The sequence below is a fragment of the Micromonospora sp. NPDC049662 genome (assembly GCF_040675055.1).
GTDB lineage: Bacteria > Actinomycetota > Actinomycetes > Mycobacteriales > Micromonosporaceae > Micromonospora.
This window is the reverse complement of record NZ_JBFAOC010000016.1, coordinates 1-57,313: the sequence shown is the minus strand read 5'-3', so window position 1 is coordinate 57,313 and position 57,313 is coordinate 1. Positions and strand designations below refer to the sequence as shown.

The window sequence follows — 57,313 nt, the reverse complement described above, 5'->3', positions numbered from 1 at the left end:
TGCACGTACCACCGATCGACCTCTCCACCACCAACCCACTGCCGTCGGTCGACGACGGCGGCAACGCCTACGAGCACCTCGCGACCGGCGGCACCCTGCCCGCCGACGCCAGCGCCGTCTACCAGCGGCTCTGGAACCCCACCGTCGCCCGCTTCGAAACCGCCCTCGCCACCCTCGAAGGCACCGAACAGGCCGTCGCCTTCGCCAGCGGCATGGCCGCCCTCACCGCCACCCTGCTCGCGGCCACCCGCGACGGCCACCGCCACATCGTCGCCGTCCGCCCGCTCTACGGCGGCACCGACCACGTCCTCGCCACCGGTCTGCTCGGCACCACCGTCACCTGGGCCCACCCCGACGAGGTCGCCACCGCCCTCCGCCCCGACACCGCGATGGTCGTCATCGAGACACCGGCCAACCCCACCCTCGACCTCGTCGACATCGCCGCCCTCGCCGCGGCGGCCGGCGACGTGCCCCTGCTCGTCGACAACACCGTCGCCACCCCCGTCCTGCAACAACCCGCCCGCCACGGCGCCGCCCTCGTCCTGCACAGCGCCACCAAGAGCATCGGCGGGCACGGCGACGTCCTCGCCGGCGTCGTCGCCTGCGACGAGGCCTGGGCGGCGCGCCTGCGCCAGGTCCGCGCCGTCACCGGCGCGATCCTGCACCCCCTCGGCGGCTACCTCCTGCACCGCGGCCTGCAGACACTGCCGCTGCGGGTCCGCGCCCAACAGGCCACCGCCGAGAAACTCGCCGGCTGGCTCGCCGACCACCCCGGCGTACACCGGGTGCACCACCCCTCGGTGTACGACCCGGCGGCGCTCGTCGGCCGGCAGATGTCCGGACCCGGCAGCCTCCTCGCCTTCGAGGTACGCGGCGGCGCGTCCGCCGCCGCCACCGTCGCCGCCTCCTGCCGGCTCATCACCCACGCCGTGTCCCTCGGCGGCGTCGACACCCTCATCCAGCACCCCGCCTCGCTCACCCACCGCCCCGTCGAGGGTGACGCGAAGCCGGACGGTGCGCTGCTACGCCTCTCCGTCGGCCTCGAAGATCCCGAGGACCTGCGCGCCGACCTCGCCCGCGCGCTCGACGCGATCGCCTGATCAGCGCAGCTCGCGGTTGCCCAACACCCGGGTCGGCGAGCCCTCCCGCGCCACCCGCAACATCGCCCGGCCGATCCCGTCGGTGGTCGTCACGTGGTTCGGCAGCAGCCCCCGCAACACCGGGAAGAGCGGACGCGTGACCGCGTACCCGATCCGGTAGGCCCGGGTCCGCGACACCGCCCCGTACGTCGGCTGGATGAACCCCGGCCGCGCCGCGTACCCGTTGGGCAGCAGGTCCATGACCGCGTTCTCGGTGCGGCCCTTCACCCGCGCCCACATCACCCGACCCTGACCGGTCGAGTCGGTGCCGACGCCGGAGACGTAGACGAACGTGACCTGCGGGCTCACCTCGGCCAACAGTCGCGCCGCAGCCATCGGGAAGTCGTAGCTGATCCGGGTGTACGCCGCCTCGTCCAGACCCAGCGACGACACACCGAGGCAGTAGAAGCAGGCGTCGACGCCGGTCAGCTCCGCCCGTACCGACTCCAGGTCACCGACGTCGGCGACGGTCAACTCCCGCAGCTTCGGGTCCCGCTGACCGGTCGGCCGGCGACCGATGGTGAGCACCTCCCGCACGTCCTCGGCGAGCAGGCACTCGCGCAACACGCCCTGACCGACCATGCCGGTCGCACCGAAGATGACCACCCGCATCAGATCCACCCCTGTCATCGGTCCCGCCACAGGCTCCCACGATCGGCATGACCGTCAAGGCCCGGGGAAACCCACTGCGGCCGACAACGCCGAACCGACTCAAGGGGGACGAACATGCCGTTCATCACCGTGGGCACCGAAAACAACACCGCCATCGATATCTACTACGAGGACCACGGCTCCGGCCAACCCGTCGTGCTCATCCACGGCTTCCCCTTCAACGGCGCCACCATGGAGAAGCTCGCCGACCCCCTGCTCCAGGCCGGCTACCGGGTCATCACCTACGACCGTCGCGGATTCGGGGCCTCCAGCCAACCCGACACCGGGTACGACTACGACACCCTCGCGGCCGACCTCGACACCCTCATGACCGAGCTGGACCTGTGCGACACCATCCTCGCCGGCCACTCCATGGGCACCGGTGAGGTGACCCGCTACCTCAGCAGGTACGGCTCCGACCGGGTCAGCCGGGCAATCCTGCTCGCCCCGCTCGCGCCGTTCCTGCTCAAGACCGCGGACAACCCCGACGGCGTCGACGGCAGCGTCTTCGACGGCTTCAAGCAGGCCGTCGTGGCCGACCGGTTCGCCTTCCTCACCGCCTTCTGCACCAGCTTCTTCAACTACGAGCAGACCAGGGGCAAGCAGGTCAGCGAGGAAGCGTTCAAGGCGCACTGGGCCATCGGCGCGCTGGCCTCCGCCCGCGCCATGTACCAGTGCATCGACGTCATTCCCACCGACTTCCGCGCCGACGTGCCCCGACTCGACGTGCCGATCCTCATCGTCCAGGGCGACCAGGACGCCGTGCTGCCCTACCCGGTGACCGGCCAACGGCTCGCCCCGATGCTGCCCGACGGCACACTCGTCACCCTCAAGGGCGCCCCGCACGGCATCCCGTGGACCCACGCCGACGAGGTCAACAAGGCGATTATGGACTTCATCGGCGCACCGGCCATGGCCCGCGCGTGACCGTGGTCAGGACTTCGGGCCGACGTGTCGGTCGAGGGTGGCGACGGCGTCGCGCCGCGCCACCGACAGGCAGTTGCGGCGGTTCATCCGCCAGGCGATACCGAGCAGGTCCAGCCTCCACTGGCAGAGCCCCATGATGTCGGTCGACTCGTTGACGAACGTGTAGCGCGGGTAGACGTAGTCCCTGCCCCGCACGGTCACCCGGTTGGCGAACCGGCAGCCGTCGGAGTGGAACAGACCGCGCAGGAAGTCGCCGGGGTGGCTCTCGACGAGCGACAGCTGCCAGTCGGCCAGGACGATCGGTCGCTCGTGCTTCGTGCCGGTACCGTGCTGCGGAAACAGACACGGCCAGTGCATGCCGCTGCTCTCGACCGAGACGCAGCCCTGCTTGGGGACTCGCTGTACGCGTGACGCGAGCACGGAGAGCATGGCTGACTCGCACGCGTCGACGAGGTGTGGATAGCTAGCCGTGCAGGCGATCCGTAGTACCGGCACCTTCGGTGAGACGGCCAGATGGCCGTCGCCCAGGTAGAGGCCGAGCAGGTAGACGTAGGCGGCGGGGTCTGTCGGACTGTCGACACCGTCGCGACAGCGGAAGCACCGAAGCTGCGTGCCTCGGAGGCGAGCCTCCGGGCGATCGGTACACCAGTGCCAGACTGTCCGGTACGGCACTCCGGTCGCGCGGGCGGTGTCGGCAACCGTGCTGCCGGCGAGGAACATCTGCCGTGCTCGTGCGCGAATCTCAGGTGGGTGCACGAGAGGATTCTCGAACACCCGTACGACAATTTGGTGCCCCCGGTGGGATTCGAACCCACACTGTCGGAGGTTTGAGCTCCGTTTCTCTGCCAGTTGGAATACGGGGACGCTTCCCTGATTCGGCCCTGACAGGATACCCACTACGCTGAGAGCGGTGACACCCGGCTGGGCGGGTGTCGGGTTCTAACTGGTGGGGGTAGGGCTGGTGGCTGAGACGCCGACGGATGCCGAGCGCAGGCGCGTACTGATCGCCGAGGACGAGGCGCTGATCCGGCTGGACCTCGCCGAGATGCTGGTCGAAGAGGGCTACGAGGTGGTGGGGGAGGCCGGCGACGGCGAGACCGCCGTGCGCCTCGCCGAGGAGCTGAAGCCCGACCTCGTCATTCTCGACATCAAGATGCCGATCATGGACGGGCTGGCCGCCGCCGAGCGGATCGCGGGCGCGCGGATCGCTCCGGTGATCATCCTCACCGCGTTCAGCCAGCGGGATCTGGTGGAGCGGGCGCGGGCGGCGGGCGCGATGGCGTACCTCGTGAAGCCTTTCCAGAAGAGTGACCTGGTCCCGGCGGTGGAGATCGCGTTGTCGCGGTATTCGGAGGTCGCGGCCCTGGAGGCCGAGGTCGCGAGCCTGACCGACCGCCTGGAGATCCGCAAGACGGTGGAGCGCGCCAAGGGCGCGCTGATGACGACGTACGGGATGACCGAGCCGCAGGCGTTCAAGTGGATCCAGCGCACGGCGATGGACCACCGGATGACCATGAAGGAGGTCGCCGAGCGGATCCTCGCGGAGACCGCCGGCGGCGAGGTGGCGCAGCAACCGTCCGTCTGAACCCTGGTCGACCCTCGGCGGCGGGTGATCGGATCGATAGCATCAGTTGCGTGTCGGTCCGGCGTACGGTCGCGGTGGTCGGGGTTGTCGTCACGCTGCTCGCCGGCTGCCGGGCCGCCGACGACGGGCGGCTCCCCGAACCGGTGCGTCCACGGTGGGAGATGGCCGATCTGCCGGTGCCCCCGGGTGCGCCGGGTCGGCTCATCGCACGTGATGTGACCGCCTGCGCGGGTCGGTGGTACGCCGTCGGCGCGGTGGGCGCGCCCGATGGTGGAACCCGGCCGGCCGCCTGGCGGAGTGTGGACGGTCGCGGGTGGACGTCGTTGCCGTTGCGGCCGATCAGCTACTACGGCGAGCGCGCGATCATGTACGCGGTCGGCTGTCACGAGGGTCGGATCGCCGTCATCGGGGCACGGTCGGGTGGCGCGCACGGCAATCCGCGGGTGCGGACGTGGCGGCAGGACGCCGACGGTGGTCTGTCCGAGGTGCCGGCGGAGTTCGAGCTGTACGGCGGACCGGAGGCGGTCAGCGCGAGTCGTATCGCGGGTGGCGCTGGCGGGTGGCTGATCGCGGGCGCCCGCACGGGTGGGGCGGCGGTGTGGCGTTCCGCGGACGCGACCGACTTCGCGCTGGTCGACGATGCTCCGGGGCTGGCCAGTGACGCGGGGTTGACGACGATCGCCACGGATGTGGTGGCGGCGCCCGATGGCTGGCTGGTCGCGGGCGGGGGTCGGCCGGCGGGTCGGGCGGACCGTGATCCGTACGTCTGGTCGTCGGCCGACGGCCGGGCGTGGACGCGGACGGCGTTGCCGGCGACGGGTGCGGACGAGGTCGCGCAGCGTCTCGTCCGGATGGGTGCCGTGGTGTACGCCCTGGGGGTGCGGGGGAGCGCATTCCAGGCCTGGAAATGGTCGCCTGGGGCGACGGTTGGCGCCGAAGAATGGCGGGCCGTCGCGGATTTCGGGGCGACGGGCGCGGGCGCGGTGGCGGGGGTGGAGGCGGTTGCCGGCGACGGCGGCGTGGTGCTGGCGATGACGGTGGCGAGCGACGGGCACCGGCTGTGGCGGTCCGCCGGGGACGCCTCGTCGTGGGTGCCGGTGACCCTGCCAGGTCACGTTTCCGCTGGTGGGCACACGTCGGCGGCGGTCGCGGCAGCGGACGGTCGGATGGTGGTCACCGTCGACGACGGGGTGGCGGCGCGGGTGTGGTTCGGGCCTTCTGGGCCCGTTTGACGAGTTGTCGACAGGCGCCGATGTGACATCTAAACGCGAGCTTTTCCGCTTCTGGTAACGGTTGAGTCAACGCCGCCTACGACACCTTACGGGGAGTAGTGGTTGTGGGATAACGTCCCGCCCCAGACCGGGTGAACGGTCCGGTCCGGTGTGGCCTTGGCGTTCTACGAGGCGCCACCGGGCTTCTGGACGGAGGAGGGTTCCAGCCTTGAGGCAAAACTTCGTGCGCGTCCTCGGCAGCGTCGCCATCGTGGCGCTTGTTGCCGGCGGCGCCAGCGCGTGTAAGAAGGACGAGGGCACGTCGGGTGGTTCCGCCAGCAAGGCGTGCGACCTCAAGATCGGTTTCTTCGGGGCGCTCTCGGGCGCCGACGCCGGCCTGGTCACCCCGATGAAGCAGGGTGCCGACCTGGCCGTGGAGAAGTACAACGCGGAGAACGCGGACTGCAAGGTCACCGTTCAGGCGTTCGACTCGCAGGGCAAGGCCGACCTCGCGGGTGGTCTCGCGACCAGCGCGGCGGCCGACACGAAGATCGTGGCGATGGTCGGGCCGGCGTTCTCCGGTGAGAGCGAGGTCGCGCTGCCGATCTTCGACACCGCGGGTCTGTCCGTCATCAGCCCGTCGGCCACGCGACCGAGCCTGTCGACGAAGGGCTGGAAGGTCTTCCACCGCGGTGTGGGTAACGACTTCTCCCAGGGCCCGGCCGTCGCCAGCTACATCAAGAACGTGCTGAAGTCTGACAAGGCGTTCGTCATCGACGACCAGTCGGCGTACGGCGCGGGTCTGGCCGACGAGGTCAAGAAGGGCCTCGGCTCGGTGGTCATCGGCACCGACAAGGTGGTCGACAACGCGCAGGAGTTCGGTGCGCAGATCTCCAAGGTCAAGACCAGCGGTGCCGCTGTTCTCTTCTACGGCGGTTACACCGAGGAGGCGGCGCCGTTCCTGAAGCAGCTGCGGGCTGCGGGCTGGACCGGCACGTTCATCGGTGGTGACGGCATCAACGACGCGAACATGCTGTCGGTCGCCGGTCAGAAGGACGTCGAGGGCACCATCGCCACCTGCCCGTGTGGCCCGGCGACCGCCGCCAAGGGCACCTTCGTGACCGACTTCAAGGCCAAGTACAGCGTGGACCCGGGCGTGTACGCCGACGTCTCGTTCGACCTGGCCAACATCTACCTTGAGGCGATCAAGGCCGGCAAGACCACCCGCGCCGACATCCAGGCCTTCCTCTCGACCTACAACAAGGCCGGTTCCGCCTCTGGCGTGACCTACAAGTGGGAGCCGACCGGCGAGCTGGACCCGGCCCAGGTCAAGGTGTGGGCCTTCAAGGCGAAGGCCGGCGCGTGGGCTCCGGACGTGGAGATCCCGAAGGCCTGATCCCCGCCAGGGTCACAGGTTTGAGGGCGTGACGATAAGAGTTGTCTCAATGCGGCCGGGGTTGCGAAATCCCGGCCGCATTGGCTCAACGCAACACCCTTCGGAGCATCGGTGGACTTTGCAGAACTCGTCCGGGGCTTCCCGGAACTGACCACAACCGGGTTGGTGCAAGGCGCGATCTACGCGCTCATCGCCCTCGGCTACACCCTCGTCTACGGCGTACTCCGCCTGATCAACTTCGCGCACTCCGAGGTCTTCATGATCGGCACGTTCGGTGCCATCTGGACCTGGGCGGCCTTCGGGCTCGACAGTAACAGCGGCGCTCCGTCGGTAGGCCGCTCGCTGCTGCTGATCGCGCTGGCGATCGTCGTCGCGGCGCTGCTGTCCGGCAGTGTCGCTCTGCTCATCGAGGTTACCGCATATCGGCCGCTGCGACGGCGTAACGCGCCGCCGCTGGCCTTCCTGATCACGGCCATCGGCGCCTCGTACGCGCTGATGGAGCTGATGGGAACGCTGACCCAGCGGCGTCAGATCGGCGCCCCGGCCCTGCTGCCCGCCGACACGCTGTTCAAGATCGGTGGCTGGAGCGTCACGCCGGTCCAGATGCTGACGCTGAGCGTGGCCATCATCATGATGGTGGGGCTGGACTGGTTCGTTAACAAGACCCGGTTCGGCAAGGGCATCCGCGCCGTGGCGCAGGACGCCAACACCGCCGCGCTGATGGGTGTCAACAAGAGCCGAGTGATCGCGTTGGTCTTCGTGCTGGGCGGTCTGATGGCCGGCGTCGCCGCCGTCTTCAGTGACATGAAGAGCGGAAACACCCGCTACAACATCGGCTTCCTGCTCGGGCTCAAGGCGTTCTCCGCCGCGGTGCTGGGCGGTATCGGCAACCTGCGGGGTGCGGCGATCGGCGGCATCCTGCTGGGTCTGGTCGAGAACTACGGCTCGGCGCTCTTCGGCTCGCAGTGGCGGGATCTCATCGCGTTCGTGGTGCTGATCGTCCTGCTGATGTTCCGGCCGACCGGCCTGCTGGGCGAGTCGTTGGGGAGGGCGCGGGCATGACCGCTCTGCGAGAGCGCTGGCACTCCGCTTCGAGTGCCATCGGTCGGCGGGTCGACGGGCTGCCGAAGTCCGCCCGGATCACCGGGTTGCTGGCCTTCCTCGCCTTCCTCTACATCCTGCCGAACAAGTGGTTCTACGAGTACCTGAACATCCCGGGTCTGTGGATTCCGCTGTACACCACGCGCAACGACATGGCGGCGGTGCTGTTCTACTGCGCGTGGATCGTGCTGCTGTCGCTCGGTCTCAACGTCGTGGTGGGCTACGCGGGTCTGCTGGACCTGGGGTTCTTCGGCTTCTTCGCCGTCGGCGCGTACACGGTGGCGTTGTTGACGTCGCCGGAGAGCAAGCTCATCACCGAGTACAACTGGCTGGAGAGCCCGTGGCCGTGGTTGGTCACGGTGCCGATCGCGATCGCGCTGGCGCTGTTGTCCGGTGTGCTCCTCGGCGCTCCGACGCTGCGGCTGCGGGGTGACTATCTGGCGATCGTGACCCTCGGTTTCGCGGAGATGATCCGGATCGTCGCCAAGAACCAGGACTGGGTCCTGAACGGCGACCGGGGCATCCCGCAGGTGGGACACCCGCCGGGCAAGTACCCGGACGGGACGGCCATCTTCCAGTTCGAGTTCAAGCCGTACTACTGGCTGCTGCTCACCGTGATCATCGGTGCGGTCTTCCTGATCCGGAACCTGGCCAACAGCCGGGTGGGTCGCGCCTGGGTGGCGATCCGTGAGGACGAGGACGCGGCGGAGCTGATGGGCGTGCCGACGTTCCGGTTCAAGCTGTGGGCGTTCGCGATCGGCGCGGCGGTCGGCGGACTGTCCGGCACGTTGTGGGCCGGTCAGGCCAACTTCGTCAACTCGTCCACGTTCTCCCTGGAGAATTCGATTCTGGTGTTGGCGGCGGTGCTGCTCGGTGGCGCCGGCAGCATCGGTGGCGCGATCCTCGGCGGCTTCCTGGTCATCTACATTCCGGAGTGGCTGCGGTCGGTGGGTGACGTCTTCGGTCTGCCGGAGACGGCCACCGTCTTCGGCAACGACTTCGACGTCAGCCCGACGTCATTGCGGTACTTCATCTTCGGGGTCCTGCTGATCATCGTGATGATCTTCCGCCCGCAGGGTCTGTGGCCGAACCGGCGGCGTGCCGCCGAGCTCAAGGACCGGCAGAAGGAGGTGGCTGTCGTTGAGTGAGCCACGGATGGGTAGCGAGCGCGACGTCACCAGCGAGCGTGACATGGCGATCGACGCGCGGACGACGGTGGGCAGCCCGGCGGAGACCTCGTCGACGCCGGACGAGGCCGTCAGCGAGCCGGCCACCCCGGTCGACGGCCGCAAGCCGCTGCTGGAGGTCGACCATGTCACGCTGCGGTTCGGTGGCGTGGTTGCCCTCAACGACGTCAACTTCACCCTCTACGAGGGGGAGATCCTCGGGCTGATCGGGCCGAACGGCGCGGGCAAGACGACCTGCTTCAACGCGATGACGGGCGTCTACACCCCGACGACCGGCCAGATCCGGTTCCGGGGCGAGAAGGTCAGTGGCCGTAAGCGGTTCCAGATCACCAAGCTCGGGATCGCGCGTACCTTCCAGAACATCCGTCTCTTCCCGGAGATGACGGCGCTGGAGAACGTGCAGGTCGGCGCGGACGCCAACCACAGGACCAGCGTGCCGAGCGCCCTGCTGCGGTTGCCGCGGCACTGGCGGGAGGAGCGGCAGGGCAAGGCCAAGGCCCTTGAGCTGCTGGACTTCGTCGGCATCCAGGGTCGCTCCGGCGACCTGGCCCGTAACCTGTCGTACGGTGACCAGCGTCGGCTGGAGATCGCCCGAGCGCTGGCGACCGATCCCACGCTGCTCTGCCTGGACGAGCCGGCCGCCGGGTTCAACCCGGCGGAGAAGGTGGCCCTGCTCCAGCTGATCCGCAAGATCCGCGACTCGGGCGTCACCGTCCTGCTGATCGAGCACGACATGCGACTGGTCATGGGCGTGGTGGACCGGCTGGTGGTGCTGGAGTTCGGGCAGAAGATCGCCGAGGGGTCGCCGGCCGAGGTGCGCGACGACCCGAAGGTGATCGCCGCGTACCTGGGAGGTGTCGAGGATGCTGCTTGAGATCGACAACCTGAAGCTGCTCTACGGCCGTATCGAGGCGCTGCACGGCATCAGCCTGCACGTCGACCAGGGCGAGATCGTGGCGCTGATCGGTGCGAACGGCGCCGGCAAGACCACGACGATGAAGGCGATCTCCGGGCTGCACGCCATCTCCGGCGGCAGCATCAAGTTCGACGGCGCCGATGTCAGCCGGCTGCGCGCCGACCTGCGGGTGATCCGGGGGATCGGGCAGTCGCCCGAGGGGCGCGGCGTCTTCCCCGGTATGACCGTGCTGGAGAACCTGGAGATGGGGGCCTACACCCGCAAGGACCGGGCCGACATCGCCAAGGACCTGGCGATGGTGTTCGAGCTGTTCCCGCGGCTGCACGAGCGTCGCAAGCAGGCCGGTGGCACGCTCTCCGGCGGTGAACAGCAGATGCTGGCGGTGGGTCGGGCGTTGATGACCCGTCCGAAGCTGCTGCTGCTGGACGAGCCGTCGATGGGGCTGGCGCCCAAGCTGATCCAGCAGATCTTCGAGATCATCACGCGGATCAACGAGCAGGGCACGACGATCCTGCTGGTCGAGCAGAACGCGCAGCAGGCGCTGTCCCGGGCCCACCGGGGGTACGTGTTGGAGACCGGCCGGATCGTCAAAGAGGGCACCGGCCAGGAACTCCTGCACGACCCGGCGGTCAAGGAGGCGTACCTCGGGGTGGCCTGAGTCACCGACGACGAAACGGCCGGCGGGCGATCGCCGGCCGTTTCGTCGCGTCTGCGAGGCGACGACGAGGGTTGTCGGTGCGACGGACTAGAGTCGCTGCCGTGACAGCTACGACGCCGCGCCTGCTCCTCGTCGACGGACATTCCATGGCATATCGGGCGTTCTTCGCCCTGCCCGTGGAGAACTTCTCCACCACGACGGGTCAGCCGACCAACGCGGTGTACGGCTTCACCTCGATGCTGATCAACGTGCTGCGCGACGAGCAGCCCACCCACATCGTCGTGGCGTTCGACGTCTCCCGGCGGTCCTTCCGCACCGAGCAGTACGCGGAGTACAAGGCCGGCCGCAGCGAGACCCCCAACGACTTCAAGGGCCAGGTCAGCCTCGTCAAGGAGGTCCTGGCCGCCCTCCAGATCCCGGTTGTGGAGAAGGAGGGCTTCGAGGCCGACGACGTCATCGCCACGCTCGCCTGCCAGGCCCGCGACCAGGGCATGTCGGTGCTGATCAGCAGCGGTGACCGGGACGCGTTCCAGCTGGTCGACGACCAGATCACCGTCCTCTACCCGCGCAAGGGCGTCTCCGACCTGGCCCGGATGGACCCGGCCGCGATCGAGACCAAGTACGGCGTCGGCCCGCAGCAGTATCGGGACCTCGCCGCGCTGGTCGGCGAGACCAGTGACAACCTGCCCGGCGTGCCCGGTGTCGGCCCGAAGACCGCCGCCAAGTGGATCACCACGTACGGCGGGGTGGAGGGCGTGATCGCCCGCGCCGACGAGATCAAGGGCAAGGCCGGTGACAGCCTGCGGGAGCGACTCGCCGACGTGATCCGCAACTACGAGATCAACCGGCTCGTCTCCGATTTGGAGCTGCCGCTGCGCCCGGAGGACACCCGCTGGACAGGGTGGGACCGGGAGGCGGTGCACCAGGTCTTCGACACCCTCGAGTTCCGCATCCTGCGCGACCGCCTCTACCAGTACCTGGAGGCCGTCGAGCCGGAGGCCGAGTCGGGCTTCGACCTGACCGGCGAGGTGCTCACCGAGTCGGGCGCGCTCGCCGCCTGGCTGGACGCCCACGCACCGACCGGCACCCCGGTCGGGCTCGCGGTCAAGCTCGACACCGGCCCCAACCGCCGGCACACCGCCTCAATCACCGGGCTCGCGCTCGCCAGCGCCGGTGGCGCGGCCGCCTGGGTCGACCCCAGCCGGCTCGACGCCGCCGACGAGAGCGCCCTCGCGTCCTGGCTCGCCGACGCGCAGCGGCCCAAGGTGCTGCACGACAGCAAGCCCGCGGTGCTGGCCTGCGCCGCGCACGGCTGGGAGCTGGCCGGCATCGCCCGTGACACCCAGATCGCCGCGTACCTGGCCCGCCCCGACCAACGGTCCTACGACCTGACCGACCTGGCCCTGCGCTACCTGCACCGCGAGCTGCGAGTGGACGTGCCCGAGACCGGCCAGCTCACCCTCGACGGGCTGGGCGAAGAGGGGGTGGCCGAGCAGAACCTCATGCTCCAGGCCCGCGCCACCCTCGACCTCGCCGACTCCATCGACGCCGAGCTGTCCCGGGACGGCGAGCAGTCCGCGCGGCTGATGGCCGGGGTGGAGCTGCCGCTGATGCGGGTGCTCGCCGGCATGGAGCGCACCGGCATCGCCGCCGACACCGACTACCTCTCCGAGTTGGAGGCGCACTTCGCCGCCGAGGTGAAGGCCGCCGCCCAGGGCGCGTACGAGGCGGTGGGCCGGGAGTTCAACCTCGGCTCGCCCAAGCAGTTGCAGGAGATCCTCTTCACCGAGTTGGGCCTGCCGAAGACCAAGAAGATCAAGACGGGTTACACCACCGACGCCGACGCCCTGCAGTGGCTCTACGCGCAGCAGCCGCACCCGGTGCTGGCCCACCTGCTGCGTCACCGCGACGTCGCCAAGCTCAAGTCGACAGTGGACGGTCTACTCAAGTCCGTCTCCGACGACGCTCGGATCCACACCACTTTCAACCAGACGGTCGCGGCCACCGGCCGGCTCTCCTCCACCGAGCCCAACCTGCAGAACATCCCGATCCGTACCGAGGAGGGCCGACGCATCCGCCGGGCCTTCGTGGTCGGCGCGGGGTACGAGTGCCTGCTCACCGCCGACTACAGCCAGATCGAAATGCGGATCATGGCGCACCTCTCCTCGGACGACGCGCTCATCGAGGCGTTCAACTCCGGGGCCGACTTCCACGCCGCCACCGCCTCGTCGGTCTTCGGCGTGCCGGTCGACGAGGTCACGCCGGACCAGCGGCGCAAGATCAAGGCGATGAACTACGGCCTGGCGTACGGGCTCAGCGCGTTCGGCCTGTCCCAGCAGCTCAGCATCGGCACCGAAGAGGCGCGCGGGCTGATGGAGAACTACTTCGCGGGCTTCGGCGGGGTGCGCGACTACCTGCAGCAGGTGGTCGGCAAGGCCCGCCAGGACGGTTACACCTCGACCATCCTGGGCCGCCGCCGCTACCTGCCCGACCTGGTGAGCGACAACCGGCAGCGCCGCGACATCGCCGAGCGGATGGCGCTCAACGCCCCCATCCAGGGATCAGCCGCCGACATCATCAAGGTGGCGATGCTGCACGTCGACACCGCGCTCGCCGACGCCGGTCTGCGCTCCCGGATGCTGTTGCAGGTGCACGACGAGCTGGTCTTCGAGGTCGCGCCCGGTGAGCGGGAGGCCCTTGAGGCGCTGGTACGGCGCGAGATGGGCGGGGCGTACCCGCTGTCGGTGCCGCTGGAGGTGTCGGTCGGCGTGGGCCGGGACTGGAACAGCGCGGATCACTGATCTTCCGGTTGTCCGCTGGTCGCCGTGGGGGTTCCGGGGCAGCCCGACCCGCTCCGGGCGGCAGGCTTGATCCCTGCGCGGGTCGGGCTGCCCCGGAACCCCCGACCTGGTCGGCGTAGTCCCGTCGTTGTCCGTTTTCTCTCGCAGCCATACCCGTCGGGTTGCATGCTGCCCGTCCGCTCTCGCGGCACCCGCACCCGACGAGGTGGGCATGCGCGATGATCCGCGCAACTTCGGGGAAAGTGCTGCATCCGGGACGTCTGAGGCAGCAACGTCGCCGAAGTTGCGCGGATCTTGGCGGCGCCTGGTGCGGATCCTGTGGCAGGAAGTCCGCGGGAGGCGGTCGGGGTCGCTATTTCATCGGGTCGTGGCCCCAGTTCATCAGGGACCAGCGCCACTTCGTGTCGCGCACGTTGCCGGACGGGCGCTGCGCCATGTGCCGGCGGACGTAGCCGACCACCTTGCGCATGTGCTTGTAGTCCGCCTCCGAGAGGTCGGCGCGCTTGCGGCGGAGCAGGTTGATGATCTTCCGGCCGGACTCGTGCCCGACCGACTCGCCGCCACCGGTACGGCCACCCTTGTGCCAGCCGACCTGCTTCGACTCGTCGGTCTCCAGCCACGTCGACAGCTCGCCGGGCTTCATGTTCACCGCGTCGGTGAACTCCCGGTAGGTGTCCCGGCCCTGCTCGTCAGCTCTGCTCATGGCGCAGCGCCTCCGGGCGGTGGGCCACGTCGCGGCCCGTGCCGTCACTGCGGACCCGGTACTGCGGGTCGTTGGGGGCCGCGCTCACCGCCCGCCCGCGAATCCGCGTCCGCTCGGTGATCGTGCCCTGCACCACGCCGTACGCGCGGCTGCCATGGGCCGACCAGGAGACACGGTCGCCCTGGTGGAATCTCTGTTCGGCCATGCCCCCGGCTACCCGACCCCGCCGGGGCGAAACGACTACGGCCTGATCTCGGCGATCGACAGCTTCATGTCGAACGGCTCGGTCAGCTCGATCACGTCGGCGCCGTCGGCGACCAGCTCGTACTGCCGCTCACCGCCCGGCCCGACCCGGTCGCCGATCCGGTACGCGTACACGTGTACCGGGTCCTGCTCGATCCGCCAGTAGAAGGGGATGCCGGCGGCGGCGTACTCACCAGGCTTCGCGAACCGGTCGATCCGTCGCGTGCCGGGCGAGACGACCTCCACGGCGAGTACGACGTCGTCTGATCGCAGGATGCAATGGGCGGACGCCACCCCGGCACGGTGCAACAGCACGTCGGGCTGTCGGCTCGTGTTGTGGCTGAGCCTGACACCGATGGCCTGGGCGGCGCCGAGGTGCTTCGGCGCGTGGCTGTGTAGCCAGAGCCACAGCAGGCTGGCGATGTTCTGATGGCCCAGGGTGGGGGACGGTGTCACCTGGATAACTCCGTCGACGAGTTCGACGCGGGGGGCGTCGTCCGGCAGGGTGAGCAGGTCCTCCAGCGTGTAGTCGGCACGCTGCTGCCGCATCGGGTCCGGACACCAGGGGCCAGGTGATGTCGGGATGGGCTCGGCGCTCATGGGATCGAGCCTACCGGCGATCGATGGATTGCAGGTCGGACCGCGGGTGCGACGCGCTCACCCCGCGGGCTTCTCGGTGACGAAGATGGCGGTGCCGGGGAAGAGCCGCCCGCGCAGCGGGCTCCACTGCCCCCAGATGCCCTCGTGTCCCTCCGGCCACTCCGGCTCCACGAGGTCCAGCAGCCGGAACCCCGCGCCGACCAGTTCCCGGATCCGGTCACCGAGGGTCCGGTGCTGCTCGACGTAGGTCGCCACGCCGTTCTCGTCCTGCTCGACGTAGGGGGAGCGGTCGAAGTACGAGTGCACGGCCTTCAGTCCGCCCTCGCCGGGGTCGTCGAGGAAGATCCAGCGCATCGGGTGGGTCACCGAGAACACCCACCGGCCGCCCGGACGCAACACCCGGTGCACCTCGGCGAGCAGGGCCGCCGAATCGTCCACGAACGGGATCGCCCCGAACGCCGTGCAGGCCACGTCGAACGACCGGTCGGCGAAGGGCAGCGCGAGCGCGTCGGCCTGCACCAGCGGGACGCGTACCCCGGTGGCCTCGGCCGCCTTGGCGGCGTGCCGCAACATGCCGGCGGACAGGTCGAAGGCGACCGGCCGCGCGCCCTGGGTGGCGAGCCAGCGGGCGGCCGCGGCGGCGCCGCAACCCACCTCGAGCACCCGTCGTCCCGACACGTCGCCGAGGAGGTGGGCGTCCGCCTCGCGCAACCCCTCCGGGCACCAGACGAAGTCCACGTCGCCGAGGAACGCGCCGTGCTCGGCCTGGTAGTCGTCGGCGTCGGTGTCCCACCAGCCACGGTTGGCCCGCCGGACCTCGGCGTCACCCACGCCGCGCCGGGTCACCCGGCTGTCGTCATCCACCCGCTCACGCTAGGCCCCACCCACCCCATTGGGGCGGCGGCGCGTCCGGCTTCGGGGAAATCGGGGTCTCCGGGGCGGCGGGATGGCCCGGTTTCCAGGAAGCCGAGTCGGTCAAACCGGGTCCGACCAGCCGACGGCTGGGTCCGCTGTGACCTACGAGACAGCAGGGGTCATTTCCGGGCGATTGTTCGGCTTTCGCAGGTCATCGCGCGGCGAGGAGGCGGGAGGGCTTGCACGCTGTGGTAATGCGCACGGTAGGCTAGACGATGCGCTCGCGGATCGCGTTGCCTCGGCAGGGAGCAGGTGCGCGGTCGTCGGAGCCACATCATGATCTCACTAGGCGATCGTTCGGTGTGCCCGGCGGCGGATCCGCTGGCGCGAACAGGTCACTGCGACACACCAGCCTGCTGTGACAACCCACCGACCGGAGCAACCGCCCACATGACGAGCAGCATCGAGGCCCCCTCGAGCGCCACCCGGGTCACCCACGACGATCTCGGTTCCGAGGAGGCTTTCCTCGCCGCGATCGACGAGACCATCAAGTACTTCAACGACGGCGACATTGTCGAAGGCACCGTCGTCAAGGTCGATCGGGACGAGGTCCTGCTCGACATCGGCTACAAGACCGAGGGTGTCATTCCCTCTCGTGAGTTGTCGATCAAGCACGACGTGGACCCCGCCGAGGTTGTGACGGTTGGCGACCACATCGAGGCCCTGGTCCTCCAGAAGGAGGACAAGGAGGGGCGTCTGATCCTCTCCAAGAAGCGGGCGCAGTACGAGCGGGCCTGGGGCACGATCGAGAAGATCAAGGACGAGGACGGCGTCGTCCGCGGCTCTGTCATCGAGGTCGTCAAGGGTGGTCTCATCCTCGACATCGGCCTGCGCGGCTTCCTGCCCGCGTCCCTGGTCGAGATGCGGCGCGTGCGTGACCTGCAGCCGTACGTCGGGCGTGAGCTCGAAGCCAAGATCATCGAGCTGGACAAGAACCGCAACAACGTGGTGCTGTCCCGCCGTGCCTGGCTCGAGCAGACGCAGTCCGAGGTGCGTACCGAGTTCCTCAACAAGCTGCAGAAGGGCCAGGTCCGCAAGGGCGTCGTGTCCTCGATCGTCAACTTCGGCGCTTTCGTGGACCTCGGCGGCGTCGACGGTCTGGTGCACGTCTCCGAGCTGTCCTGGAAGCACATCGACCACCCGTCCGAGGTCGTCGAGGTGGGCCAGGAGGTCGAGGTCGAGGTCCTGGACGTCGACCTGGACCGCGAGCGTGTCTCCCTGTCGCTGAAGGCGACGCAGGAGGACCCGTGGCGGCAGTTCGCCCGCACCCACGCGATCCAGCAGATCGTGCCGGGTAAGGTCACCAAGCTGGTTCCGTTCGGTGCCTTCGTCCGGGTGGACGACGGCATCGAGGGCCTGGTCCACATCTCCGAGCTGGCCGAGCGCCACGTGGAGATCCCGGAGCAGGTCGTCCAGGTCGGCTCCGAGGTCATGGTCAAGGTCATCGACATCGACCTCGAGCGTCGCCGGATCTCCCTGTCGCTCAAGCAGGCCAACGAGGGCTTCGTCGAGGGCGAGGAGCACTTCGACCCGACCCTCTACGGCATGGCCGCGACGTACGACACCGAGGGCAACTACATCTACCCGGAGGGCTTCGACCCGGAGACGGGCGAGTGGCTCGAGGGGTACGACAAGCAGCGCGAGACCTGGGAGAACCAGTACGCCGAGGCCCGTCAGCGTTGGGAGGCCCACACCAAGCAGGTGCAGACCTCTCGCGCCGCCGACGCCGAGGCCGCTGCCAACCCGGCCCCCGCCGTCCCGGCTGCCACTGGCGGCACCACCTCCTCGTCCAGCCCGGCCCCGAGCCGGCAGAACGAGGAGCCGGCCGGCACCCTGGCCACCGACGAGGCGCTCGCCGCTCTGCGGGAGAAGCTCGCCGGCGGTAAGTGACCCGCTGAACGACGGCAGGCCCCGTCTCCCGCGATCCTCGGATCGCCGGAGGCGGGGCCTTCGTCGTACCCACCGGCCGTGTCGCACGTGGCGCCGCGCTCTCGCGAGCGGCGCGGGGTCTGGCCCGGGGTGTGCGACGGCACCGGGCGGGACGGGCCTGTTTGGCCGGTGGCCCGCGATCCGGTTGACTGTCCTGGTGCTGAGGGTGGGTTTGACCGGCGGGATCGGGTCGGGCAAGAGCGCGGTGGCCGCGCGGTTGGTGGAGTTGGGCGCGGTGCTCGTCGATGCCGACCAGGTCGCCCGGGAGGTCGTCGCGCCGGGCACCGAGGGCCTCGCGGAGATCGTCACCGCCTTCTCCGCCGGGGTACTGGACGCCGACGGCGCGCTGGACCGCGCCGCGCTGGGCGCGCTGGTGTTCTCCGACGAGGCCGCCCGCCGCCGGCTGGAGGCGATCACCCACCCGCGGGTACGGGCGCGTACCGCCGATCTGGTCGCGGCGGCGGCGCCGGACGCGATCGTCGTCAACGACGTACCGCTGCTGGTGGAGGTGGGGCTCGCGCCGACGTACCACCTGGTGGTCGTGGTGCAGACGGCCGTGCGGACCCGGCTGGAGCGACTGACGCGCGACCGGGGCATGACCCGCGCGGAGGCCGAGCGGCGGATCGCCGCGCAGGCCGACGACGATCGCCGGCGGGCGGTCGCCGACGTGGTGGTGACCAACGACGGCAGCCTGGCGGCGCTGCACGACGCCGTGGACACGCTGTGGCGGCAGCGGCTGCGACCCTACGAGCACAATCTGCGGCAGCGGCGGGTCGCGTCGCCGCCCGCGCGCGACGACGCGGCGGAGGCCGACGCGAGCTGGCCCGAGCAGTACGCGCGGTTGGCCGCCCGGATCCGCCACGCGGTCGCCCCGGCGGACCTGCGGATCGACCACATCGGCGCGACGGCGGTGCCCGGCCTGGCCGCCGCCGACGTCATCGACGTGCAGCTCGCCGTGCCCAGCCTCGCGGACGCCGACGGGCCGCTGGCCGAGCGGCTGGCGGGCGCGGGGTTCCCCCGGGTCCCGGGGCACTGGTGGGACGATCCGCGTCCGGCCGGCCGGGGGCGGTGGGAGAAGCGGCTGCACGGCAGCGCCGACCCAGGTCGCCCGGTGCGGCTGCACGTACGGGCGGCGGACTCGCCCGGCTGGCGGTACGCGTTGCTGGTGCGGGACCACCTGCGCGCCGACCCGGATCGACGGGCGGCGTACCTGCTGCTCAAGCGCGATCTGGTGGACGCGGCGCCGCACGTCGGTGACTCCGGCACGGCCCGCGACCCCTGGTTCGACGAGGAGCACCTGCGGGCCGAGCGGTGGGCCGCGCAGACCGACTGGCGGCCCTGACCCCTGGTCAGCGTGTTGCGGGCGGTCGACCGGCGGCGCGCGGTGGCGGCGGGAGGCGGGGCACCACGGCGGGAGAGAGGTCCAGCTGTGCCCACGCGCCGGGGCCGGTGAGCAGCTCCACCCGGCGCAGCAACCCGTCCCGGTCGATCCAGTAGCGCAGCCGCGCGGCGCCACTGCGGAACTCCACGACGTCCACCGTCCGCCCGTCGGCGAGGTCCTCACGGAGGCGCACGGGGGCGCCACGCCGGGCCGCCGGGTCGGCGGCGGCCACCGCGGCGTCGACCAGCAGGTCCAGGTCGTCGCGGGCGGACCGGGTGGTCCGCCACGTGCCGGCGGGGACCGGGAACGGCGGCCGACCGGGCGTCTCGGCCGTGCCACCGCCACCGGCGTCGGCGGGCACGTCGGTACGGGACAGGCCGGCGGCGTCGCGGTGCAGGAGGGTCCGGCGATCGGGTACGCCCAGGTCGGCGACCGCCAGGTAGGCGGTACGGGCGGACCAGCCCAGCCAACCGGCGCCCCGCAGGTTGACCTCGACGCCCACCGGCGCGGCCAGCGTCAGCGTGGCGCCGCCCTGGCCGCGCAGCCGGGCCGGCAGCGCGTTCCACCTCCGCTGCTCGGCCTCCGTGAGCGCCCGGGGCAGGCCGGGTCGGCCGCCGAGCGCGTCCACCGGATGCAGCGTGGGACGGTCGATCCGGTCGAGGAGCACCGTGAGCGGCCCGACGCCGGGTAGACGTGTCACCAGCTTGTGCAGTCGGCCGTCCCGGTCGAGCCAGTACCGGGCCTCGTGGCTGCCGGCCGCCGGCGTGCCGGCCCCGGTGCTGGCGGCTGCCGCGGTGCTGGCCGGTGCCCCGGTGCTGGCCGGTGCCGCGGTGCTGGCGGCGGTGGGCGTCGCGGCGCCCAGCGACGCCTGGAGTACGTCCAGCGTCCCGGCCGTGACCACCTCCTGGGCGATCCAGCGCGCGTCACCGGCGGTCGGGATCGGGTCCGGGCGGTCGGCCGCGAGGCCGAGGAGCAGGTCGAGGACCGACGCCAGGCGCGTGCCGGGTGTCAGGTGACGCAGCCGCCAGCGGTCCGTCGGCGGCACCAGCGGAGGCGCGGCCGGGGTGGGTACGGCCGTCGGGTCCGGCCGGACCACCAGGACCGGGCCGGCGCTCTGCACCAGGCCCCGGTCGGCGCCCGCCCCCGGCCCGCCGACGTCCAGGTAGAGCAGGGAACGCGACCAGTCCACCCAGCCCACCAGCTCGGTACGGGCGGCGCCCTCGCCGGCGGTGACGCGCACACCGGCGCGCAGGTCCCGCAGGTTGGTGACCCGCATGGCGGCCAGCCGCTCGGCCTCGGCGACGGTCAGCGGCCGGGCCGGCGCGGGTGGGTCGGGCGCCCAACTCAGCAGCCCGAGCACCAGCGCCGACGCCGACGTCACGGCGGTCAGGGCGAGCAGGAGCAGCAGCGTACGCCGGCGTCGCCTGGCCTGGGCCGACCCGACGCCGCGGCCGGTATCGCCGACGGGGGTGCTCCGGTCCCTGACCTCGGCACGGCTGGGCCGGCCGTCCCTGACGCCGTGCCGAGCCCTGCGGTCCGGGATGCCGACCCGGGTGGTGTCGGGGGAGGGCGCCGGGGCTCCAGAGGTGTCCACGGATGTGAAACGGGTGGGACGGCATCGGGTGACGAGCCCGGAGTGCGGAGCAGGGGCGCTCGCGGCGGCCGGTCTGCGCCGTGAGCGCGACCACACGGGTGCGCACGCCGGACGAGCCGGGTGCTGCGACCGCTGTGCCGGGGGCGGCCGGCCGTGATGTGACGGCCTGGCCACCGGCCCGGTCGGCCGCCGCGAGCGGCCTACACGAAGAGGGTAGTCCCGGTGACATGGGCCACACAATGGGAATATTGAAGCCGATCACGTACCCTGCGCGACGGCCGAACATGTCGGACCTTCGGCGTACCGTTGATGTCATGGCGCTCGACATTCCTCGGCTCGACGGCCGCTTCCAGGTCGTCAGCGAATACCAGCCGGCCGGCGACCAGCCGGCCGCCATCGACGACCTTGAGCGCCGGGTGCGGCGCGGCGACCGGACCTCGGTGCTCCTCGGCGCGACCGGCACCGGCAAGAGCGCCACCACCGCGTGGCTCATCGAGCGGCTGCAGCGCCCGACCCTGGTGCTCGCCCCGAACAAGACGCTCTGCGCGCAGCTCGCCAAGGAGTTCAGCGAGCTGATGCCGCACAACGCGGTCGAGTACTTCGTGTCGTACTACGACTACTACCAGCCCGAGGCGTACATCCCGCAGACCGACACCTACATCGAGAAGGACTCCTCGATCAACGAGGAGGTCGAGCGACTGCGGCACTCGGCGACGATGTCGCTGCTCACCCGGCGTGACGTGATCGTGGTCGCCACCGTCTCGGCGATCTACGGCCTGGGCACCCCGGAGGAGTACCTGGACCGGGCGGTGAAGGTGAAGGTCGGTCAGGACCTCGACCGCGACCAGTTGCTGCGCCGGCTCGTCGACATCCAGTACACGCGCAACGACATGGCCTTCCAGCGGGGCACGTTCCGGGTCCGCGGTGACACGTTGGAGATCATCCCGGCGTACGAGGAGTTGGCGGTCCGCATCGAGCTGTTCGGCGACGAGGTGGAGAAGCTCTACTACCTCAACCCGCTGACCGGTGACGTGGTCCGCGAGGTCGACCAGTTGGTGATCTTCCCGGCGACGCACTACGCGGCGGGCCCGGAGCGGATGGAGCGGGCCATCCGCGACATCGAGGCGGAGCTGGCCGAGCGGCTGGCCGAGCTGGAGCGCCAGGGCAAGCTGCTGGAGGCGCAGCGACTGCGGATGCGCACGACGTACGACATCGAGATGATGCGCCAGGTGGGCTTCTGCTCCGGCATCGAGAACTACTCGATGCACATGGACGGGCGGCTGCCCGGCAGCCCACCGCACTGCCTGCTCGACTACTTCCCGGACGACTTCCTCACCGTGGTCGACGAGTCGCACGTGACGATCCCGCAGATCGGCAGCATGTACGAGGGTGACGCCTCCCGTAAGCGGATGCTCATCGACCACGGGTTCCGGCTGCCCAGCGCGGCCGACAACCGGCCGCTGCGGTTCGACGAGTTCCTGGAGCGGGTCGGCCAGATGGTCTGCCTCTCCGCGACCCCGGGCACGTGGGAGTTGGAGCAGGCCCAGGGCGAGTTCGTCGAGCAGGTCATCCGCCCCACCGGTCTGGTCGATCCGGAGGTGGTGATCAAGCCGACCAAGGGCCAGATCGACGACCTCATGCACGAGATCAAGCTGCGGACCGACCGGGACGAGCGGGTGCTCGTCACGACGCTGACCAAGAAGATGGCCGAGGACCTGTCGGACTACCTGCTGGAGAACGGCGTCCGGGTGCGTTACCTGCACTCCGAGGTCGACACGCTGCGCCGGGTCGAGCTGCTGCGTGAGCTGCGCAAGGGTGAGTACGACGTGCTCGTCGGCATCAACCTGCTCCGTGAGGGTCTGGACCTGCCCGAGGTGTCACTGGTGGCGATCCTCGACGCCGACAAGGAGGGCTTCCTGCGCAGTGGCCGGTCCCTGATCCAGACCATCGGGCGGGCCGCCCGTAACGTCTCGGGCCAGGTGCACATGTACGCCGACAAGATCACGCCGTCGATGGCGGCGGCGATCGACGAGACCGACCGGCGTCGCGCCAAGCAGATCGCGCACAACGAGGCGCACGGCATCAGTCCGGAGCCGCTGCGCAAGAAGATCCACGACATCCTGGACGACATCTACCGCGAGGCGGAGGACACCGAGAGCTCCCGGGTCGGCGGTGCGGTCCGCCAGCTTTCCCGGGGTAAGGCGCCGGTCAAGGAGACGCGCAGTCGCAGCCGGTCGACCGCCGCCACCACGTCGCGGGAGGGGATGGCCCGCGCCGACCTCGCCCAGCTCATCCAGGAGCTCAACGACCAGATGCTGGCCGCCGCCCGTGAGCTGCAGTTCGAGCTGGCGGCGCGGATCCGCGACGAGGTCGCCGACCTGAAGAAGGAGCTACGCGGGATGGACGCCGCCGGCGTGAAGTGACAGCCGGGCCCGCCCACGCACGACCGACACGGTCACGAGCGGCGTGGGCGGGTGTGGCACGGTTGGCGCTTGGTGTGGGCGGGTGTGGCACGGTTGGCGCTCGGCGCGGGCGGCCCCGGTGTGACCGCGCGTGGTTGTGGTGTGGAGCGCCCGGCAGCCGCTCGCGGTTGATCTCCGTGCCGAGCTGGTCACCCTTGACCGGCATGGGCGGGCGTGTCTCGGCCACGCGCCGGGTGGTTGGTTCGTGCGGCGAGCGGGAAGGGCGGTCGGGTGCGATGACGCCGATCGACGACGAACTGGTCCTCGGAGTGCCCGAGCTCCGTCTGCGTCCGTTCGTCGACCGGTACATCGGCTACCGGGAACGCGCGGACGTCCCCCTGGTCCGCCGGGAGACCGCTGGTGCCTTCGTGGTGCTGATCCTGGGCTGGGGTGCGCCGCTGGACGTGGCCGATCCGCGCGGCGCCGAGCGCGGGGTCGAGCGGGTGGACTCGTTCGTGGCCGGCACCTTCGACGGCTGGTGCACCACCCGCACGGTGGGCGTGGGGGAGGGCGTGGAGCTGCTGCTGACGCCGCTGACCGCCCGGCGTGTCCTCGGGCTGCCGCTGGTCGAGCTGACCAACCGGGCGGTGGGCCTCGATCAGCTCCCGGGCGGCTGGCTCGACCGGCTGCGGGGCCGGCTCGCCGACGCCGGGGGCTGGCCGCAGCGCTTCGCGCTCCTGGACGCGGCACTCGCCGACCGCCTGGCGGCGTCCCCACCCGTCGACGCCCGCCTCGACTGGGCCTGGCGATGGCTCACGGCCAGCGGTGGGCGCGGCGCTGTCGGCGAGCTCGCCGCCGAGCTGGGGTGGAGCCGGCGACATCTGGCGGCCCGGTTCCGGGAGGACGTCGGCCTGCCACCGAAGACGGCGGCCCGGTTGATGCGCTTCCAACACGCGCGCGCGGCGCTGCGCGATGCCGCCGCGACCGGATCGCCGCCCGGACGTGGACGGGCCGTCGACTGGGCCGAGGTGGCCGTCCGATGTGGCTATTACGACCAGTCGCACCTCATCCGGGACTTCCACCAGTTCGCCGGCGCCACACCGGCGGCGCTGCTCGCCGCACGCTCCCCCGTCTGACGTCAGACGCCGTCGGCACGTGAGGCCGTCGGCGCGTGGGGCCGTCGGCACCTGACGTCGTCGCCGCGTGAGGCCGTCGGTGCGTGGGGCCGTCGGTGCGTGAGGTCGTCGGCGCGTGACGCCGTCGGTACGTGACGTCGTCGGCGCGTGAGACGGACGGACAGCCACTGAAGCCGCGCATGGTCAACTCCAGATCGCCGATCTGGCGGTGTCCGACCGCCCGGTTGCCGCCACGTCGGCGACCTGGTGTGGATCAACGTTCACGATCGACTCGGGTTCAGGGAAGTGGGGGCGTCCTGAGCGCGCCGACGGCCCGGTTTGCGGGAACCTGGGGGTCGGGCCGCTCCAGCGCGGCGATCCCGGCGCAGGTTGGGCTGCCCGGGTCACATTCGTCCAATCGGGGGGTCGACTCCGGGTCGGAGACTTGTCGCTATGCGAACCGTCTATCCGATCCTTCGTTATCCCGATCCGCGTGCCGCGATCGACTGGCTCTGTTCCGCGTTCGGCTTCGAGGTGCACGCCGTGCACGAGGCGCCGGACGGCACGGTCGCGCACGCCGAACTCGTCCTCGACACCGGCATGATCATGCTGGGTCCTCGGGTGGGCCCGGCGTCTCCGGCGGCCGAGGACGACTGGTCCGTCTACGTGGCCGTGCCCGACGTCGACGCCCACTACGCCCAAGCGCGTGCCGCCGGAGCGGACATCACCCGGGAGCCGTTCGACACCGACTACGGGTCCCGCGACTACGCCGCCCGTGACCTCGCCGGTATCCACTGGTCGTTCGGCACCTACCGGCCCTGAGCCACCTACCGGCCTGAGCCGAGTTCCGGCTTGACCGCGCCTACCGGCCTGAGCCCTGAGCAGGGAAGGGAGGCTTCGACGGCATCGGATTCCCCGCATGGCGCGACCGCCTCAGTTGCGGTGCGCCACCGCGCTATTGCACTGGGTGATCGTCCTGCGTACGCTCCCTCGATGGGGAGGCGGGGATGCCGTTGCCAACAAGTCCTGTCATTCGACGCGCGCGCCTCGGCGCTGAGCTGCGTCAGCTACGCCGACGCGAGGCGCTGACCCTGGAACAGGTCTGCGACCGGTTGGGCTGGGCCTCGACGTCGAAGCTGTCCCGCATCGAGCTGGGGCAGAGCCGTCCGGATCTCGCCGACGTGCTGGATCTGCTCGACGTCTACCAGGTGCCCAACCCGGTCCGGGACGCGTTGATCGTTATCGCCCGCGACGCGGCCACCAGCCGTGGCTGGTGGAAGGCGCTCGGCGAGATGAGCGAACGGCAGCGCGTGTACGCCGAGCTGGAGGCGGGCGCGGCCGACATCGTCGAGTACCAGCCGGCGCTCGTGCCGGGTCTGCTCCAGACGGCGGCGTACGCGCGCTCGCGGGTCGCCGCCGGTGTCCTGCTCACGCCCGAGGTCGACGTGGAGGCCGAGGTGCGGGCGCGGGCGCTGCGCCAGGAGGTGCTGCGCCGGGCCGACCCGCCGCGTTACACGGCGGTGCTGGCCGAGGCGGTATGCGACCCGGGCGACCTGCCGGTCGACGTCTGGCGGGAGCAGCTACGGCACCTGGTGGCGGTGACCGGGCTGGCGCACGTGACGGTGCGGTTGCTGCCACGCGGGCTGGCCGGCGGCGGGCTGCACCCGCTCACGCCGTACTCCTGGTATGCCTTTCCCGACCCGGAGGACCCGCGGACGGTGATGCTGGAGGCGTTGACCACCGACGTGCGCCTGGCGACCGTGCTCGACGTCGACAGGTACGAGCGGATGACCGAGGCGCTGTTGGCGGCGGCGCTGTCACCGGAGGAGACGGTCACCGTCCTGGCCCGCCGCGTCGGGCAGTAGGACTCGCCCGCGCGGCCACCGGGCCCGGCGCCCCCGAGCCCGTCGGGACCGGCGACCCGCGCGTGCGGGAGGCACGGTAACCGCGGGGTACGACAGGTCCACTCAGGCCGGTACGTCGAGGAAGTGCTCGACCAGCGGCGGTCCGGCGAAGTGCGGCCCGATGAGCGCGCGCCACCGCGCGAACCGGTCGGTGTCCCGGAAGTTCTTCTCGTGCGCCTCGACCGAGTCCCACTCCACCAACAACACGAACCGGGTGGGCGACTCGATGCCCCGGGTCATCCGCACCGAGCGGCAGCCGGGCGTGCCGGCCAGCACCGGGTGACCCTCGCCGTACGCGGCGGCGAACGCGTCCTCGTGTCCGGGCAGTACGTCGATCAGCGCGACCTCAAGCACCATGCCGGCAAGCCTTTCACGGCCCGGGGTCGTGCGGGTGCCGCGGGGTCTGTTCCGCCGTCGACACACGTCCTAAGGTCTGACGACATGATCATCGACTGGCTTACCGGTACCGCGTTCCAGGTCGGGGGCGTCGGCACGACCTGGGCGGAGCTGCTGGGGTTCGCCACCGGAGTGCTCAACGTGTGGCTGGTGGCCCGGCAGCGCGTCGCCAACTGGCCGATCGGCATCGCCAACGTGCTACTGCTCATGCTGCTGTTCTGGACGGCCGGGCTGTACGCCGACGCCGGGCTCCAGGTCGTGTACGTGGCGCTCGGCTGTTACGGCTGGTGGCACTGGCTGTTCGGGGGCGAACGCCGGACCCGGCTGACGGTGAGCCGGACCGGCCGACGGGAGTGGGTGTGGCTGGCGGTCGTGGGTGTGCTGCTCACCGGCGGGCTCTGGGTCCTGCTGGACCGGGCCACCGACTCGACGGTGCCGCTGCCGGACGCGCTGACCACGGCGCTGTCCCTGCTGGCGACATACGGGCAGACCCGCAAGCGGGTGGAGAGCTGGTGGCTCTGGATCGCGGCCGACCTGATCTACATCCCGCTGTACGCCTACAAGGGGCTGCACCTGACGGCCGTGCTGTACCTGGTCTTCCTCGCGCTGTGCGTGGTCGGGTTGCGGGCCTGGCGGGCCGATGAGCGCCGACTCGACCCGGCTACCCCGGCGCCGCCCGGCCCGACCCCGGTGACCGCGTGAGCGAGACGGCGCAGGCGCGGCGTCCCGAGTTCGGGCACGGGATGGTGGTGGGGAAGTTCTATCCGCCGCACGCCGGGCACCATGCCCTGATCGCGGCGGCGGCCGCCCGCTGCGCCACCGTCACGGTGGTGGTGGCGCCGTCGCGTCGGGAGTCCATCCCGCTCGCGGCCCGGCTGGACTGGCTGCGCGAGGCGCACGCGGACACACCGTGGGTCCGGTTCGTCGGCCGGTACGACGACCATCCGGTGGACTACGACGACCCGGCGGTCTGGGACGCGCACTGCGCGGTGTTCCGCGAGGCGGTCGGACCGGAGCAGGTGGACGCCGTCTTCTCCTCCGAGGCGTACGGACCGGAGTTGGCCCGCCGATTCGGGGCCGTACCCGTGTCGGTCGATCCGGATCGGCGGACCGTGCCGGTCTCCGGGACGGCGGTCCGCGCGGACCCGGCGGGTCACTGGCGGTGGCTGAGCCCGCCGGTGCGGGCCGCTCTCGTGCGGCGGGTGGTGGTGGTCGGCGCCGAGTCGACGGGCACCACCACGATGGCCGAGGCGCTCGCCGCGCACTACGGCACCGTCTGGGTTCCCGAGTACGGCCGGGAGTTGACGGCCCGCAAGCTCGCCCGGCTGCGGGAGCGCTCGCCCGAGGCGACGATCTTCGACGTCGGCTGGGACCGCGACGACTTTCGCGAGGTGGTCCGCGAGCAGCAGGCGGCCGAGGACGCGGCGGCCCGGTCGTCGGGGCCGTTGCTGTTCTGCGACACCGACGCGCGGGCCACCGCGGTCTGGGAGGAGCGCTACCTGGGTAGCGCGTCGCCGCAGGTGCGGGCGGCGGCCCGCCGGCCGGCGCGGTACCTGCTGACCGACCACCGGGGCGTGCCGTTCGCCGACGACGGGTTGCGCGACGGTGAGCACCTGCGGGCCTGGATGACCGACCGGTTCCGCGACGAGTTGGCCGGGTCGGGGGTGCCGGTGGTGGAGTTGACCGGATCGCACGCCGAGCGGCTGGCGCGGGCCGTGCGGGTCTGCGACGACCTGCTGGCGTCCGGCTGGTCGTTCACCGACCCGATCAGCGCACCCGACACGCTAGCCTCCTAGGACGGCTAAGAGGGTGTGCGATGGCACCCCGGGCCCCAGGTGTGATCACGGCGCGTGGTGGGCAACAATGGTCGGCGAGGAGGGGAGTATTCCCCCGCGACGAAGTCGTCAGCACGGACGATCGCCGGATTCTCGGCGACCGACCCGGCTCCGTCGGTCGCCGTCCCGTTCGCGGGTCGGGGGCGGAAGAGACCTCCGACAGTCACCAGAGTGAGCGACAGCGGCACGCCGGCCCCGCCAGGGGCGTACGGTGTGCCCGACGCCGCGTGTCTGCCGGAGGAATGAACGTTGGACGTGTCCGGATTGGTGTGGGCGGGGACCCTCGTCGCACTGTCTGCGGTGCTGCTCGTCGATCTGCTGATCATCGGTCGGCGTCCGCACGAGCCGAGCGTGCGCGAGTCGAGCCTCTGGGTCGCCTTCTACGTCGGCCTCGCCCTGCTCTTCGGCGCCGGTGTCTGGCTGGCCTCCGGGGCCAGCTCGGCGGGGCAGTTCTACACCGGTTGGCTCACCGAGTACAGCCTCTCGGTGGACAACCTCTTCGTCTTCGTCATCATCATGGCCCGGTTCGGGGTGCCCCGGCAGTACCAGCAGAAGGTGCTGCTCATCGGCATCGTGCTGGCATTGGTGATGCGTGGCGGGTTCATCGCCGCCGGAGCGGCGTTGATCTCGCAGTTCTCCTGGGTCTTCTACATCTTCGGCGCGTTCCTCATCTACACGGCGATCAACCTGGCCCGCCAGGGTGAGCCGGACGAGGACGAGTTCTCCGAGAACCTCCTGATCCGGTGGAGCCGCCGGGCGCTGCCGATCTCCAAGGGCTACGACGACGCGAAGCTGACGACCCACGAGAACGGGCGACGGCTGTTCACGCCGATGCTGATCGTGATGATCGCGATCGGCACCACCGACCTGATCTTCGCGCTGGACTCGATTCCGGCGATCTTCGGCATCACGCAGGAGCCGTACCTGGTCTTCACCGCGAACGTGTTCGCGCTGATGGGTCTGCGCCAGCTCTACTTCCTGCTCGGCGGCCTGCTCGACCGGTTGATCTACCTGAGCTACGGACTGGCCGTCGTCCTGGGCTTCATCGGCGTCAAACTCGTGTTGGAGGCGCTGGCCGACAACAACCTGCCGTTCATCAACGGCGGGGAGCACGTCGGGTGGGCGCCGCACATCCCGATCTGGCTGTCCCTGCTGGTCATCATCGGCACGCTGGGCGTCGCCACCGTCGCCAGCCTGGTCAAGTCCGCCCGGGACCGGCGTCGCGAGCTGGCCGCGGCCCGGCGCTGAGGCCGGCGCCGCGACGGGCCGGCCGGTCAGACCCGGTGCACGCCCACCAGGGTGGCCGTCCGGTCCGCCGGTAGGGGCTCCTCGATCACCCGCCGCCGTCGGTAGCAGGCGTGCAGCATCCGCCGGTCGGTCGAGCCGTCGGCAGCGGCGGTGACGATGCCGATGTGGTGGATCTTCCGGCCGGGACGGGCGAAGAAGTAGAGGTCGCCGGGGCGCTCCGCGCCCAGGTCGAGGGGGGTCGTCGCCACCGCCTGGTCGTCGGCGTCGCGGGGCAGGAGCACCCCGAACCGGCGCCAGGCCAGGTGGACGAGGCCCGAGCAGTCGATGCCGTACGCCGACAGCCCGCCCCAGATGTAGGCCACGTCCAGCAGCCGCTGGGCCACCGCGAGCGCGTCGGCGGCGCTGGCTGGCCCGCTCGACGGCGGGACGAGGTGCCCGTCGGGCAGCCAGAGCGGCGCGGCCCGGCCCGGGACGTGGACCGCCCGCCAGCCGTCGCGGGCGGGACCGGCCGGGACGAGACGGGTGCCGACGACGACTCCCGGCAGCACGACCGGCCCGTCCGGGGTGGCGTGCAGCCCGGTGACGGTGGCGTCCACGACGAGCGGGTCGCCGCTGACGGTGGGATCGGTGGGGGTCAGCTGGTCGGCGGGGAGCCAGCCCGGGTAGCCGCGGGGATCGAGTTTGGCGGCCGGCTGCTCGACGGCGACGACCCGGGCCCAGCCGTCCGGGCGCAGCTCGTCGATCAGCACCCGCTCGCCGAGCAGGAGTTGACTCAACACGCAGTCGCCGACCTGCTGGTCGGTGTCCAGGCCGGAGACCCAGGTCGGGATGTCGACGCCGGCCGTGAGCGCGGGACCGTCGACCGTCCGGACCGCCTCGGGCGCTGACCACAGCGTCGCCACCGCGACCCGGACGACGGCCTCGCGGCCCGGTTGAAGCTCCACATCGACCCCCAGCTCGTGTCGGCTGTCTGGGGGCAACCCTATGAAGAAAACCGCCAGCGCTCAACCACGAGTCTGCATCTTTACTTCAGCCAGACCGGAAATGCCCAGGCCAGGAGCGTCCGGTAGGACCACCGTCGGCCCCTCGTAGCGGATCCCGCCCTGCACCGGCGACCAGGCCAGCCACCACGCGGCGTCCAGGTCGGCGACCGCCGTGGTGCCGTACGCGGCCACCAGACTCGCCGCCGCGCCGATGCCGACCTGACTCTCCATCATCGACCCGACCACCGTGCCGAGCCCGTGCGCGCGGGCCAACTCCAGGAGCGTGCGCGCTGGGTGTAGCCCGCCACACTTGGCCAGCTTGACGTTGACCAGGTCGGCGGCCCGGCGGCGGATCACCTCCACCAGGTCGCGGACCCCGAAGACCGCCTCGTCGGCCAGGATCGGCACCGAAACCCGGTCGCTGACCCATGCCAGCCCGTCCAGGTCCCAGCGGGCCACCGGCTGCTCGACCAGCTCCACGTCCAGCCCGGCGTCCTCGATGCCACGGATCACCCGGACCGCCTCGCGCGGCGTCCAGCCCTGGTTGGCGTCCAGCCGGATGCGCACGTCCGCGCCGACCGCCGCGCGTACCGCCCGTACCCGGTCCAGGTCGCCGGCCGCGTCCGTGCCGACCTTGAGCTTCAGCACGCCGAAGCCGTCGGCCCGCCGCTGGCGCGCGGCCGCCGCCAGGTCGACCGCGTCGCCCGCGGCGAGGGTGACGTCCGTCGGGACCCGCAGGGTCGTGCCGCCGAGCAACCGCGCCAGGGGTACGCCCAAACGCCGCGCCGCCAGGTCGTGCAGCGCGACGTCCACCGCCGCCTTCGCCGCCTCGTTGCCCACCACCGCCCGCTGCACCTCGGCGCAGCGGGCCACCAGGTCGTCTGGGTCGCGTCCGGACAGCAGCGGACCGAGCAGTTCGCGGACGCAGGCCTCGGCCCCGGCGACCGAGGCGCCGGTGACCTGCCACACCTGCGGCGCCTCGCCGAAGCCGGACCGACCGTCGGCGTCGACCAGCTCGACGATCAACGTGTCCACCGTGGTGCTGCGGCGCAGCGCCGTGACGAACGGGGTGTGTAAGGGGGCGGAAACCCGGTGGGTGCGTACCGCCGAGATCGTCATATGGGGCACCCTATACGCAGGAACACGGCGGGAGGGCGGGCCGGATGGTCGTACGGGACTGGCAACTGGTGGGCGCGCCGAACGCCCGTGACCTGGGCGGCCTGGTCGGCGCCGATGGTCGCAGAGTGCGCGTCGGCCAGCTCGTCCGCACCCCGGCGCTGGGCCGGCTCACCGACGCCGACCTGCCGGTGCTCGCGACACTCGCGCCGGCCTGCGTGGTCGACCTGCGCGACGGCACGGAGATCGACGTCGCGCCGCCCGACCGGCTGGCCGGCGAGCCCCGGGTGGCGCACCTGCCGGTGCACGATCCGGAACACCCGGTCTTCACGTACGTCTCGGCGGTGCTGCTCGGGCACGACCTCGACGCGTACGCCGAGTTGGCCCGGCAGGGCACGGCGGGGGCGATGGCCGAGATCTACCGGTGGTTCGTCACCGGCGAGTCGGCCCGGCGGAACTTCGGCGCGGCGGTACGCCTGGCCGCCGACCCGGAGAACCTGCCGCTGCTGTACCACTGCTCGGCCGGCAAGGACCGCACCGGCTGGCTCACCGTCATCCTGCTCACCGCGCTCGGAGTCGACGAGGAGGCGATCCGCGCCGACTACCTGCGCAACAACGCGTTGACCGAGAGCCTGCGCGCGGTGATCGTCGAGGCGATGCGCCGCCGCGAGCCCGAGCTGGACGTCGACGCGGTGCTGCCGGTACTGGAGGTCCACCCCGCGTACCTCGACGCCGGCTACCAGGAGGTCCGCCGGGTGCACGGCTCGTTCGACGCGTACCTGCGCGACGGGTTGGGGTTGACCGACGACGTGGTCGAGGCGTTGCGGGCGCACCTGCTGGAGTGAGGGCGTCGGGCTCAGAGGCGGTGCCGGTCGGCCCACACCTGGGCCGAGACGCGCGCGATCAGCCGACAGGCGTCGTCGTCGCCGTCGTCCAGGTCGGTGGTGGTGCACACGGCGATCACGTACGGCGGGGCGTCGTCGGGCAGCACCACGCCGACACCGTGCCGCACACCGCGTACCCAACCGTTCTTCAGCGCGATGCGGGTGCCCTCGGGCAGGCCGGCGGCCAGGTCCTCGCGGTGTTCCTGCGCGAGCAGCACGTCCAGCATGGCGGCGCACCCGGCCGGCGAGGCGAGACGGCCGGGGGTCGTGACGCCGCTGGCCAGCGCGCCCAGCAGGGCGGCCAGGTCGGCGGCGGTGACGGTGTTGGTGATGCCGGCGTCGCGGGCCGCGAAGTCCTCGATGCCGCGGCCGGTGACGCTGTCGCGGGCGTCGGCGAGGGCCCACACCTGCGCCACCGCGGGCAGCCCGACGTGCCCGATGACGAGGTTGGTGGCCAGGTTGCTGGACCGCACGATCATCCGCTCGGCCAGCCAGCGCAGCGACGCCGTGCGGCCGAGCCGGTCCCACACCGCGTCGTCGTTGTCGTAGTGCGGGGCGCAGGAGAACCGGGGCGCGCCGGGCTGGGCCGAGTCGAACTCGTTGACCACCGGGACGTCGGCGTCCAGGTCCAGCGTGCCGGCCTCGGCGGCGCGGTGCAGCGCCGCCAGCACCGCCACCTTCATGGTGCTGGCGGCGTAGTGGCCGGCGTGGGCGTGGCGGGTCCAGCTCGGGGGCGCGTCGAGTCGACCCACGTACGCCGAGACGGTGCCCGGCACCGCGTCCAGGAAGGCGTCGAGATCATCCCAGGTCATGCCGGTGACCGTAGTCGAGGACGACGGCGTCGGGCGGACGTACCCCGGCGGGGAAGCGCACGGGCGCGCCGGCCGCAAGCGGCCGACGCGCCCGGTGCGGTTGTCGATCAGCCGGCGTGCTTGCGGCGGGCGGCGGCCCGGCCGCGCTGCTGCTGGTCGAGCACCACCTTGCGGATGCGCACCGAGGTCGGGGTGACCTCGACGCACTCGTCCTCGCGGCAGAACTCCAGCGCCTGCTCCAGCGAGAGCTTGCGCGGCGGGATCAGCTTCTCGGTCTCGTCGGAGGTCGAGGCCCGCATGTTGGTGAGCTTCTTCTCCTTGGTGATGTTGACGTCCATGTCGTCGGAGCGGGAGTTCTCGCCGACGATCATGCCCTCGTACACCTCGGTGGTCGGCTCGACGAACATCTGGCCGCGCTCCTGCAGGTTGATCATCGCGAAGGCGGTGACCACGCCGGAGCGGTCGGCGACGAGCGACCCGTTGTTGCGGGTGCGCAGCTCGCCGAACCACGGCTCGTACGATTCGAAGACGTGGTGCAGGATGCCGGTGCCCCGGGTGTCGGTCAGGAACTCGGTGCGGAAGCCGATCAGGCCACGCGCCGGCACCAACCACTCCATCCGGATCCAGCCGGTGCCGTGGTTGACCAGCTGCTCCATCCGGCCCTTGCGGGTCGCGAGGAGCTGGGTGATCGCGCCCAGGTACTCCTCCGGGGCGTCGATGGTCAGCCGCTCGACCGGCTCGCAGGTCTTGCCGTCGATCTCCCGGGTGACGACCTGCGGCTTGCCGACGGTCAGCTCGTAGCTCTCCCGGCGCATCTGCTCGACCAGGATGGCCAGCGCCAGCTCGCCGCGGCCCTGCACCTCCCAGGCGTCCGGCCGCTCGGTCGGCAGGACCCGCAGCGACACGTTGCCGACCAGCTCCTTGTCGAGGCGGTCCTTGACCATCCGGGCGGTGACCTTGGAGCCCTTGACCCTGCCGACCAGCGGCGAGGTGTTGGTGCCGATGGTCATCGAGATGGCCGGCTCGTCGACGGTGATCAGCGGCAGCGCCACCGGGTTCTCCACGTCGGCGAGCGTCTCACCGATCATGATCTCCGGAATGCCGGCGACGGCGATGATGTCGCCCGGCCCGGCGGTCTCGGCCGGCTTGCGCTCCAGACCCTCGGTCATCAACATCTCGGAGATGCGGACCCGCTGGGTACTGCCGTCGGTGCGGCACCAGGCCACGGTCTGGCCCTTGCTGATGGTGCCCTGTCGGACGCGGCACAGCGCGAGCCGGCCGAGGAACGGCGACGCGTCGAGGTTGGTGACGTGCGCCTGCAGGGGCGCGTCGTCCTCGTACGCGGGGGCCGGGATGGTGTCCAGCAGGGTGCGGAACAGCGGCTCCAGAGAGTCGCTGTCGTCGGGCACCGAGCCGTCGGCCGGCTGGGTCAGCGAGGCGATGCCGTCCCGGGCGCAGGCGTAGACGATCGGGAAGTCGATCTGCTCCTCGTCGGCGTCCAGGTCGAGGAAGAGCTCGTAGGTGTCGTCCACGACCTCCTTGATCCGGGCGTCCGGACGGTCCACCTTGTTGATCACCAGGATGATCGGCATCCGGGCCCGCAGCGCCTTGCGCAGCACGAAGCGGGTCTGCGGGAGAGGGCCCTCACTGGCGTCGACGAGCAGCACCACGCCGTCGACCATGGTCAGGCCGCGCTCGACCTCGCCGCCGAAGTCGGCGTGGCCCGGGGTGTCGATGATGTTGATGGTGACCGGGTCCGAACCATCGGCGGGCAGGTACCGCACGCCGGTGTTCTTCGCCAGGATCGTGATGCCCTTCTCCCGCTCCAGGTCGCCGGAGTCCATCACCCGCTCGGTGTTCTCGCCTCGTGCGCCGTACGCGCCGGCCTGCCGCAACATGGCGTCGACCAGGGTGGTCTTGCCGTGGTCGACGTGAGCGATGATGGCGACATTGCGGAGGTCGGTGCGAAGCTGCATACCCTCTATCCTTCCGCCTGCGCTCGCGCAGGCTGCGTCGGGGTCACCCCCAGGTGCCCCTGATCTATGGTGAAACCGCTGTGCCGGTGGTTCCCCCGGCTGGCATGCTGGCTCCCGTGTCCCGGGGGCCTGAGTGCACGACCTGCTGACCTGGGTGCAAGGTCTGCCCACCCTGTGGATCTACCTGGTCGCCGCGCTGATCGTGGCGGGCGAGACCGCGGTGATCTTCGGCCTGCTGGTGCCGGGTGAGGCTACCCTGCTGCTCGTCGGCTTCCTCACCTACAACGGTACCTTGCGCCTCGGGCCGGCGTTGCTCGCGATGATCGTCTCGGCGTTGGCCGGCGACGCGCTGGCGTTCCGCGCCGGTCGGCGCTACGGCCCCCGGCTGCGCGCCGGGCTGGGTCACCGGGTCGGGCCCGAGCGGTGGAGCAGGGCCGACGCGATGCTCGCCCGCCTGGGTGGGCGGGGCGTGTTCGCCGCGCGGTGGGTGGCCTTCGCCCGCACCCTGGTGCCCCGGCTGGCCGGCGCGGCCGGCATGCCGTACCGGCGGTTCGCCGTCTGGAACCTGGCCGGGGTGGCGACCTGGGTGGGCGGCTCGATCCTGCTCGGCCACCTCGCCGGTGAGTCGTACGACACGGTCTCCCGGGTGCTCGGTCGGGCCACCGGCGCGGCACTGGCGTTGCTGGCGGGACTGCTGGGGGTGGTGCTCGCCGGCCGGTGGCTCGGGCGCAACCCCGACCCGGCGCGCGCGCTGCTGTCGCGGGCCGCCGCGCTGCCGCCGGTGCGCTGGCTCAGCGCCCGCTACGGGGTGCTGTTCTTCCTGGTGGCCGTGCGGATCGGACCGACCTGGACGCTGCTGCTCAACCTGGCCGTCGGGCTGCTACTGCTCTTCGCCGCCGGGCTGGCCATCGCCGGCCTGCTCGCCGTGGTGGTGCGCAACAGCGGGCTGGCGGCCCTGGACGGGGCGATCGATGTCTGGTTCACCGCCCGCCGCACTCCGGACGCCGCCGACGCCACCCTGGTCGTGGTGTCACTGGTACGGGGGTGGGCGCTGATCGTGCTGGTGGCGATGGTGGCGGCGGTACTGGCGTGGCGTCGCCGCCCGCTGCGTACCGACCTGCTGAGCGTGGTGGGCACGGTCGGCGCGTTCGTGCCGCTGGTGGTGCTGGCCGGGGTGGCCGAGTTGACCGGCACGCACGGCGGCCCGGGTGGGAACGAGGCCGTCCCGTTCCCGACCCAGAACGCCGTGGTCGCGGCGAGCCTCTGCACCCTCGCCTGGCTGGTGTCGCGCAACGCGCGCTGGCCGGTGGCGGTGGCCGCGTGGACGGCCGCCGCGGCGGGCGTGCTGGGGGTCGGCGTCGCCCGGCTGTACCTGGGCCTGGACACGGCGAGCGGTACTGCGGCGGCGGTGCTGCTCGGCGTGCTGTGGACGGTGGTGTTCATGGTCGCCTGGGCCACCCGGGACCGTGCGGTCGGCGGACGGGAGCCGTCGAGCGGTCCGGTCCGCCCGTCGCAGGGGCAACCCCGGCCCGTCGAACCTTGCTAATCTGCGGCGACTGTTCGACGGGGGAGGATCACCATGCGTCAACGAGCCGGTCGGGTGGGCGCGCTCGTGCTCGCCGGCCTCCTGATCGCCGGCGGCACCGTGGGTTGTGCCGGCAAGGGGGAACGCCCGCAGGACCAGGCCGCCGCCCCCGTCTCGGTCACCGACGCGCCGACCGACGAGCCGGTCGACGAGCCGGTCGACGAGCCGTCCGTCGAGGCGAGCCCCTCAGCGAGCGGGGTGGCGGCGATGGGCGCCGTCCCGAGTCGCAGCGCGTCGGCCTCCCCGAAGCCGTCGAAGAAGCCGACGCGTACGTCGCCGCCCACGAAGCCGCGGGTGGTCGCCAAGGCGCCCACCGAGACGAAGGTCCCGCCGGCCCCACCGAAGCCCGCCCCCTCGTCCTGCAAGCCCAGCTACAAGGGCACGCAGGCGAGCCGTGCCGACGTGAAGACGGCGCTGTCCGCGGCCGCCGCCCGCACCTACTGGCCCAGCTCCGCCCCCGACCTCAAGATCCCGCTCAACCTGCTCAAGGCCACGGCCTGGCAGGAGAGCGGCTGGCAGTCCAACATCTACGCCTGCGACGGCGGCGTCGGGCTGATGCAGGTCATGCCGGCCACCGCGACCTGGATGAACCAGCGCTTCGACCAGAGCTACGACATCGCCGCCTACCAGGACAACGCGTACCTGGGCGCCAACTACCTGGCCTGGCTGACCAAGTACATCGGCGACATGTACTTCGAGTCCGACTTCCGGCTCGACGCGGACCTGTGCACCGCCGAACTGGACTCCTGCCTGCTCAACGCGGTCATCGCCGCGTACAACTTCGGGCACGGGGCGGTGGCGCAGGAGGGCGAGCCGCTCGCCATCCCGAATCCGTCGTACGTGCGTAACGTGCGGGCGTTGATGACCGAGTGCGTCTGCCTGGGCTACTGAACACGACGAAAAGGGGCGGGGGTGGACCCCCGCCCCTTTTCCGTGCGCGTCAGTCGCGGACGGCCACCGGCTCCCGCGTTGCCGGGGCGTCGACGGCCGGCTCGGCCTCGACGCGGCCCGGCCACCAGAAGCGGTCCCCCAGCAGGAACGCCAGCGCCGGCACCAGGACCGTACGGACCAGCAGCGTGTCCAGCAGCACGCCGATGCAGACGATGATGCCGATCTGCGTCAGCGTGATCAGCGGCAGCACGCCCAGCACGGCGAACACCGCGGCGAGCAGCACCCCGGCGCTGGTGATGACACCTCCGGTGACCCGCAGCGCGGACAGCATGCCGTCGCGGGTGCCGGCGCTGCGGGCGTCCTCGCGCGCCCGGGTGACCAGGAAGATGTTGTAGTCCACACCGAGCGCCACCAGGAACACGAAGGCGAGCAGCAGCACGCCGCTGTCCAGCGCCGGGAAGTCCAGCACGTGGTCGAAGAGCAGCCACGCCGCGCCGAGGCTGGCGAAGAACGACGCGATCACGGTGAGCACCAGCAGCACCGGCGCGACCAGGCCCCGCAGCAGCAGCACCAGCACCGCGCCGACCAACAGCAGGATGATCGGCAGGATGAGCCGCAGGTCCCGGTCATTGGCCTCGTCGGAGTCGTACGTCGCGGCCACCGAGCCGCCCACGATCGCCCCGGCGGGCGACTCGACGCCGCTGACGGCCGGGGGAGCGGAGTCGGGAACGGCGGCGACCGCGTCGCGCAGCGCCTCGATCGCACGATCCGAGGCGGGCGTGCCGGGCTCGGCGTCCAGCACCACGTCGACCTGGGCGACGGCCTGGCCGGCGTCCCCCGGTCGGGCCGAGGCGACACCGGGTACGGCGGCGGCGACGTCGGTGACCGCCCGTACCGCCGCCGGGGTGGTGAGCACAGCCACCGGTTGGGTGCTGCCGGCGGGGAACGCGCGGGCCAGGGTCTGCGCGCCGGTCACCGCCTCGGGCGCGGCCCGGAACTGCTCGGTCTCGGACAGGCCGGTGCGGATCCCGAGCCCACCGAGGGCCAGGCCGCCGAGCAGCAGGGTCGACAGCGCCGCGACCACCACCGGCCGGCGTCGTACGAGGCCGCCGAGCCGGCCCCAGAGCCGGCCCTCCCGGGCCGGGCCGCCGACCCGGGGTACGAACGGCCAGAACAGGCCGCGACCGAAGAGCACCAGCACGGCGGGGAGCACGAACAGCGCCGAGAGCATGGCGAAGACCACCCCGGTGGCACAGGCCACGGCCAGTGCCCGGTTCGTCTCCTGCTCGCTGAGCAGCAGGGTGAGCACCCCGAGCACCACGGTGCCGCCGCTGGCCAGGATCGGCTCGGCGGTACGGCGCAGCGCGGCCCGCATCGCCGCGAAGCGGTCCTGCTCGCGCCGCAGCTCCTCCCGGTAGCGGGCGATGAGCAGCAGGGCGTAGTCGGTGGCGGCGCCGAACACCAGCACGCTGGCGATGCCGGTGACCTGGCCCTGCTGGAGGTTGATGCCGACGGCCGGCACGATCGTCTCCACCGCGCGCAGGGTGAGTTGTTCGGTCGCGGCGACGACGACCAGCGGCACGATCCACAGGAACGGACTGCGGTACGTGACCAGCAGCAGCAGGGCGACCACGGCGGCGGTCACCGCGAGCAGGGTGACGTCGGCGCCCTCGAAGACCGACGACAGGTCGGCGGTGAGGGCGGGGGCGCCGGTGACCTCGGCGGCCAGCGGGTCGGGCAGGTCCGACAGCGCGTCGCGCAGCTCGGCGACCCGTGTGGCGACCTCCTGCTGACCGCCGGAGGTGTCCAGCGGGACGGCGACGAGCGCGACCGTGCCGTCCGGGGAGACCTGTGGGGGGCTCACCCGGCCGCCCACCGCGAACCGGCCCAGGTCGCCGGAGCGGGAGGTCAGGGCGGCCCGGTCGGCGTCGCTCAGCGCTCCGCCGCCCTCGCGGCTGACGACCACGATGGCCGGTTGGACGTCGCTGGTGGGCAGTTGGTCCTGGAGACGTTGCACCTGGGTGGACTGCCAGGTGGCGTCCAGGCCGGTGGCGGAGACCGGCGTCGGATTGTCCGGCCGCGGGACACCGAAGACGACCGCGGCGACGACGAGCGCGGCGGCGACGGTCAGCCAGGCGGCCAGCCGACCCCGCGCGACCCTGCTGAAGACGGACATCACTGACCCCTAGGTCTTTCGAAAGACAAGTATCTTGATGGCCGAGATTATCGGCGGCTGCTCTATGCTGCAACCCGGCAGACCGACGACGGGGAGAAGCGGCGCGACGTGGCGACTCACGGCATGTACCGGCGGCGCGACACGCGCCGCGAGCAGCTGGTCGCCGAGATCACCAACAACCTCCGGCGGTACGCGGTGGACGCCCAGCAGGTCGGTCACGCCTTCGCCACCCTGCACGGCCTCAACCCGACCGACCTGAACGCGCTGATCGCCGTCATGGACGCCGAACTGTTCGGCGACCCGATCACCCCCGGCCGCCTCGGCGAGCAGCTCAACCTGTCCTCCGGCTCGGTCACCGCCCTGATCGACCGCCTGGAACGGGCCGGGCACATCCGCCGCGACCGGGACACCACCGACCGGCGCAAGGTGCTGCTGCACTACGCCGACCAGGGCGCCGCCCTCGCGATGGAGTTCTTCCGGCCGCTGGGCGCCCGTACCGACACCGTGATGGACCGCTTCGACGACGACGAGCTGGAGGTCGTGCACCGGTTCCTGGGCGAGATGGGCGAGTCGCTGCGGGCGCACCGTGACGCGGTCCGCGCCGCCCGGCCCGGCGCGCCCCACCGGACGACGGGCTGACCGTGCCCGGCCGGCTCGTCGCCCGCCTCGCCGCCGCCGCGCTGCGGCTGCCCGTGACGCCTCCCGGCCCGGTCCGGGCCACCCGGGGCATCCCGGTCCGCGCCCGGGACGGCGTGGTGCTCCGCACCGACCACTACGCGCCGCACCGCGCATCCGCGCCGGCCGTGCTGATCCGCACCCCGTACGGCCGGGGTGGTCCCTTGCGGCTGCTCGGCCGGTTGCTCGCCGCGCGGGGCCGGCACGCCGTGATCCAGTCGTGCCGGGGCACCGGCGGCTCGGGCGGCACCTTCGCCCCACTGGTGCACGAGCGCGACGACGGGGTCGACACCCTCGACTGGCTGCGCCGCCAGCCCTGGTGGTCCGGGGCGTTCGGCATGTTCGGCGTCAGCTACCAGGGCTTCGCCCAGTGGGCGCTGGCCGCCGACGCCGGCGAGGAACTGCGCGCGATGGTCGCGGTGGTGACCGCCTCGGCCACCCGGGACTCGACGTACGCGGGGGAGTCGTTCGCCCTCGACACCGTGCTGACCTGGGCCGAGCTGTTACACGCCCAGACCGTGCCGTGGCTGGCCCGGCAGTGGGAACTCAAGCGTGGCCAGCCCCGGCTGGCCGCCGCGCTGGCGCATCTGCCGCTCGCGGACGCCGACCGGGTGGCCACCGGTGTCCGCATCCCGTTCTTTCAGGAGTGGCTGCGCCACCACACCCCGGAGGCGGCGTACTGGCGCGAGCGGGTCTTCGCCGACCGGGTGGCCCGGGTGCGGGCGCCGGTGGTCATGGTCACCGGCTGGCACGACATCTTCCTGCCCGCCCAACTCGACGACTACGCCACCCTGCGCGCCACCGGCGCTCGACCGCGCCTGGTGATCGGGCCCTGGACCCACGGCAGCCCCGGGCTGTTCGTGGCGGCCCTGCGGGAGGGGTTGACCTGGCTCGACGAGCACCTCGACGGGCCGCTGGACGACGAACCTCCGCCCCGCGCCGCCCCCGTCCGGCTGCACGTGGGGGGTCCCGGCGGCGGCTGGCGGGACCTGCCGGACTGGCCACCGCCGACCGTCGGGACCGCCTGGCACCTGCATCCGGGCGGTGAGCTGGCGGTACGTCCCCCGGTCGCGTCGACGGCCGACGGGTTTCGGTACGACCCGGCCGACCCCACCCCGTCGCTGGGTGGGCCGCTGCTGGTCGCCCAGCGAGCCGGTCCGGTGGACAACCGGCAGGTCGAAGCCCGCCCCGACGTGCTGACCTACACCAGCGCGCCGCTCGTCGAGCCGGTCGAGGTGATCGGCCCGGTCCGCGCCGAGCTGCACGTCCGCAGCGAACTGCCGCATCTGGACGTCTTCGTGCGGCTGTGCGATGTGGACCGGCGCGGTCGGTCGTGGAACGTGTGCGACGGTCTGGTGCGGGTGACGCCCGAACGCTTCCCCACCGACTCGTCCGGGGTGCTGCGGGTGCCGGTGACGCTCTGGCCGACCGCGTACCGGTTCGCCACCGGGCACCGGCTGCGGGTGCAGGTCGCCGGTGGCGCCCATCCGCGGTGGGCACGCAACCCCGGCACCGGCGAACCTCTCGGTACTGCGGTGACGCTGCGTGCCGGTTGGCGGCAGGTGCTTTCTGGCCCGGCTCACCCCTCGGCGCTGCTGTTGCCGATCGTCCACTCTGCCCCGGCTCTGCCTCCAATCTGAACAAAGCGCCTCTGAGCTGGGCATTCATCGGAACTGCGGGCTATGGTTGGGTCAACGCCCGGCGCCGTGCAGTACCAGACCGGGCTCGCCCACAGCCCACCACCGCGTACGCGGTGTGACGTCGCGCCCGGTCCCCGCCCCAGCCGAAAGGGGGACCCCATGACGCGGGCCCCGGACAATCTGTTGGACCTTCGACGTCTGCTCCTCACCCACCTCGACAACGCGCCCGGCCCGGACGACCTCGATCCGGCGGAGGTCGGCATCGTCGGCGACCCGGCCCACCGGGGCGGCTATCACTGCGGCTCGGACCGGGTGGTCCCGAACGACTACTCGGTGGTCGAGTCACCCCGGGACCGGTCCGGACTGACCCTGGACGCGGCGGCGATCGACGTCGGCGAGTTCGACGTCCGCTCCGGTGCCGGTAGGCACACCCTGGCCAGCTTCTCGGTGTGGTGTGTGGGTCAGTGCGCCGCGAACGCGGCCGACACCCGGGACATCCGCGAGATCATCTACAGCCCCGACGGTACGACCGTGAAGCGGTGGGACCGGCTCGGCAAACGCACCAGCGGCGACAGCTCGCACCGCTGGCACACCCACTTCAGCTTCTTCCGCGACGCCATCAAGGCGGGCCGCGACCAGCGGCCCCTGTTCCGCCGCTACCTCAGCTCCATCGGACTCCTGGAGGACGACGACATGACCCCCGAAGAGCACAACTGGCTGGCCACCGTCCACAAGAACCTGACCGTGCTGGACGGCCGCAACCCGATCGGACAGATCTACACCCGGTTGGGCGAGGGACGGGACGACACCGGCGCCCCGGTCGTCGGCAACTGGAACCTGCAGTCGATGACGAAGCAGCTCACCGACCTGCAGACCACGCTCAACGCGCTGGCCGGAAAGGACGTCACCGACGAGGCGGCGATCGTTGCGGGCGTGTTGGCCGGGCTGACGCCGGAGAAGATCGCCGCGGCCATCCCGCCCACCATCGCCAAGCAGGTCGCCGACGAGTTGGCCCGCCGGCTCGTCGCCTGAACGGGAGGCGGCCCGACCCCACCGGGCCGCCCCCACCCGTCCGCCCCCACTCGTCCGGCGGTTCGCAACGAATGTTGAGCAATAACAGTTGCGCAACATCTCTTGCTGATGCCATGCTGCCGGTATGGAGAAGCCCGACGTACGCCAGGTCACCGACTCGCGGGTCCTCGCGGCCATGGCCCACCCGCTGCGCCGCCGCCTGATGGACGTGTTCAAGGTGCACGGGCCGTCGACCGTCGGCCTGCTCGCCGAACGCACCGACCAGGCGCCGGCGAACGTCAGCCACCACCTCAAGGTCCTCGCCGCCGCCGACCTGGTCACCGAAGCCCCCGAGCTGGCCCGGGACCGCCGCGAACGCTGGTGGAAACTGGTCACCCGGGGAGTGCGCTGGTCCTCGGCCGACTTCGACACCGACCCCGCCGACCGCGCCGTCGCCGACGCCGCCACCTCGCTCAACCTGGACCGGCACGTCGCGCTGGCCCGCGCCTGGCACGCCGCCGAGGAGACGGCGCAGGCCGCCTGGGGCGACGCGCCGTTCTCCTCCGACCGGTGGCTGCACCTCACGCCCGAGGAGCTGGACGAGCTGGGTGCCGAAATCAACGCCCTGCTCGCCCGCTGGGAGAACCGCGAGCGGTCCGACGACGGCGTCGAGCGGCACCCGGTGTTCGTGTTCGTCCACGGCGTACCGGCCCGGCCGTGACGGCGGCCACCCGGACCGGTCCCACGCCGGTCCGACCGGCCGGTGGGCTGCTGCGCCACCGCGACTTCCGCCTGCTCTGGGCCGGCCAGACGGTCAGCAGCATCGGCAGCAACGTCACCGTTGTCGCGCTCCCGCTGGTGGCGGTCGCCGTACTCGACGCCAGCACCTTCCAGGTAGCGGTCCTCACCGCCGCCGCCTGGCTGCCCTGGCTGCTGATCGGCCTGCCGGCCGGCGCGTGGGTGGACCGGTTGCCACGCCGGCCGCTCATGGTGGTCTGCGACCTGATCTGCGCGCTCGCCTTCCTCAGCGTGCCGGTGACGGCGCTGCTGGGCCGCCTCACCGTCGCGCAACTCCTGCTGGTGGCGCTCGGCGCGGGCGTGGCGCGGGTCTTCTTCGAGACCGCCGACCAGGTCTACCTGCCGGTGCTGCTGCGACCCGAGCAGCTACCCGACGGCAACGCGAAGCTCCAGGCCACCCAGACGATGAGCTACGTCGTCGGGCCCGGCATCGCCGGTCTGATCGCCCAACTCGCCGGCGCGGTCGCCGCGCTGCTGCTGGACGCGCTGACGTTCCTGCTCTCCGCGGTGTTCCTGCTGCGGATCCGCACCGCCGAAACGCGTCCGGAACGGCGGGACCACTCCCGATCGCTGCGCCGGGACATGGCCGACGGGCTCCGCTTCGTCATCGGTGACCCGTACCTGCGGGTGCTGACGCTCTACGGCGCGGCCAGCAACATCGGTCTGACCGGCTACCAGGCGGTCCTGGTCGTGTTCCTGGTCCGCGAACTACGACTCGCGCCGGGCCTGGTGGGCGTGCTCGTCGGGGTGATGAGCGTCGGAGGCATCATCGGCGCGCTGCTGGCGACCGTGGTCGCCCGGCGCTTCGGCAGCGCCCGTGCCCTGCTCGTCGCGGCGGCGCTCACCGGCCCGTCCGCCCTGCTCATCCCGTTGGCCGGGCCCGGAGTCGGCCTGCTCTGGCCGGCGCTCGGCGGCGTGCTCGTCAGCCTCGGCGTCGCCATCGGCAACGTGGTCAAGGGCGCGTTCCGGCAGACGTACACGCCGCACCACCTGCTCGGGCGCGTGACGGTGAGCATGCACCTGCTCAACTACGGCACCATCCCGCTGGCAGCCGTGCTGGCCGGGGCGCTCGGCGCGCGTTACGGCGTCGGCACCGCGATCACCGTGATGACCGCCTGGTCGGCGCTCACCCCGTTGATCCTGCTGATCGGACCGCTCCGGCGGCGGCGGGACTTGCCCGCCGCCCCGGCAGCGTCGTGAGTGCACTGCGACGGCGGCCGGGAACCGACCGCCGTCACCGGCACGGAGCTACATCGGGCGGACGTTGTCCGCCTGCGGGCCCTTCTGGCCCTGGGTCACCTCGAACTCGACCTTCTGGCCCTCGTTGAGCTCCCGGTAGCCGCTCGTCGCGATGGCGGAGTAGTGGACGAACACGTCCGGCCCTCCACCATCCTGCTCGATGAAGCCGAAGCCCTTTTCCGAGTTGAACCACTTAACCGTGCCGGTTGCCATGCATCTCTCCCTGTTCAAAGCGGCGGACCACCGGCCTCGAGGCCGATGGTCGCCCGTACCTGTTCGACAGTAACGGGCAAAACCCCGATCCGCCGGCCGAAGTGCCGTAGGTCTTTTCTCGAACTCAGATGAACACTCCGCGTCGCCCGCGTGCCAAAGCCGCCCCGACCGCTTCGTCGTGCGGCATGCTTGCGCCGATGAGGGGTCCCGCAGCCACCGCGCTGTCCGAGCTGGAGCGCGAGATCGACGCGCCCGGCGCCGGCCTGGACCGGCTCCGGCTGGTCCCCACCCCGTTCGTCCCGGAGGTGCGCCTGCACCTCGCCGAGGACGCGATCGTCTGGTGGGCCCGGATGGAGGCGCTCGCCGGGCACCCCCTGACGGCGCCGTACTGGGCCTCCGTCTGGCCCGGCGGTCAGGCCCTGGCCCGACACCTGCTGGACCACCCCGAGCTGGCCGCCGGGCGTCGCGTCCTCGACCTCGCCGCCGGTTCGGGACTCGTGGGCATCGCCGCCGCGCTGGCCGGCGCCGCCGAGGTCGTCGCCAACGACATCGACCCGTACGCTGTGGCGGCCGTCACGGTCAACGCCCGCGCCAACCGGGTCACCGTCGACGTCAACGGCGACGACCTGCTCGACCGCGACAGCGCCGACGCGGACCTGGTGGTCGCCGGGGACGTCTTCTACAGCCGTCCGATGGCCGCCCGGATGCTGCCGTTCCTGCGACGGGCCGTCGCCTCCGGCGCCGAGGTGCTGGTCGGGGACCCCGGCCGGGCGCACCTGCCGGTCGACGGGCTGCTGGTGCTGGCCGACTACCCGGTGCCCACCACCGAGCCGTCGGTGGACCCGTCGCCGCGTCGGGTGCGGGTGCTGCGACCCGCCTGACCCGCCGGCCATCTCAGGGGTGACCCCGAGGTGGACACCAGGGGGCGGTAAGGGCTGCGACCGGATGTCCACGGTGGCACGACGGCCATAGCGTACGAGGCATGACGCATTGGCTGGCCCAGGTCGGAGAGCTACCCATCCTGGTGCTGATGGGCGTACTCGGGTTGGTGATGCTCTTCGACGCCGTACCGCTGCTCGGCGTCCTCGTCCCCGGCGACGTGGCGATCCTGGCCGCGGTCGGGGTGGGCCGCCCGGCCACCGGGCTGGCCACCTTCGCCGCGGTGCTCGCCGGATGCCTCGCCGGCTGGTCGCTGAGCTTCCTGATCGGTCGCCGGTACGCCGAACCGCTGCGCCGCAGTCGCATCGGAGGCTGGATCGGCGAGTCGCGCTGGAGTGCGGCCGAAGGGATCCTCAGCCGTGGCGGCGGGCGGATGGTGATGGTCGCGCCGTTCCTGCCGGTGTTCAACGCCCTGCTGCCGCTGGCCGCCGGCGGACTGCGGATGTCGTACCGGCGGTTCCTCGGCTGCGCGGCCCTCGGCGCGGCGGCCTGGGCCGGTCTCTACCTGGCGCTGGGCATCGCGTCACGGTCGCTGGCCGCGCTGCTGCCGGGCGCGCCCAGTCCGTTGCTGGTGACCATGGGGGTGGGGTTGGTGCTGGCCACCGTGGTGTTGCTGGGGGCGCGGCGGCGGCTGTTCGCTCTTGCCGGCTGAGCTTCTTGCTGACTGTGGTTGCGGTGGGCTGGCTTTGGTTGCGGTGGGGGCGGGGGCCTGCCGTGCCCGGCTCCGGGCGGTCAGGCTTGATCCCTGCGCCGGGCACGGCAGGCCCCCGCCCCCGTCGGGGTCTTGGTCCGCCGGCAGGGTCGCGGCCCGACGGCGGGTTGTTTGACCTTTAGTGGTTTTCGGTCAGCGTTGGGTGGCCCGGGTGGGGTGGCCTGGGTGGGGTGGCATCTCGGGCCCGGGTGGGTGCCTCTGGGTGTGGGCTGGTGGGCGGTTGCGCGGGCCGGTGGCTTCGCCCGGGGGGCCTGACAGGTGGGGTGGGTTACCAGCCTCGGGTTCGCCACTGGGGGAGGGCCGGGCGTTCGGTGCCCAGGGTGCTGTCCTTGCCGTGGCCCGGGTAGAACCAGGTGTCGTCCGGCAGTTGGTCGAACAGCTTGTGCTCGACGTCGTCGATCAACGCGGCGAAGCGCTGCGGGTCCTTGTCCGTGTTGCCCACGCCGCCGGGAAAGAGACTGTCGCCGGTGAACAGGTGGGCGGTGCCGGCCGGATCGCGGTAGAGCAGCGCGATTGACCCGGGCGTGTGCCCCTTGATGTGGATGACCTCCAGCGCGCAGTCACCCACCGCGACGGTGTCGCCCTCGGCCAGGTGTTCCGCCTCGATCGGCAGCCCGGACGCGTCGTCGGCGTGCACCAGCGCCCGCGCGCCGGTCTTGGCGACCACCTCCTCCAGCGCCACCCAGTGGTCCATGTGCTGGTGGGTGGTGACCACGGCGGTCAGGCCGTCGTCGCCGATCAGCTCCAGCAGCCGGGGCGCCTCGTTGGCGGCGTCGATCAACACCTGGTCGCCGGTGCCGGAGCACCGCAGCAGGTAGGCGTTGTTGTCCATCGGGCCGACCGACAGCTTGCTGATCGTGAGCCCGGACAACTCGCGGACCGCCGGCGGGCCGCCGTGGGTGACATCTCCGCTGTAGGTCATGACGTGTCGACATCCATTCCGGTGAAGGAGGCGCTCGGCGGCTGTGCGGTGGCGTCGCGCGGGCGGCGCGGCGGTGCGCACGCGTCGACCCTAGCGGGCGGGCGCCGCACCGTCGTCGCGGAAATCGCTTTCGGCACGGCGCGTCGCGCCCTACCGTCGGCGTCACAAGCGGCACTCGGACGTCGGACGGAGGTGGAGTTCATGCCGGACGTGGCACGCGTGTTCCGCCATCACCAGCTCGACACCGATGAGGATGCTATGACCATCGATCTGACCGCCCTCGGCTGGGACGCCGACCGGGCGTCGTACGCCGCCCGACGTGGCGAGCGCCACCCGGGCCGGGTGGCCCGGGTGGACCGGGGAGTCTGCACGGTGCTCACCGTCGACGGCCCGGTCCGCGCCAGCCTCGGCCCGTCCGTGCTGGCCGCCGCCGTCCAGGACCCCTCCGCGCTGCCCTGCGCGGGAGACTGGGTACTGCTCACACACTGGCCGGACCGCCGGATCACGGTGGGGGCCGTGCTGCCCCGGCGAGCCGCGCTGATCCGCCGTACCGCCGGCAAGGACGCCAGCGGCCAGGTGCTGGCCGCGAACCTCGACACGGCCGCCGTGGTGGAGCCGGTGCACCCGGAGCCGGACGTGGCCCGCATCGAGCGGCTGCTGTCCCTGGTCCACGAGTCCGGGGCCCGGCCGCTCGTGGTGCTGACCAAGTCCGACCTCGCGGCCGACCCGGCCGCGCTGGCCCGCCAACTCGCCGCCGTCGCACCCGGTGTGCCGGTGCTGCCGGTCAGCGCCGAGCACGGCACCGGGCTGGCGCCGCTGCGCGCCGAGGTCGCGCCGGGTCGCACGCTGGGGCTGCTCGGGCCGTCCGGCGCGGGCAAGTCGAGCCTGGTCAACGCGCTCGCCGGCGCGATGATGATGCCGACCCAGGCGATCCGCCGGGTCGACGGCAAGGGCCGGCACACCACCACCTGGCGGGCCCTGGTGCCCATCCCGGGCGGCGGCGCGGTGATCGACACGCCTGGCGTACGCGCGGTCGGTCTCCTCGACGGCGTGGCCGGGTTGGACCGGGCGTTCGCCGACATCGCGGGGCTGGCCGAGGGTTGCCGGTACGCCGACTGCCGGCACGACGGCGAGCCGGCCTGCGCGGTCCGGGACGCGCTGCGGACCGGTGAGCTGTCCGCCCGCCGTTGGGAGAGCTGGCGGCGGCTGCAGGGCGAGGTGGCGCACGAGAGCGGGCGGCGTGCCGCCCGCCTCGCCGCCGAGCGACGCGGCGGCTGGCGCTCGGCGCGACGCCGGGCGGCACGCCCGCCGTCGCCCGGGGGTTACTGACCGGGGCTCTGCCGTCGGGGTACGTGCCCGGCGGCAACGGCCGGTGCCAAAGGCTCGCGGCCGGCGCGGCCGACCGGGCTGAGCTGGGGGAATGTGCGGGCGGGGGAAACTGTCGTACCTCGGGGCTAGAGTTGCCGAGGCGTGTTTTCCGCGCCCGTACCGACCGCTCATGAGCAGCTACGACCGCTCGGAAACAGCACAGAGCGGGACAGACCCTCCGCTTCACCTTCACCCGGGAGTACACGTACCGTGGCCGACCGACTCATCATCCGTGGCGCGCGCGAGCACAACCTGCGTGACGTCAGTCTCGACCTGCCCCGGGACGCTCTCATCGTGTTCACCGGGCTGTCCGGGTCGGGCAAGTCGAGCCTGGCCTTCGACACGATCTTCGCCGAGGGGCAGCGGCGCTACGTGGAGTCGCTGTCGTCGTACGCCCGGCAGTTCCTCGGTCAGATGGACAAGCCCGACGTCGACTTCATCGAGGGGCTGAGCCCGGCCGTCTCGATCGACCAGAAGTCCACCTCGCGCAACCCGCGCTCCACCGTCGGCACCATCACCGAGGTCTACGACTACCTGCGGCTGCTCTTCGCCCGCATCGGCGAGCCGCACTGCCCGGTCTGTGGCGAGCGGATCTCCAAGCAGAGCCCGCAGCAGATCGTCGACCGGGTCCTCGCGATGGCCGAGGGCACCAAGTTCATGGTGCTCGCCCCGGTCATCCGGGGCCGCAAGGGCGAGTACGTCGACCTCTTCGCCGAGCTGCAGGCCAAGGGTTACGCCCGGGCCCGCGTCGACGGCGTGGTGCACCCGCTGACCGAGCCGCCCAAGCTCAAGAAGCAGGAGAAGCACACCATCGAGGTGGTGATCGACCGGCTCACCGTCAAGCCGAGCGCCAAGCAGCGACTGACCGACTCGGTCGAGGCCGCGCTGGGGCTGTCCAGCGGCCTGGTGCTGCTCGACTTCGTCGACCTGCCGGAGGACGACCCGGAGCGGGAGCGCCGCTACTCGGAGCACCTGGCCTGCCCCAACGACCACCCGCTGGCTATCGAGGATCTCGAGCCCCGGGTGTTCTCCTTCAACGCGCCCTACGGCGCCTGCCCGGAGTGCACCGGCCTGGGCACCAAGAAGGAGGTCGACCCGGAGCTGCTGGTTCCCGACCCGGAGCGCAGCCTGCGCGAGGGCGCCATCCAGCCCTGGTCCACCGGGCACAACCTGGAATACTTCCTGCGTCTGCTGGAGGCCCTCGGCGAGGCCCAGCACTTCGACATCGACACCCCGTGGCGGGCGTTGCCGGCACGGGCGCAGAAGACGATCCTGCACGGCTCCGACGACCAGGTGCACGTGCGCTACCGCAACAAGTACGGCCGTGAGCGCTCCTACTACACCGGCTTCGAGGGCGTGGTGCAGTGGATCGAGCGCCGGCACTCCGATACCGAGTCCGAGTGGTCCCGCGACAAGTACGAGGGCTACATGCGGGACGTGCCGTGTGCGGCCTGCGGGGGCGCCCGGCTCAAGCCCGAGGTGCTCGCCGTCACCCTGGCGGGCAAGAGCATCGCCGAGGTCTGCAACCTGTCCGTGGGGGAGTGCGCCGACCTGCTCGCCGGCATCGAGCTGACCGACCGGCAGAAGCTGATCGCCGAGCGCGTCCTCAAGGAGATCAACGCCCGGCTGCGGTTCCTGCTCGACGTCGGCCTGGACTACCTCTCCCTCGACCGGCCGGCCGGCACGCTCTCCGGCGGTGAGGCGCAGCGCATCCGGCTCGCCACCCAGATCGGCTCGGGCCTGGTCGGGGTGCTCTACGTGCTCGACGAGCCGTCGATCGGGCTGCACCAGCGGGACAACCACCGGCTCATCGAGACGCTGATCCGGCTGCGCGGGCTGGGCAACACGCTGATCGTGGTGGAGCACGACGAGGACACCATCCGGGTGGCCGACTGGATCGTCGACATCGGCCCCGGCGCGGGCGAGCACGGTGGCAAGATCGTGCACAGCGGCTCGGTGCCGGCGCTGCTGAAGAACAAGGAGTCGATCACCGGGGCGTACCTCTCCGGTCGGCGGTCGATCCCGACGCCGACCGGCCGCCGTCCGCAGACCAAGGACCGTGAGCTGGTGGTGCACGGCGCGCGGGAGCACAACCTGCGCAACCTGACCGTCTCGTTCCCGCTGGGCCAGCTCATCGCGGTCACCGGCGTCAGCGGCTCGGGCAAGTCGACGCTGGTCAACGACATCCTGTACGCGGTGCTGGCCAACCAGATCAACGGCGCCCGCCTGGTGCCCGGCCGGCACACCCGGGTCTCCGGGCTGGAGCACGTCGACAAGGTCGTCGGCGTGGACCAGTCGCCGATCGGCCGTACGCCCCGCTCCAACCCCGCCACCTACACGGGTGTCTGGGACCACGTCCGCAAGCTCTTCGCCGAGACCACCGAGGCCAAGGTCCGGGGGTACGGGCCGGGTCGGTTCTCGTTCAACGTCAAGGGTGGCCGCTGCGAGGCGTGCTCCGGCGACGGCACCATCAAGATCGAGATGAACTTCCTGCCCGACGTGTACGTCCCCTGCGAGGTCTGCAAGGGCGCCCGGTACAACCGGGAGACCCTGGAGGTGCACTACAAGGGCAAGACCGTCTCGGACGTGCTGGAGATGCCGATCGAGGAGGCCGCCGAGTTCTTCTCCGCCATCCCCGCCATCCACCGGCACCTCAAGACCCTCGTCGACGTCGGCCTGGGCTACGTCCGCCTCGGGCAGCCCGCTCCGACGCTCTCCGGCGGTGAGGCGCAGCGGGTCAAGCTCGCCTCCGAGCTGCAGAAGCGCTCCACCGGGCGCACGGTCTACGTGCTCGACGAGCCGACCACCGGTCTGCACTTCGAGGACATCCGCAAGCTGCTGATGGTGCTCGAGGGACTGGTCGACAAGGGCAACACCGTGATCACCATCGAGCACAACCTCGACGTGATCAAGACGGCCGACTGGCTCATCGACATGGGCCCCGAGGGCGGTCACCGGGGCGGTACCGTGCTCGCCACCGGCACCCCGGAGGAGGTCGCCGAGGTCGCCGAGAGCCACACCGGCGAGTTCCTGCGCCAGGTGCTCAAGCTCGACGGCGAGGCCAAGGGCGCGGCGGCGGCCACCACCCGGGCCGCCAAGGCCAACGGCGCGACCAAGACGCGGGCGACCCGCAAGGTGCCGGCCGGCGCGCGCTGACTTTCCCGCATCTCTTCGGGGCGGGTCGGCTGACGACCCGCCCCTTTTGCCGGGGTCGCCCGGATGCCGGGGTGAACTATCCGGCACAGTTGCGCGTGGAAGGAAGTGTGGCCGGCTTTCGGACCGGCGCACTGGGCGAGAGAGAGGCGAGGCATGAGCGACGATCAGGCGCTGACCGGACCGGGTACGCAGACCCGTCGTACCCTGCTCACCGGCGTCGGGGCGGTCGGCGCGGCCGTCGTCCTGGCTGCCTGCGGCAGTGACGACGGCAGCGGCAGCGACGGACCCACCAGTGGCGGCCCCGCCGTGCCCAGCACCGGGGACGCCGGCGGCGGCAACCGGCAGAACGCCCAGTCGCTGGCCACCACCGCCGACATCCCGGTCGGCGGCGGCAAGATCCTCGCCGCCGAGGGCGTGGTGATCACCCAGCCCGCGGCCGGCCAGTTCAAGGGCTTCAGCCCGATCTGTACGCACCAGAACTGCCCCGTGTCGAACGTCGATGGCGGCACCATCAACTGCACCTGCCACGGCAGCAAGTTCTCGATCGAGGACGGCTCGGTGAAGGCCGGTCCGGCGAAGAAGCCGCTGCCGCCGAAGGACATCAAGGTCACCGGCGACCAGATCTCGCTGGCCTGACCCACCTGGGCGCGCCGGTCGCGCCGGTCGGCCATTGATCAACTCGCGTTTCCGGAAGTCGGGGTGTCTGCGGCTCTCCGACACCCCGGCTTCCGGGAAGCCGGGGTGGATCACGCGCCTGCGGTGGGGTGTCGGGGGTGCGGACTAGGCTTGGCGGTGTGGCTGACCCCTCGACCTACCGTCCCGCACCCGGCACCATCCCGGAGTCACCGGGGGTCTACCGCTTCCGCGACGGCACCGGCCGGGTGATCTACGTCGGCAAGGCGAAAAACCTGCGCAGCCGGCTCAACTCCTACTTCGGCGACGTCTGGAACCTGCACGAGCGCACCCGCCAGATGGTCACCACCGCCGAGTCGGTGGACTGGATCACCGTCGGCACCGAGGTCGAGGCGCTCCAGCAGGAGTTCACCTGGATCAAGCAGTACGATCCCCGGTTCAACGTCCGTTACCGCGACGACAAGTCGTACCCCTATCTGGCCGTCACCCTCGACGAGGAGTACCCGCGCCTCCAGGTGATGCGCGGCGCGAAACGCAAGGGTGTGCGCTACTTCGGGCCGTACTCGCACGCCTGGGCCATCCGCGAGACCCTCGACCTGCTGCTGCGGGTCTTCCCCGCGCGGACCTGCTCGGCCGGCGTGTTCAAGCGGGCCGGCCAGGTCGGCCGCCCCTGCCTGCTGGGCTACATCGGCAAGTGCTCGGCCCCGTGCGTCGGCACCGTCTCGGCCGACGAGCACCGTGCCATCGTCGACGGGTTCTGCGACTTCATGGCCGGCCGCACCGACACCATGGTCCGCAAGATCGAACGCGAGATGACCGAGGCCAGCGAGGCGTTGGAGTTCGAACGGGCCGCCCGCCTGCGCGACGACGTGGCCGCCCTGCGCCGGGCCATGGAGAAGCAGACCGTCGTGCTCGGCGACGGCACCGACGCCGACGTGGTCGCGTTCGCCGACGACCCGCTCGAGGCGGCCGTGCAGGTCTTCCACGTCCGCGACGGCCGGGTCCGCGGCCAGCGCGGCTGGGTGGTGGAGAAGACCGAGGACCTGACCACCGGCGACCTGGTGCACCACTTCTGCACCCAGGTGTACGGCGGCGAGCACGGCGAGGCGGACGTACCCCGTGAGCTTCTGGTGCCCGAGCTGCCGGCCGACGCGGACGCGCTCGCCGACTGGCTCACCAGCCACCGCGGCAGCCGGGTGTCGTTGCGCGTGCCGCAGCGCGGCGACAAGCGCACCCTGCTGGAGACGGTCGAGCGCAACGCCAAGGACGCGCTGGCCCGGCACAAGCTCAAACGCTCCGGCGACCTGACCACCCGCGGCAAGGCCCTCGACGAGATCAGCGAGGCGCTGGGCATGCGCACCTCGCCGTTGCGCATCGAGTGCTTCGACATCTCCCAGATCCAGGGCACCGATGTGGTGGCCAGCATGGTGGTCTTCGAGGACGGGTTGCCCCGCAAGAGCGAGTACCGGCGGTTCATCGTCCGGGGCGCCACCGACGACCTGTCCGCGATGTCCGAGGTGCTGCGTCGCCGCTTTGCCCGCTACCTCGACGCGCGGGCCGAGACGGGCGAGGTGGGTGTGGAGTCGGCCGACGACCCGTCCACCCCGGTCGACCCCGTCGATCCGCAGGTCGGTGTCCTGATCGACCCGACCACCGGCCGGCCGCGAAAGTTCGCGTACCCGCCGCAGCTGGTGGTCGTCGACGGCGGCGCCCCGCAGGTCGCGGCCGCCGCGCAGGCCCTCGCCGACCTGGGCATCGACGACGTCGCGCTCTGCGGCCTCGCCAAGCGGCTGGAGGAGGTCTGGCTCCCGGACGACGAGTTCCCGGTCATCCTGCCGCGCACCTCCGAGGGCCTCTACCTGCTGCAACGCGTCCGCGACGAGGCGCACCGCTTCGCCATCACGTTCCACCGCCAGCGCCGCTCCAAGCGGATGACCGAGTCGGCGCTGGACAATGTCCCCGGCCTGGGCGAGGTACGCCGCAAGGCGCTGCTACGCCACTTCGGCTCGCTCAAGCGGCTCTCCACGGCAACCGTCGACGAGATCACCGAGGTACCCGGGGTCGGTCGTCGTACCGCCGAGGCGATCCTGGCCGCCCTGGAGACGGGGGTGCCGGCCGACACCGGCGCGGAGGCGACCTCCGACGCGGAGAGCGCACCCCCTGCGGGGGCGGCTTCTGCCGCTGAGCCAGCGGTCGAGGGCTTGCCTTCGCCATGATCGACTCGACTTCGGCGATATCGGGCTATCAACCGGCTGGTATAGCGCGCTATCGCCGAAGTCGTGTGGATCACCACCTCGCCCCGAGGCGCGCATGCTCCTGCCGCGCGCCGTATGGGCGACATGACCTGATATGGGCGACGATCCGGGCCCGTCCTGTCGGGCCGGCATGGTGGGGTCACCGGGGCGAAGTGGCACTTTGCCGGCCTGGGCGTTGCTCCGCACGCCTGCTCCCGGTGTCGCCAGTGAGCAGCTGCCTGTCCACCTACCTGAATACGGAACGCGCCGCCGCCGCAGACCCCATGATCGTGCTCGATCCTGGTTGTAGTGGCCTCGGCCGCGCGGCGAGGGGCCTCTTTCCTAGTTCGAGCACGATCTTGCCCCTCGTGCGCCGTCTCACCCTCAGTTGGGCTGGTGCGCCCTGGTTGGTGAGACAACACTTTCGGGGATGTTGCTGCCTCACGACGGGCTGAGGCAGCAACATCCCCGATATTGCGCAGATCATCGGACCCGCCCAGGCGTGGCCTGTCGGCGTCGGCATCGGCTCGGCTCGGGTCGGCTCGCGTCCGCTCGGCTTCGGCTCGCTTCGGCTCGCGTCGGGTCGGCTCGGCTCGCGTCGGGTCGGGTCGGGCGTCACGATTTGTCCGGTTTTGGTGGTCGGGTGGCGCTTGGGTACTCGGGGTCGATCGTGCCCGCGCCTCGATCGACTCCAGGTCGCCGATGTGGGGGCATCCTTTGTGCGCAGATGCCGCCACTTCGGCGATGTCGAGTCGATCATCCCCGGTGGGGCCTGACGGTCTGTCCCGCCTGGGCGGTTTGTCCTGTTCAGGGGTGGGTGCCGTGACGGGTCGCATCCCGGCGGCGGAAATCGCGGGCCGGGTCGGGTCGTTGTATCTGGCACGCCGCCGCGACCCTCGGGTCACAGCCGCACGACACCGGTCGCAGTGCGCCACAGCCGCCGGGAACACCCGCCGGGCCGGCGTCGTTACACCCCCCGCGCCGCCGAGCAGCTCGCCGGCCCAGAGCCGGTAGCCGCGGCCGGGAACACCCGCCGGGTCGGTGTCGTTACATCCCCCGCGCCGCCGAGCAGCACGCCGGCCCAGAGCCGGTAGCCGCGGCCGGGAACACCCGCCAGGCCGGCGTCGTTACATCCCCCGCACGGCCGAGCACCACCGGCCGGCGCCCGGTCCATCAGCGGGGGAATGATCCGCTGACCCGGACCGTTGGACCACCCTCCGGAATATCCGAGCAGGCCCCTGCTGGGCCGCCGGCTGATCCCCCCACGATCTTTCCCCGCCCGGCATGCCCCCGTGTGCCGAGTGCGCGTTTCCCCCGACGCAGAGGAGCACGCCATCATGCGTACCGATCTGATTCGTAAGACCGCTCTGACCGCTGCTGGTCTCGCGTTCACCGGCGGCGCTATCGCCGGCCCCGTCACGGCCGCGTTCGCCGCGGAGAGCACCGCCAAGCCGACGTCCCAGTCGCAGTCGCAGTCGCAGTCTGAGCGTAAGGGTCATGGTGAGCGGCAGTT

At 71.5% G+C, this 57,313-nt stretch carries 48 protein-coding genes, 1 tRNA gene and 1 pseudogene (1 of these 50 cut by a window edge); 34 read left to right on the top strand and 16 right to left on the bottom strand.

Annotation, left to right across the window (positions count from 1 at the left end; translation table 11 throughout):
* Window positions 1–1,100, top strand: the 3' portion of a protein-coding gene (locus tag AB0J36_RS15090) for an aminotransferase class I/II-fold pyridoxal phosphate-dependent enzyme (RefSeq protein WP_357170790.1). Its footprint begins 79 nt before the window's first position; 1,100 of the gene's 1,179 nt are visible here — the last part of the coding sequence; the start codon falls outside the window, past its left edge; the stop codon is at window positions 1,098–1,100.
* Here the strand turns inward: AB0J36_RS15090 and AB0J36_RS15085 are convergent, their stop codons facing one another.
* On the bottom strand, window positions 1,101–1,769 hold the full coding sequence (locus AB0J36_RS15085) for an NAD-dependent epimerase/dehydratase family protein (protein WP_357170792.1): 669 nt from the start codon (window positions 1,767–1,769) through the stop codon (window positions 1,101–1,103).
* Window positions 1,770–1,865: 96 nt separating this feature from the next.
* Here AB0J36_RS15085 and AB0J36_RS15080 point away from each other — a divergent pair, with 96 nt between their 5' ends.
* Entirely contained in the window at window positions 1,866–2,717 is an 852-nt protein-coding gene (locus AB0J36_RS15080; RefSeq protein ID WP_363660741.1) for an alpha/beta hydrolase, read from the top strand.
* Between the two features lie 6 nt (window positions 2,718–2,723).
* Here AB0J36_RS15080 and AB0J36_RS15075 read toward each other — a convergent pair whose 3' ends face one another.
* A complete protein-coding gene (locus tag AB0J36_RS15075; protein WP_363660740.1) occupies window positions 2,724–3,473 on the bottom strand; it encodes a helix-turn-helix domain-containing protein in 750 nt (249 codons plus the stop codon).
* A gap of 31 nt (window positions 3,474–3,504) precedes the next feature.
* A tRNA-Leu gene (locus AB0J36_RS15070) sits at window positions 3,505–3,581 on the bottom strand.
* A 97-nt stretch (window positions 3,582–3,678) separates the two neighbouring features.
* On the opposite strand from AB0J36_RS15070, the gene AB0J36_RS15065 reads away from it, so the two are divergent.
* The 8 genes from AB0J36_RS15065 to polA all read left to right on the top strand — a co-directional run bounded on the left by AB0J36_RS15065 (window position 3,679) and on the right by polA (window position 13,572).
* The gene (locus AB0J36_RS15065; RefSeq protein WP_355049623.1) at window positions 3,679–4,302 is read left to right on the top strand and encodes a response regulator; all 624 of its coding nucleotides are present in this window, start codon (window positions 3,679–3,681) and stop codon (window positions 4,300–4,302) included.
* A gap of 50 nt (window positions 4,303–4,352) precedes the next feature.
* On the top strand, window positions 4,353–5,534 hold the full coding sequence (locus AB0J36_RS15060; protein WP_363660739.1) for a hypothetical protein: 1,182 nt from the start codon (window positions 4,353–4,355) through the stop codon (window positions 5,532–5,534).
* A gap of 208 nt (window positions 5,535–5,742) precedes the next feature.
* The gene (locus AB0J36_RS15055) at window positions 5,743–6,909 is read left to right on the top strand and encodes a branched-chain amino acid ABC transporter substrate-binding protein (protein ID WP_357127192.1); all 1,167 of its coding nucleotides are present in this window, start codon (window positions 5,743–5,745) and stop codon (window positions 6,907–6,909) included.
* A gap of 111 nt (window positions 6,910–7,020) precedes the next feature.
* Window positions 7,021–7,971, top strand: coding sequence for a branched-chain amino acid ABC transporter permease (locus AB0J36_RS15050; RefSeq protein ID WP_357127195.1), 951 nt, complete (start codon window positions 7,021–7,023; stop codon window positions 7,969–7,971).
* A complete protein-coding gene (locus tag AB0J36_RS15045) occupies window positions 7,968–9,158 on the top strand; it encodes a branched-chain amino acid ABC transporter permease (RefSeq protein WP_357127198.1) in 1,191 nt (396 codons plus the stop codon). Before AB0J36_RS15050 ends, AB0J36_RS15045 begins: the two co-directional genes overlap by 4 nt.
* Complete coding sequence (locus tag AB0J36_RS15040; protein WP_357127201.1) at window positions 9,151–10,071, top strand: ABC transporter ATP-binding protein; 921 nt, start codon at window positions 9,151–9,153, stop codon at window positions 10,069–10,071. The genes AB0J36_RS15045 and AB0J36_RS15040 overlap by 8 nt, the downstream gene beginning before the upstream one ends.
* Window positions 10,061–10,771 carry an ABC transporter ATP-binding protein gene (locus AB0J36_RS15035; RefSeq protein WP_357127204.1) on the top strand — a complete coding sequence of 237 codons (711 nt, stop codon included), beginning with the start codon at window positions 10,061–10,063 and terminating at the stop codon, window positions 10,769–10,771. Before AB0J36_RS15040 ends, AB0J36_RS15035 begins: the two co-directional genes overlap by 11 nt.
* A 101-nt stretch (window positions 10,772–10,872) precedes the next feature.
* A complete protein-coding gene (gene polA, locus AB0J36_RS15030; RefSeq protein ID WP_357127207.1) occupies window positions 10,873–13,572 on the top strand; it encodes a DNA polymerase I in 2,700 nt (899 codons plus the stop codon).
* A 352-nt stretch (window positions 13,573–13,924) separates the two neighbouring features.
* On the opposite strand, the gene AB0J36_RS15025 is transcribed toward polA, so the two are convergent.
* The 4 genes from AB0J36_RS15025 to AB0J36_RS15010 are packed head-to-tail and all read right to left on the bottom strand — an operon-like array spanning window position 13,925 to window position 15,982.
* Window positions 13,925–14,275: a DUF3140 domain-containing protein gene (locus AB0J36_RS15025; protein ID WP_357170800.1), complete on the bottom strand. Its 351-nt coding sequence runs from the start codon at window positions 14,273–14,275 to the stop codon at window positions 13,925–13,927.
* Window positions 14,262–14,480, bottom strand: a complete 219-nt coding sequence (locus AB0J36_RS15020) for a DUF2945 domain-containing protein (protein ID WP_357127213.1) — start codon at window positions 14,478–14,480, stop codon at window positions 14,262–14,264. The genes AB0J36_RS15025 and AB0J36_RS15020 overlap by 14 nt, the downstream gene beginning before the upstream one ends.
* Window positions 14,481–14,515: 35 nt before the next feature.
* On the bottom strand, window positions 14,516–15,118 hold the full coding sequence (locus AB0J36_RS15015; protein WP_363660738.1) for a Uma2 family endonuclease: 603 nt from the start codon (window positions 15,116–15,118) through the stop codon (window positions 14,516–14,518).
* 57 nt (window positions 15,119–15,175) lie between these two features.
* On the bottom strand, window positions 15,176–15,982 hold the full coding sequence (locus tag AB0J36_RS15010) for a class I SAM-dependent methyltransferase (protein WP_357127219.1): 807 nt from the start codon (window positions 15,980–15,982) through the stop codon (window positions 15,176–15,178).
* 441 nt (window positions 15,983–16,423) lie between these two features.
* Between AB0J36_RS15010 and rpsA the strand changes: the two genes are divergently transcribed.
* Both rpsA and coaE read left to right on the top strand, forming a co-directional pair.
* Window positions 16,424–17,923, top strand: coding sequence for a 30S ribosomal protein S1 (rpsA, locus tag AB0J36_RS15005; protein ID WP_357127222.1), 1,500 nt, complete (start codon window positions 16,424–16,426; stop codon window positions 17,921–17,923).
* Window positions 17,924–18,119: 196 nt separating this feature from the next.
* The gene (coaE, locus tag AB0J36_RS15000) at window positions 18,120–19,304 is read left to right on the top strand and encodes a dephospho-CoA kinase (RefSeq protein ID WP_363660737.1); all 1,185 of its coding nucleotides are present in this window, start codon (window positions 18,120–18,122) and stop codon (window positions 19,302–19,304) included.
* 7 nt (window positions 19,305–19,311) lie between these two features.
* On the opposite strand, the gene AB0J36_RS14995 is transcribed toward coaE, so the two are convergent.
* Window positions 19,312–20,937 carry a hypothetical protein gene (locus tag AB0J36_RS14995; protein ID WP_363660736.1) on the bottom strand — a complete coding sequence of 542 codons (1,626 nt, stop codon included), beginning with the start codon at window positions 20,935–20,937 and terminating at the stop codon, window positions 19,312–19,314.
* Between the two features lie 314 nt (window positions 20,938–21,251).
* Between AB0J36_RS14995 and uvrB the strand changes: the two genes are divergently transcribed.
* The 4 genes from uvrB (at window position 21,252) to AB0J36_RS14975 (ending at window position 26,319) form a co-directional block, all read left to right on the top strand.
* Complete coding sequence (uvrB, locus tag AB0J36_RS14990) at window positions 21,252–23,360, top strand: excinuclease ABC subunit UvrB (RefSeq protein ID WP_357170808.1); 2,109 nt, start codon at window positions 21,252–21,254, stop codon at window positions 23,358–23,360.
* Between the two features lie 275 nt (window positions 23,361–23,635).
* A complete protein-coding gene (locus AB0J36_RS14985) occupies window positions 23,636–24,475 on the top strand; it encodes a helix-turn-helix domain-containing protein (protein WP_357170810.1) in 840 nt (279 codons plus the stop codon).
* A gap of 432 nt (window positions 24,476–24,907) precedes the next feature.
* The gene (locus tag AB0J36_RS14980; protein ID WP_363660735.1) at window positions 24,908–25,276 is read left to right on the top strand and encodes a VOC family protein; all 369 of its coding nucleotides are present in this window, start codon (window positions 24,908–24,910) and stop codon (window positions 25,274–25,276) included.
* A gap of 185 nt (window positions 25,277–25,461) precedes the next feature.
* A complete protein-coding gene (locus AB0J36_RS14975; protein ID WP_357127240.1) occupies window positions 25,462–26,319 on the top strand; it encodes a helix-turn-helix transcriptional regulator in 858 nt (285 codons plus the stop codon).
* 102 nt (window positions 26,320–26,421) lie between these two features.
* On the opposite strand, the gene AB0J36_RS14970 is transcribed toward AB0J36_RS14975, so the two are convergent.
* Window positions 26,422–26,715 (bottom strand): antibiotic biosynthesis monooxygenase family protein, encoded by a 294-nt coding sequence (locus AB0J36_RS14970; protein WP_357127243.1) that lies wholly within the window; start codon window positions 26,713–26,715, stop codon window positions 26,422–26,424.
* An 84-nt stretch (window positions 26,716–26,799) separates the two neighbouring features.
* On the opposite strand from AB0J36_RS14970, the gene pnuC reads away from it, so the two are divergent.
* From pnuC to AB0J36_RS14955, 3 genes are all read left to right on the top strand, one after another.
* Window positions 26,800–27,456 (top strand): nicotinamide riboside transporter PnuC, encoded by a 657-nt coding sequence (gene pnuC, locus AB0J36_RS14965; RefSeq protein ID WP_357127246.1) that lies wholly within the window; start codon window positions 26,800–26,802, stop codon window positions 27,454–27,456.
* Window positions 27,453–28,550, top strand: a complete 1,098-nt coding sequence (locus AB0J36_RS14960; protein WP_357392800.1) for an AAA family ATPase — start codon at window positions 27,453–27,455, stop codon at window positions 28,548–28,550. Before pnuC ends, AB0J36_RS14960 begins: the two co-directional genes overlap by 4 nt.
* Before the next feature lie 288 nt (window positions 28,551–28,838).
* The gene (locus AB0J36_RS14955) at window positions 28,839–29,837 is read left to right on the top strand and encodes a TerC family protein (RefSeq protein ID WP_357127253.1); all 999 of its coding nucleotides are present in this window, start codon (window positions 28,839–28,841) and stop codon (window positions 29,835–29,837) included.
* A gap of 26 nt (window positions 29,838–29,863) precedes the next feature.
* Here AB0J36_RS14955 and AB0J36_RS14950 read toward each other — a convergent pair whose 3' ends face one another.
* Both AB0J36_RS14950 and AB0J36_RS14945 read right to left on the bottom strand, forming a co-directional pair.
* The gene (locus AB0J36_RS14950) at window positions 29,864–30,781 is read right to left on the bottom strand and encodes an NlpC/P60 family protein (RefSeq protein WP_357170814.1); all 918 of its coding nucleotides are present in this window, start codon (window positions 30,779–30,781) and stop codon (window positions 29,864–29,866) included.
* Between the two features lie 60 nt (window positions 30,782–30,841).
* Window positions 30,842–31,939 carry a dipeptide epimerase gene (locus AB0J36_RS14945; RefSeq protein ID WP_357392801.1) on the bottom strand — a complete coding sequence of 366 codons (1,098 nt, stop codon included), beginning with the start codon at window positions 31,937–31,939 and terminating at the stop codon, window positions 30,842–30,844.
* Window positions 31,940–31,983: 44 nt separating this feature from the next.
* On the opposite strand from AB0J36_RS14945, the gene AB0J36_RS14940 reads away from it, so the two are divergent.
* Complete coding sequence (locus AB0J36_RS14940; RefSeq protein ID WP_357392802.1) at window positions 31,984–32,781, top strand: tyrosine-protein phosphatase; 798 nt, start codon at window positions 31,984–31,986, stop codon at window positions 32,779–32,781.
* A gap of 11 nt (window positions 32,782–32,792) precedes the next feature.
* Here AB0J36_RS14940 and AB0J36_RS14935 read toward each other — a convergent pair whose 3' ends face one another.
* Both AB0J36_RS14935 and typA read right to left on the bottom strand, forming a co-directional pair.
* Window positions 32,793–33,632 (bottom strand): serine hydrolase, encoded by an 840-nt coding sequence (locus tag AB0J36_RS14935; protein WP_357392803.1) that lies wholly within the window; start codon window positions 33,630–33,632, stop codon window positions 32,793–32,795.
* Between the two features lie 107 nt (window positions 33,633–33,739).
* A complete protein-coding gene (gene typA, locus AB0J36_RS14930) occupies window positions 33,740–35,608 on the bottom strand; it encodes a translational GTPase TypA (protein WP_357127268.1) in 1,869 nt (622 codons plus the stop codon).
* A 133-nt stretch (window positions 35,609–35,741) separates the two neighbouring features.
* Between typA and AB0J36_RS14925 the strand changes: the two genes are divergently transcribed.
* Window positions 35,742–37,154 (top strand): DedA family protein, encoded by a 1,413-nt coding sequence (locus AB0J36_RS14925; RefSeq protein WP_357392804.1) that lies wholly within the window; start codon window positions 35,742–35,744, stop codon window positions 37,152–37,154.
* Window positions 37,155–37,187: 33 nt separating this feature from the next.
* Window positions 37,188–38,084 (top strand): transglycosylase SLT domain-containing protein, encoded by an 897-nt coding sequence (locus AB0J36_RS14920; RefSeq protein WP_357392805.1) that lies wholly within the window; start codon window positions 37,188–37,190, stop codon window positions 38,082–38,084.
* Window positions 38,085–38,133: 49 nt separating this feature from the next.
* Here the strand turns inward: AB0J36_RS14920 and AB0J36_RS14915 are convergent, their stop codons facing one another.
* Window positions 38,134–40,260, bottom strand: coding sequence for an efflux RND transporter permease subunit (locus tag AB0J36_RS14915; protein WP_357392806.1), 2,127 nt, complete (start codon window positions 40,258–40,260; stop codon window positions 38,134–38,136).
* A 123-nt stretch (window positions 40,261–40,383) separates the two neighbouring features.
* On the opposite strand from AB0J36_RS14915, the gene AB0J36_RS14910 reads away from it, so the two are divergent.
* From AB0J36_RS14910 to AB0J36_RS14890, 5 genes are all read left to right on the top strand, one after another.
* Entirely contained in the window at window positions 40,384–40,899 is a 516-nt protein-coding gene (locus tag AB0J36_RS14910; RefSeq protein ID WP_357127345.1) for a MarR family transcriptional regulator, read from the top strand.
* 2 nt (window positions 40,900–40,901) lie between these two features.
* Complete coding sequence (locus tag AB0J36_RS14905) at window positions 40,902–42,575, top strand: CocE/NonD family hydrolase (protein ID WP_357392807.1); 1,674 nt, start codon at window positions 40,902–40,904, stop codon at window positions 42,573–42,575.
* Window positions 42,576–42,734: 159 nt separating this feature from the next.
* Window positions 42,735–43,607, top strand: coding sequence for a hypothetical protein (locus tag AB0J36_RS14900; protein WP_363660733.1), 873 nt, complete (start codon window positions 42,735–42,737; stop codon window positions 43,605–43,607).
* Window positions 43,608–43,731: 124 nt separating this feature from the next.
* Window positions 43,732–44,307 (top strand): helix-turn-helix domain-containing protein, encoded by a 576-nt coding sequence (locus tag AB0J36_RS14895; RefSeq protein ID WP_357170826.1) that lies wholly within the window; start codon window positions 43,732–43,734, stop codon window positions 44,305–44,307.
* Entirely contained in the window at window positions 44,304–45,584 is a 1,281-nt protein-coding gene (locus AB0J36_RS14890; protein WP_357127289.1) for an MFS transporter, read from the top strand. The genes AB0J36_RS14895 and AB0J36_RS14890 overlap by 4 nt, the downstream gene beginning before the upstream one ends.
* Before the next feature lie 48 nt (window positions 45,585–45,632).
* Here the strand turns inward: AB0J36_RS14890 and AB0J36_RS14885 are convergent, their stop codons facing one another.
* Window positions 45,633–45,836 carry a cold-shock protein gene (locus AB0J36_RS14885; protein WP_007072071.1) on the bottom strand — a complete coding sequence of 68 codons (204 nt, stop codon included), beginning with the start codon at window positions 45,834–45,836 and terminating at the stop codon, window positions 45,633–45,635.
* Between the two features lie 185 nt (window positions 45,837–46,021).
* On the opposite strand from AB0J36_RS14885, the gene AB0J36_RS14880 reads away from it, so the two are divergent.
* Together AB0J36_RS14880 and AB0J36_RS14875 are read left to right on the top strand one after the other, a co-directional pair.
* Window positions 46,022–46,717: a 50S ribosomal protein L11 methyltransferase gene (locus tag AB0J36_RS14880; protein WP_357127292.1), complete on the top strand. Its 696-nt coding sequence runs from the start codon at window positions 46,022–46,024 to the stop codon at window positions 46,715–46,717.
* A gap of 101 nt (window positions 46,718–46,818) precedes the next feature.
* Entirely contained in the window at window positions 46,819–47,427 is a 609-nt protein-coding gene (locus AB0J36_RS14875) for a VTT domain-containing protein (protein WP_357127295.1), read from the top strand.
* Window positions 47,428–47,755: 328 nt separating this feature from the next.
* Here AB0J36_RS14875 and AB0J36_RS14870 read toward each other — a convergent pair whose 3' ends face one another.
* Window positions 47,756–48,409, bottom strand: a complete 654-nt coding sequence (locus AB0J36_RS14870; protein ID WP_357399176.1) for an MBL fold metallo-hydrolase — start codon at window positions 48,407–48,409, stop codon at window positions 47,756–47,758.
* A 258-nt stretch (window positions 48,410–48,667) separates the two neighbouring features.
* Here AB0J36_RS14870 and rsgA point away from each other — a divergent pair, with 258 nt between their 5' ends.
* The 5 genes and pseudogenes from rsgA to AB0J36_RS14845 all read left to right on the top strand — a co-directional run.
* On the top strand, window positions 48,668–49,738 hold the full coding sequence (rsgA, locus tag AB0J36_RS14865) for a ribosome small subunit-dependent GTPase A (RefSeq protein WP_357170830.1): 1,071 nt from the start codon (window positions 48,668–48,670) through the stop codon (window positions 49,736–49,738).
* Window positions 49,739–49,987: 249 nt separating this feature from the next.
* Entirely contained in the window at window positions 49,988–52,933 is a 2,946-nt protein-coding gene (gene uvrA, locus AB0J36_RS14860; RefSeq protein ID WP_357170832.1) for an excinuclease ABC subunit UvrA, read from the top strand.
* 153 nt (window positions 52,934–53,086) lie between these two features.
* Window positions 53,087–53,569 carry a Rieske (2Fe-2S) protein gene (locus AB0J36_RS14855; RefSeq protein WP_357134869.1) on the top strand — a complete coding sequence of 161 codons (483 nt, stop codon included), beginning with the start codon at window positions 53,087–53,089 and terminating at the stop codon, window positions 53,567–53,569.
* Between the two features lie 158 nt (window positions 53,570–53,727).
* Complete coding sequence (gene uvrC / locus AB0J36_RS14850) at window positions 53,728–55,782, top strand: excinuclease ABC subunit UvrC (RefSeq protein ID WP_357170834.1); 2,055 nt, start codon at window positions 53,728–53,730, stop codon at window positions 55,780–55,782.
* A 1,355-nt stretch (window positions 55,783–57,137) separates the two neighbouring features.
* Window positions 57,138–57,313: pseudogene (locus AB0J36_RS14845) on the top strand (phytochelatin synthase); the annotation flags it as partial.

What these genes read in the sequence shown, in the direction of transcription:
- AB0J36_RS14880 (WP_357127292.1), top strand. Translation starts at nt 46,022, where the DNA reads ATGCTTGCGCCGATGAGGGGTCCCGCAGCCACCGCGCTGTCCGAGCTG.
- AB0J36_RS14870 (WP_357399176.1), bottom strand. Translation starts at nt 48,409, where the DNA reads ATGACCTACAGCGGAGATGTCACCCACGGCGGCCCGCCGGCGGTCCGC.
- AB0J36_RS14940 (WP_357392802.1), top strand. Translation starts at nt 31,984, where the DNA reads ATGGTCGTACGGGACTGGCAACTGGTGGGCGCGCCGAACGCCCGTGAC.
- typA (WP_357127268.1), bottom strand. Translation starts at nt 35,608, where the DNA reads ATGCAGCTTCGCACCGACCTCCGCAATGTCGCCATCATCGCTCACGTC.
- AB0J36_RS15045 (WP_357127198.1), top strand. Translation starts at nt 7,968, where the DNA reads ATGACCGCTCTGCGAGAGCGCTGGCACTCCGCTTCGAGTGCCATCGGT.
- uvrB (WP_357170808.1), top strand. Translation starts at nt 21,252, where the DNA reads ATGGCGCTCGACATTCCTCGGCTCGACGGCCGCTTCCAGGTCGTCAGC.
- rsgA (WP_357170830.1), top strand. Translation starts at nt 48,668, where the DNA reads ATGACCATCGATCTGACCGCCCTCGGCTGGGACGCCGACCGGGCGTCG.
- AB0J36_RS14970 (WP_357127243.1), bottom strand. Translation starts at nt 26,715, where the DNA reads ATGGTGCTTGAGGTCGCGCTGATCGACGTACTGCCCGGACACGAGGAC.
- AB0J36_RS14895 (WP_357170826.1), top strand. Translation starts at nt 43,732, where the DNA reads ATGGAGAAGCCCGACGTACGCCAGGTCACCGACTCGCGGGTCCTCGCG.
- AB0J36_RS14935 (WP_357392803.1), bottom strand. Translation starts at nt 33,632, where the DNA reads ATGACCTGGGATGATCTCGACGCCTTCCTGGACGCGGTGCCGGGCACC.
- AB0J36_RS14975 (WP_357127240.1), top strand. Translation starts at nt 25,462, where the DNA reads ATGCCGTTGCCAACAAGTCCTGTCATTCGACGCGCGCGCCTCGGCGCT.
- AB0J36_RS14945 (WP_357392801.1), bottom strand. Translation starts at nt 31,939, where the DNA reads ATGACGATCTCGGCGGTACGCACCCACCGGGTTTCCGCCCCCTTACAC.
- AB0J36_RS14900 (WP_363660733.1), top strand. Translation starts at nt 42,735, where the DNA reads ATGACGCGGGCCCCGGACAATCTGTTGGACCTTCGACGTCTGCTCCTC.
- AB0J36_RS15085 (WP_357170792.1), bottom strand. Translation starts at nt 1,769, where the DNA reads ATGACAGGGGTGGATCTGATGCGGGTGGTCATCTTCGGTGCGACCGGC.
- AB0J36_RS14915 (WP_357392806.1), bottom strand. Translation starts at nt 40,260, where the DNA reads ATGTCCGTCTTCAGCAGGGTCGCGCGGGGTCGGCTGGCCGCCTGGCTG.
- AB0J36_RS14855 (WP_357134869.1), top strand. Translation starts at nt 53,087, where the DNA reads ATGAGCGACGATCAGGCGCTGACCGGACCGGGTACGCAGACCCGTCGT.
- AB0J36_RS14910 (WP_357127345.1), top strand. Translation starts at nt 40,384, where the DNA reads ATGTACCGGCGGCGCGACACGCGCCGCGAGCAGCTGGTCGCCGAGATC.
- AB0J36_RS14985 (WP_357170810.1), top strand. Translation starts at nt 23,636, where the DNA reads ATGACGCCGATCGACGACGAACTGGTCCTCGGAGTGCCCGAGCTCCGT.
- AB0J36_RS15015 (WP_363660738.1), bottom strand. Translation starts at nt 15,118, where the DNA reads ATGAGCGCCGAGCCCATCCCGACATCACCTGGCCCCTGGTGTCCGGAC.
- pnuC (WP_357127246.1), top strand. Translation starts at nt 26,800, where the DNA reads ATGATCATCGACTGGCTTACCGGTACCGCGTTCCAGGTCGGGGGCGTC.
- AB0J36_RS15035 (WP_357127204.1), top strand. Translation starts at nt 10,061, where the DNA reads ATGCTGCTTGAGATCGACAACCTGAAGCTGCTCTACGGCCGTATCGAG.
- AB0J36_RS14885 (WP_007072071.1), bottom strand. Translation starts at nt 45,836, where the DNA reads ATGGCAACCGGCACGGTTAAGTGGTTCAACTCGGAAAAGGGCTTCGGC.
- AB0J36_RS15080 (WP_363660741.1), top strand. Translation starts at nt 1,866, where the DNA reads ATGCCGTTCATCACCGTGGGCACCGAAAACAACACCGCCATCGATATC.
- AB0J36_RS15020 (WP_357127213.1), bottom strand. Translation starts at nt 14,480, where the DNA reads ATGGCCGAACAGAGATTCCACCAGGGCGACCGTGTCTCCTGGTCGGCC.
- AB0J36_RS14980 (WP_363660735.1), top strand. Translation starts at nt 24,908, where the DNA reads ATGCGAACCGTCTATCCGATCCTTCGTTATCCCGATCCGCGTGCCGCG.
- rpsA (WP_357127222.1), top strand. Translation starts at nt 16,424, where the DNA reads ATGACGAGCAGCATCGAGGCCCCCTCGAGCGCCACCCGGGTCACCCAC.
- AB0J36_RS14920 (WP_357392805.1), top strand. Translation starts at nt 37,188, where the DNA reads ATGCGTCAACGAGCCGGTCGGGTGGGCGCGCTCGTGCTCGCCGGCCTC.
- AB0J36_RS15025 (WP_357170800.1), bottom strand. Translation starts at nt 14,275, where the DNA reads ATGAGCAGAGCTGACGAGCAGGGCCGGGACACCTACCGGGAGTTCACC.
- AB0J36_RS14875 (WP_357127295.1), top strand. Translation starts at nt 46,819, where the DNA reads ATGACGCATTGGCTGGCCCAGGTCGGAGAGCTACCCATCCTGGTGCTG.